Annotated in this window: 44 protein-coding genes (2 of these 44 only partly in view); 29 read left to right on the plus strand and 15 right to left on the minus strand. The window is 46.2% G+C overall.

From position 1 onward, the window contains the following. Both MKY23_RS04485 and MKY23_RS04490 read left to right on the plus strand, forming a co-directional pair. Nucleotides 1-113 carry the final stretch of an S-layer homology domain-containing protein gene (locus MKY23_RS04485; protein ID WP_339835659.1) on the plus strand. The gene continues 1,399 nt to the left of window position 1, outside the view, so the window shows 113 of its 1,512 coding nt (coding positions 1,400-1,512); the start codon falls outside the window, past its left edge; the stop codon is at nucleotides 111-113. A 9-nt stretch (nucleotides 114-122) separates the two neighbouring features. Next, a complete protein-coding gene (locus tag MKY23_RS04490) occupies nucleotides 123-824 on the plus strand; it encodes an ankyrin repeat domain-containing protein (RefSeq protein ID WP_339835662.1) in 702 nt (233 codons plus the stop codon). A gap of 169 nt (nucleotides 825-993) precedes the next feature. On the opposite strand, the gene MKY23_RS04495 is transcribed toward MKY23_RS04490, so the two are convergent. Continuing rightward, the gene (locus MKY23_RS04495) at nucleotides 994-1,956 is read right to left on the minus strand and encodes a copper amine oxidase N-terminal domain-containing protein (RefSeq protein ID WP_339835665.1); all 963 of its coding nucleotides are present in this window, start codon (nucleotides 1,954-1,956) and stop codon (nucleotides 994-996) included. 328 nt (nucleotides 1,957-2,284) lie between these two features. On the opposite strand from MKY23_RS04495, the gene MKY23_RS04500 reads away from it, so the two are divergent. From MKY23_RS04500 to MKY23_RS04525, 6 genes are all read left to right on the plus strand, one after another. Beyond that, a complete protein-coding gene (locus tag MKY23_RS04500; RefSeq protein WP_339835668.1) occupies nucleotides 2,285-4,621 on the plus strand; it encodes a PQQ-binding-like beta-propeller repeat protein in 2,337 nt (778 codons plus the stop codon). A 154-nt stretch (nucleotides 4,622-4,775) separates the two neighbouring features. Beyond that, complete coding sequence (locus tag MKY23_RS04505) at nucleotides 4,776-5,603, plus strand: ATP-binding cassette domain-containing protein (RefSeq protein WP_339835671.1); 828 nt, start codon at nucleotides 4,776-4,778, stop codon at nucleotides 5,601-5,603. Beyond that, complete coding sequence (locus MKY23_RS04510; RefSeq protein ID WP_339835674.1) at nucleotides 5,600-6,271, plus strand: methionine ABC transporter permease; 672 nt, start codon at nucleotides 5,600-5,602, stop codon at nucleotides 6,269-6,271. Before MKY23_RS04505 ends, MKY23_RS04510 begins: the two co-directional genes overlap by 4 nt. Before the next feature lie 51 nt (nucleotides 6,272-6,322). Next, nucleotides 6,323-7,159, plus strand: coding sequence for a MetQ/NlpA family ABC transporter substrate-binding protein (locus MKY23_RS04515; protein WP_090917389.1), 837 nt, complete (start codon nucleotides 6,323-6,325; stop codon nucleotides 7,157-7,159). Nucleotides 7,160-7,358: 199 nt separating this feature from the next. Beyond that, complete coding sequence (locus MKY23_RS04520; protein ID WP_339835678.1) at nucleotides 7,359-9,347, plus strand: methyl-accepting chemotaxis protein; 1,989 nt, start codon at nucleotides 7,359-7,361, stop codon at nucleotides 9,345-9,347. Between the two features lie 242 nt (nucleotides 9,348-9,589). Continuing rightward, nucleotides 9,590-12,808 (plus strand): response regulator, encoded by a 3,219-nt coding sequence (locus MKY23_RS04525; RefSeq protein WP_339835681.1) that lies wholly within the window; start codon nucleotides 9,590-9,592, stop codon nucleotides 12,806-12,808. 21 nt (nucleotides 12,809-12,829) lie between these two features. Here the strand turns inward: MKY23_RS04525 and MKY23_RS04530 are convergent, their stop codons facing one another. Both MKY23_RS04530 and MKY23_RS04535 read right to left on the minus strand, forming a co-directional pair. Next, nucleotides 12,830-13,504: a response regulator transcription factor gene (locus MKY23_RS04530; RefSeq protein ID WP_339835684.1), complete on the minus strand. Its 675-nt coding sequence runs from the start codon at nucleotides 13,502-13,504 to the stop codon at nucleotides 12,830-12,832. Between the two features lie 74 nt (nucleotides 13,505-13,578). Continuing rightward, nucleotides 13,579-14,427, minus strand: coding sequence for a helix-turn-helix transcriptional regulator (locus MKY23_RS04535; protein ID WP_145332942.1), 849 nt, complete (start codon nucleotides 14,425-14,427; stop codon nucleotides 13,579-13,581). Between the two features lie 148 nt (nucleotides 14,428-14,575). Here MKY23_RS04535 and fabF point away from each other — a divergent pair, with 148 nt between their 5' ends. Beyond that, complete coding sequence (gene fabF / locus MKY23_RS04540) at nucleotides 14,576-15,814, plus strand: beta-ketoacyl-ACP synthase II (RefSeq protein WP_339839206.1); 1,239 nt, start codon at nucleotides 14,576-14,578, stop codon at nucleotides 15,812-15,814. A gap of 83 nt (nucleotides 15,815-15,897) precedes the next feature. On the opposite strand, the gene MKY23_RS04545 is transcribed toward fabF, so the two are convergent. Beyond that, a complete protein-coding gene (locus MKY23_RS04545) occupies nucleotides 15,898-17,130 on the minus strand; it encodes a nitrate/nitrite transporter (protein ID WP_154891132.1) in 1,233 nt (410 codons plus the stop codon). 505 nt (nucleotides 17,131-17,635) lie between these two features. Here MKY23_RS04545 and MKY23_RS04550 point away from each other — a divergent pair. From MKY23_RS04550 to MKY23_RS04570, 5 genes are all read left to right on the plus strand, one after another. Then, nucleotides 17,636-19,939 carry an FAD-dependent oxidoreductase gene (locus MKY23_RS04550; RefSeq protein WP_339835691.1) on the plus strand — a complete coding sequence of 768 codons (2,304 nt, stop codon included), beginning with the start codon at nucleotides 17,636-17,638 and terminating at the stop codon, nucleotides 19,937-19,939. A 41-nt stretch (nucleotides 19,940-19,980) separates the two neighbouring features. Further along, nucleotides 19,981-22,107: a molybdopterin oxidoreductase family protein gene (locus tag MKY23_RS04555; RefSeq protein WP_339839209.1), complete on the plus strand. Its 2,127-nt coding sequence runs from the start codon at nucleotides 19,981-19,983 to the stop codon at nucleotides 22,105-22,107. 399 nt (nucleotides 22,108-22,506) lie between these two features. Continuing rightward, nucleotides 22,507-22,926: a hypothetical protein gene (locus MKY23_RS04560; RefSeq protein WP_339835694.1), complete on the plus strand. Its 420-nt coding sequence runs from the start codon at nucleotides 22,507-22,509 to the stop codon at nucleotides 22,924-22,926. Nucleotides 22,927-22,962: 36 nt separating this feature from the next. Further along, nucleotides 22,963-27,936 carry a DUF5724 domain-containing protein gene (locus tag MKY23_RS04565; protein ID WP_339835696.1) on the plus strand — a complete coding sequence of 1,658 codons (4,974 nt, stop codon included), beginning with the start codon at nucleotides 22,963-22,965 and terminating at the stop codon, nucleotides 27,934-27,936. 268 nt (nucleotides 27,937-28,204) lie between these two features. Beyond that, nucleotides 28,205-28,657, plus strand: a complete 453-nt coding sequence (locus MKY23_RS04570; protein WP_339835699.1) for an acetyltransferase — start codon at nucleotides 28,205-28,207, stop codon at nucleotides 28,655-28,657. Between the two features lie 177 nt (nucleotides 28,658-28,834). Here the strand turns inward: MKY23_RS04570 and MKY23_RS04575 are convergent, their stop codons facing one another. The 6 genes from MKY23_RS04575 to MKY23_RS04600 all read right to left on the minus strand — a co-directional run bounded on the left by MKY23_RS04575 (nucleotide 28,835) and on the right by MKY23_RS04600 (nucleotide 32,568). Continuing rightward, nucleotides 28,835-29,626, minus strand: coding sequence for a formate/nitrite transporter family protein (locus tag MKY23_RS04575; RefSeq protein WP_090917411.1), 792 nt, complete (start codon nucleotides 29,624-29,626; stop codon nucleotides 28,835-28,837). 322 nt (nucleotides 29,627-29,948) lie between these two features. Beyond that, nucleotides 29,949-30,362, minus strand: coding sequence for a hypothetical protein (locus MKY23_RS04580; RefSeq protein WP_339835703.1), 414 nt, complete (start codon nucleotides 30,360-30,362; stop codon nucleotides 29,949-29,951). After that, nucleotides 30,362-30,883 carry a hypothetical protein gene (locus MKY23_RS04585; RefSeq protein ID WP_090917416.1) on the minus strand — a complete coding sequence of 174 codons (522 nt, stop codon included), beginning with the start codon at nucleotides 30,881-30,883 and terminating at the stop codon, nucleotides 30,362-30,364. The genes MKY23_RS04580 and MKY23_RS04585 overlap by 1 nt, the downstream gene beginning before the upstream one ends. Before the next feature lie 26 nt (nucleotides 30,884-30,909). Then, entirely contained in the window at nucleotides 30,910-31,128 is a 219-nt protein-coding gene (locus MKY23_RS04590; protein WP_339835707.1) for a hypothetical protein, read from the minus strand. A 60-nt stretch (nucleotides 31,129-31,188) separates the two neighbouring features. Then, nucleotides 31,189-31,491, minus strand: a complete 303-nt coding sequence (locus MKY23_RS04595) for a hypothetical protein (RefSeq protein WP_339835710.1) — start codon at nucleotides 31,489-31,491, stop codon at nucleotides 31,189-31,191. Nucleotides 31,492-31,575: 84 nt separating this feature from the next. Beyond that, complete coding sequence (locus MKY23_RS04600) at nucleotides 31,576-32,568, minus strand: zinc-binding dehydrogenase (protein WP_339839212.1); 993 nt, start codon at nucleotides 32,566-32,568, stop codon at nucleotides 31,576-31,578. Nucleotides 32,569-32,836: 268 nt separating this feature from the next. On the opposite strand from MKY23_RS04600, the gene MKY23_RS04605 reads away from it, so the two are divergent. The 4 genes from MKY23_RS04605 to MKY23_RS04620 are packed head-to-tail and all read left to right on the plus strand — an operon-like array spanning nucleotide 32,837 to nucleotide 36,180. After that, a complete protein-coding gene (locus MKY23_RS04605; RefSeq protein ID WP_339835713.1) occupies nucleotides 32,837-33,697 on the plus strand; it encodes a LysR family transcriptional regulator in 861 nt (286 codons plus the stop codon). Between the two features lie 14 nt (nucleotides 33,698-33,711). After that, complete coding sequence (locus tag MKY23_RS04610) at nucleotides 33,712-34,806, plus strand: beta-eliminating lyase-related protein (protein ID WP_339835716.1); 1,095 nt, start codon at nucleotides 33,712-33,714, stop codon at nucleotides 34,804-34,806. Continuing rightward, the gene (locus MKY23_RS04615; protein ID WP_339835719.1) at nucleotides 34,803-35,276 is read left to right on the plus strand and encodes an SMI1/KNR4 family protein; all 474 of its coding nucleotides are present in this window, start codon (nucleotides 34,803-34,805) and stop codon (nucleotides 35,274-35,276) included. The genes MKY23_RS04610 and MKY23_RS04615 overlap by 4 nt, the downstream gene beginning before the upstream one ends. Nucleotides 35,277-35,304: 28 nt before the next feature. Then, on the plus strand, nucleotides 35,305-36,180 hold the full coding sequence (locus MKY23_RS04620; RefSeq protein WP_154891144.1) for a LysR family transcriptional regulator: 876 nt from the start codon (nucleotides 35,305-35,307) through the stop codon (nucleotides 36,178-36,180). A 6-nt stretch (nucleotides 36,181-36,186) separates the two neighbouring features. Here MKY23_RS04620 and MKY23_RS04625 read toward each other — a convergent pair whose 3' ends face one another. Then, on the minus strand, nucleotides 36,187-37,176 hold the full coding sequence (locus tag MKY23_RS04625; RefSeq protein WP_339835725.1) for an aldo/keto reductase family protein: 990 nt from the start codon (nucleotides 37,174-37,176) through the stop codon (nucleotides 36,187-36,189). Nucleotides 37,177-37,282: 106 nt separating this feature from the next. Further along, nucleotides 37,283-38,314, minus strand: a complete 1,032-nt coding sequence (locus tag MKY23_RS04630) for a PocR ligand-binding domain-containing protein (RefSeq protein WP_339835728.1) — start codon at nucleotides 38,312-38,314, stop codon at nucleotides 37,283-37,285. A 367-nt stretch (nucleotides 38,315-38,681) separates the two neighbouring features. On the opposite strand from MKY23_RS04630, the gene MKY23_RS04635 reads away from it, so the two are divergent. From MKY23_RS04635 to MKY23_RS04665, 7 genes are all read left to right on the plus strand, one after another. Further along, the gene (locus MKY23_RS04635) at nucleotides 38,682-39,821 is read left to right on the plus strand and encodes a glycerol dehydrogenase (protein WP_090917434.1); all 1,140 of its coding nucleotides are present in this window, start codon (nucleotides 38,682-38,684) and stop codon (nucleotides 39,819-39,821) included. Next, entirely contained in the window at nucleotides 39,822-41,591 is a 1,770-nt protein-coding gene (gene dhaK, locus MKY23_RS04640) for a dihydroxyacetone kinase subunit DhaK (RefSeq protein ID WP_154891147.1), read from the plus strand. 489 nt (nucleotides 41,592-42,080) lie between these two features. After that, nucleotides 42,081-44,228, plus strand: coding sequence for a hypothetical protein (locus tag MKY23_RS04645; protein WP_339835732.1), 2,148 nt, complete (start codon nucleotides 42,081-42,083; stop codon nucleotides 44,226-44,228). Nucleotides 44,229-44,754: 526 nt separating this feature from the next. Next, entirely contained in the window at nucleotides 44,755-45,936 is a 1,182-nt protein-coding gene (locus tag MKY23_RS04650) for an alanyl-tRNA editing protein (RefSeq protein ID WP_339835735.1), read from the plus strand. 20 nt (nucleotides 45,937-45,956) lie between these two features. Next, nucleotides 45,957-47,345: a DUF1963 domain-containing protein gene (locus MKY23_RS04655; RefSeq protein ID WP_339835737.1), complete on the plus strand. Its 1,389-nt coding sequence runs from the start codon at nucleotides 45,957-45,959 to the stop codon at nucleotides 47,343-47,345. Between the two features lie 137 nt (nucleotides 47,346-47,482). Next, on the plus strand, nucleotides 47,483-47,941 hold the full coding sequence (locus MKY23_RS04660) for a GNAT family N-acetyltransferase (RefSeq protein ID WP_339835740.1): 459 nt from the start codon (nucleotides 47,483-47,485) through the stop codon (nucleotides 47,939-47,941). A 625-nt stretch (nucleotides 47,942-48,566) separates the two neighbouring features. After that, entirely contained in the window at nucleotides 48,567-49,925 is a 1,359-nt protein-coding gene (locus MKY23_RS04665; RefSeq protein WP_260510949.1) for an amino acid permease, read from the plus strand. 131 nt (nucleotides 49,926-50,056) lie between these two features. Here MKY23_RS04665 and MKY23_RS04670 read toward each other — a convergent pair whose 3' ends face one another. Together MKY23_RS04670 and MKY23_RS04675 are read right to left on the minus strand one after the other, a co-directional pair. Continuing rightward, nucleotides 50,057-51,037: an alpha/beta hydrolase gene (locus MKY23_RS04670; RefSeq protein WP_339835743.1), complete on the minus strand. Its 981-nt coding sequence runs from the start codon at nucleotides 51,035-51,037 to the stop codon at nucleotides 50,057-50,059. A gap of 16 nt (nucleotides 51,038-51,053) precedes the next feature. Further along, nucleotides 51,054-51,668, minus strand: a complete 615-nt coding sequence (locus tag MKY23_RS04675; protein WP_339835746.1) for a TetR/AcrR family transcriptional regulator — start codon at nucleotides 51,666-51,668, stop codon at nucleotides 51,054-51,056. A gap of 330 nt (nucleotides 51,669-51,998) precedes the next feature. On the opposite strand from MKY23_RS04675, the gene MKY23_RS04680 reads away from it, so the two are divergent. The 3 genes from MKY23_RS04680 (at nucleotide 51,999) to MKY23_RS04690 (ending at nucleotide 55,858) form a co-directional block, all read left to right on the plus strand. Continuing rightward, the gene (locus MKY23_RS04680) at nucleotides 51,999-53,306 is read left to right on the plus strand and encodes a WXG100 family type VII secretion target (RefSeq protein WP_339835749.1); all 1,308 of its coding nucleotides are present in this window, start codon (nucleotides 51,999-52,001) and stop codon (nucleotides 53,304-53,306) included. Nucleotides 53,307-53,326: 20 nt separating this feature from the next. Beyond that, nucleotides 53,327-53,692 carry a ribonuclease toxin immunity protein CdiI gene (gene cdiI, locus MKY23_RS04685; RefSeq protein WP_154891164.1) on the plus strand — a complete coding sequence of 122 codons (366 nt, stop codon included), beginning with the start codon at nucleotides 53,327-53,329 and terminating at the stop codon, nucleotides 53,690-53,692. Nucleotides 53,693-54,103: 411 nt separating this feature from the next. Then, nucleotides 54,104-55,858: a HAMP domain-containing methyl-accepting chemotaxis protein gene (locus tag MKY23_RS04690; RefSeq protein WP_339835754.1), complete on the plus strand. Its 1,755-nt coding sequence runs from the start codon at nucleotides 54,104-54,106 to the stop codon at nucleotides 55,856-55,858. 166 nt (nucleotides 55,859-56,024) lie between these two features. Here MKY23_RS04690 and MKY23_RS04695 read toward each other — a convergent pair whose 3' ends face one another. Continuing rightward, nucleotides 56,025-56,930, minus strand: coding sequence for a LysR family transcriptional regulator (locus MKY23_RS04695; protein ID WP_339835757.1), 906 nt, complete (start codon nucleotides 56,928-56,930; stop codon nucleotides 56,025-56,027). A gap of 141 nt (nucleotides 56,931-57,071) precedes the next feature. On the opposite strand from MKY23_RS04695, the gene MKY23_RS04700 reads away from it, so the two are divergent. Further along, nucleotides 57,072-57,671: the 5' portion of a 2,3-butanediol dehydrogenase gene (locus tag MKY23_RS04700; protein WP_339835760.1), read on the plus strand. Its footprint extends 444 nt past the window's final position; the window shows 600 of its 1,044 coding nt (coding positions 1-600); its start codon is at nucleotides 57,072-57,074; its stop codon lies off the right edge, out of view.

Consider the following 57,671-nt stretch of genomic DNA (forward strand, 5'->3'; position numbering starts at 1 on the left):
CAGGTGTATTTGAACTTGCGAATGGAGAAAAGCTGATCTCCGGCACAATCTATACGCTGAACCCGGTTGGCGATTGGAGTGTTGCATCATCGGTAACGGTGGTACAACAGTAAGGAGGACCTATGAACAAATCCCTGATGCTGATTATTCTGATCAGCAGTGTGCTGTTCGTTCAAGGCTGTATGCTTAACGAAGAAGATAACTCAAAGGAGGGAAGCCGTATGGCCTCACTAAATCAACAGTTATTCAGTGCAGCTGAAGCAAAAGATACCGGGAGTATCGAAAAGCTCATTCAGGAGGCAGCCGATGTTAAGGCTCAAGATCAGAGCGGAAGAACGGCCCTGATGATTGCAACGTACAATCAGGATATCGCATCTGTGCAAAAGCTGATTGAAGCAGGAGCGGATGTTAACCAGCAGGATGACATGTTGGATAGTCCGTTTTTATATGCGGGTGCCGAAGGGTATTTGGATATTTTGAAGATTACTATTCAGGCAGGGGCAGACCCTGCTATCACAAACCGGTACGGAGGAACGGCGCTCATTCCCGCTTCGGAGCATGGATACGTTGACGTGGTGCGAGAGCTACTGACCAATACCACGGTAGATGTGAACCATGTGAATAAATTAGGATGGACAGCATTGTTGGAGGCGATCATTCTAAACGATGGCAATGAACGGCAACAGGAGACCATTGAATTGCTTATCCAACATGGGGCTGATGTTAATCTGGCCGATGGCGATGGTGTGTCTCCCCTCCGTCATGCCAGAGCAAAAGGTTTTAAGGAGATCGAAGCTATTTTGTTGCAAGCAGGTGCAAAATAGTGAACACGCTAGTGCTATGGGGCAAGCTGGCATCTGCCAGGGAGTAACTGAACATCAACGAAAACGGGATGAGAGTAGCCTTTGCTATCTCATCCCGCTTTTTTGTGGTTATTGCGATATTTTTAGTGCAGGCATCTCTTTATTCAACCTATCTTTACTTCCAAACGAACTACTTCTCCCCTGGCACTTCGACGATAACTTTGCCTTTGGTTGGCGTAGCAGAGCCGCTTTCAAGTGAGCCTTTCTTGTTCATCATGTCATAGGCGGTTTCCTCCAGCATGCGGGAGTACTTGAAGGATACGAGTGTTTTACCAGCGACAGAAGGGCGGGTTCCTGCTTCGGCCACAGATTTGGTTTTAATAAAGAACAAATCACCAATCGTTCCGGCTTGTTTACCCAGATTAGCCTGCCATTTCAGCATGGCATTGCCGTTTGTAATTGTATAGTAACTGACCAGATCATTATCTTCAATCACGAAGAAGCGGTCCTTTTGGCCTTGTTCAAAAATATAAGCTGTAGAGGAATCCACTGGCCCAAGCGGATTTTTCACCTGTAGGCGCGGTTGGCCGAAATTTGAAAGCCGCGGCAGTTGCAATGCTGCTTCACGGGCTGCCGTCAAATCGGAACCGTTGTAATCTTTCACTATGGAAGTATTCGTGGTGTAAATATAAGCTTCCTTGGCAGCCTGATTCCAGCGTACTTGTGCTCCAAACGTTTCACCAATGGCACGAAGTGGAAGCATGGCTTTTCCTTTTACCAGAATGGGAACCGATGAAAGGGTGGCATTCTGTCCATTCTTTTTTATCGTTTTACTATTGGGTGTCAGCACGTATTGGTCACTGCCTGTTTTAATGCTGATTTGTTTGCTCTTATTATCATAACCGAAGGTGTAATCTCCGAGAAACTGCAGTTCAGTCAAGGCAATGTATGTGACCCCTTGGCGGATGACTACATCGTATTGTGCAGGCATATTGTTAATGTATGCCATAGGTTTCGTTGTAGTGGCTGCTTCAGCTACAGTAGGCATGAACAGTGCAGGAGCTACTCCTGCGGTCAGAATGGAGGCGGCCAGCAGCATCTTCCATTTTTTCTGCTTCCATCGTGCGTTGTGTGATTGTGTTTTGTTTGTCATGATCATTCTCCTTTCAAGTCACTAGACGGAGCAGTTATCCCAAAAGTTGCATATTAATGGAACATCCATAAGATATTAACCTAATTCCTGTATATTAAACTGTGAATTGAGGCATAAAATAAAGCTGTGTTTGAGGGAAGAAAGGATATGATTTTTTCCAAGATTCATTCGGAAAACAGGTAACTTTTTGATATGGGGAGCGTCTTATATGGAAATAACTTCTATTGGGAGATGAATGTGTGTGAAAAAGGAGCCTAATCAGAACATATGGGGTTATACTCGCTGCTTTACCTTAACGGGAATAACTGTGCTAGTGCTAACAGGATGTATGATGCCAGATCCCCAAACGGATATGCCGGGCAGACAGGCTCAGGTTTCAACAACACAGACAACTGATACGAAAGCTCCAATTCAAGTCTCCGATACAATTTTTAACGATTTACAGTTGCCTGGTTCATCAACCTTGCTTTCAGCGCAGCAAATTTCCGCCAAGATCCTCTACAAAAAGGGAGAACGAGTAACGCTCAGAGAGGGCTTGCCTCTTTTCAGTGGGCGGAAGGATAATCGCGTTGCAGTAGATCAGATGAAGATTACATATCTCACTATACCGAAGGAAAAGTATATTTTGACTGGGGTTCAGGGGGAGTGGATGCAAGTCAAGAACCAGCAGCAAGATAGCTACTGGCTTCCTGCCTGGTATGCGCTTAAGCAGAGTAACAACATAACGCAAACTGATCCTCATACATTCACTGTTCAAACGGATAGCAAATTGTACCTCACTCCTGACAGTACGATAACTTGGCCTTCCGATCAGGCGCTATTGAAGAAGGCGCTCATCGTGGCTGAGTGGAAGGAGTGGGTCGGCGTGTCCATTGCTCCCCGTATTTGGAGCAAGGAATGGACAGGTTATCACCATGTGATGCTCTGGATCAAGAAAAAGGATATTACAGGTCATCCTCCTGTCTCCGATGGATGGTTTGTAAGTGAGCCATCGTTATCTATCTCTATGCTCCGCCATCTGGTAGATACCAAGCTGGATCAAACGACGACCACCAAGCAGGTTGCCAAGTGGTTAGGGGAGCCGGATTGGAAGGAGCAGTCCAGAAATCTGAATGAACCAGGTGATCCGATGCGAGTTAGACAGACCTGGAGATATGAGCGGCAGGATGCACATTTATTGTTAACCTTTAATAACAACGGCAAGCTGACCGAGATTCATTGGAGTATGCCAGCGAGTCAGGATAATGAGGCAGATCTCCGAAGTGATGAGCGTATGGGCACGTTTACTTATTTCACTCAAGTTGCTATGGGGAAGTCGCTCCCGCAAACGCTACCCTGGAAACCGGAATGGGTGAATCAGGGAGATCTGAACTATACCTTTTTACAAGCGGGTACAGATGATGTGCTCCTCATGAAGGGAGACGATGGCGGGTTTAGCGGCATGCATTATGATGATTCCTTCTACGCGCTGGATCGACATACAGGGAAATTGCTCTGGAGAGTGCATAACGGATATGGTCCTGCTCAAGCGGTTTTAAATACCAAGCGGGATGCCGTTACACTATATACAAGTTATGACACCGATCGCAAGCAATATCTGGATCGTTTGCGCCATATCAACCTGAAAGACGGAAAGCTTCTATGGGAATATAAACCTGAGGTACAAGATAAGCGGAATACCAGTATAAACAAGAAGAATACAGCTGACGATATGGTATGGTTGAACGGCATCAAAGCTGCCCGAAACGTAGTTATTGTAGATATCCCTGCGGCTGAAGGCTCCAGTAATGGATGGATTCATGTGCTTAATAGTTCAACCGGTAAACGGTTATGGACTAAGAAATTAACGACAGGATATCAATTGCTTAATCGGAATGCCGATGAACCTTATGTTCTATATCAGGAGAAAAATCAGCTTGTTGCCGCAGATCCTCTAACGGGACGAACGATTTGGCAGGTGGAGGCGGGACCATCCGCGATAGATCATATCGAGAATGATTCCTATTTTGACGGTATCCATCGTTATGATCCTTTTGCCTCAGCCCCCCTTGGGCGCTGGATGTTGATGGATGATCAGTGGGTGCTGCTTGATTTGAATTCTGGTAAGAAAAAATCTCTAATTCCCGCACGTATAGGTCAGCAGATAGAAGTACTGAATGATGATATGGTGCTGATTCGTCAGAATAAAAAAGGAAATATGTACGGTGATTACGGAGATTATACAACCTCCTTATTTAACCCAGATACAGGCAAGATTCGCTGGACGGTTGATGCGAAAATTGAACGTGGACTTCTAGAGGCGGATCAACTGTATGTCATTAGAAACGGATATCCTGCCGCCGTGGATTACCATACCGGGGAGACACGGTGGGATGCACAAGAATCTGTTGGAACAAACCAATATTCGACCAATCAGGGCAGTTACCTCATCATTGGAGATCGTTTGTTGCTTCCGCGAAATGAAAACTTGCTTGTGATGGATAAAAAGGATGGAACTCTGCTAGGGCGTGTGCATGATGTAGTCATGGGGACTCCGGAGCATCGGGATCGGGATGCAAAGAATGGCATGATCAACCGAATCGACGATAAAGTGTATGTCGGATCAGCTAACGGACGTTTCCGTGTCTTTCCAGTTGATCAGCTGGAAGGAGATATCTCTTTTTAAAAGCTTGTCTGGGTCGCCATGTTGTTTTATTATAAATGAACAGGATTGCTCGCGCTCCGGTTATCGGCTGTGCGGGCTTTCTTCATGTGTTCTTGAAAGATTCATGAGAGATACTTGAGGGAACCATACATGATCATTCACGGGAGGAATCTCCATGATTTCATTATATGGTGTGAGCAAACGGTTCAACGAGCGCGGTTCCCGTGCGGATCAGGGATTTGAGGCCTTGCGATCCGTCTCGCTTGAAATAGGTAAAGGTGAGATTCATGGCATTATTGGTTCCAGCGGGGCAGGAAAGTCGACCTTGCTACGGATGCTCAACGGTTTGGAACAGCCTGATGCTGGAGAGGTTACCGTCAATGGTCAGCAACTAACCGGAATGAACGAGCAAGACTTGCGTCAGGCGCGTCGGTCCATCGGTATGATCTTCCAGCATTTCAATCTGGTCAGCAATCGCACGGTGCTGAGCAATGTGAGCATGCCCTTGGAACTGGCCGGCAGATCACGTTCACAGCGGCGAGAGCGAGGGTTGGAAGTACTTCGATTCGTAGGACTGGAGGACAAAGCGAACCAGTATCCGGCTCAGCTGAGCGGCGGACAGAAGCAGCGCGTTGCTATTGCCAGAGCGCTTGCCAGCCATCCAGCTGTATTGCTCTGCGATGAACCAACATCTTCACTTGATCCGCAGACAACAGGGGGAATATTGGATGTGCTTCGTCATGTGAACGAAACGATGGGGGTGACGATTGTCGTTGTTACCCATGAGATGGAGGTAGCTCGTCGATTATGTCACCGTATTACGGTGATGAAAGAGGGTCAGATTGTGCGTACCCTATCGGAATCAGAAGTTCGCAGTATCCCGGTTCCACAGCCGGATATCCTTACTTCACTGCTTGCAGACGACACTTTGGGTGGAACAGGAACGGAAAAGGTAACGGGCACCACTCTCCAGCGTCTGGCGGAACAGGAGGACGGGCAATGATGTTACCTGAGTCAGTGCTTAAATATCAGCATGAAATCTGGCAGGCCATTGGAGAAACATTTGTGATGGTGGGGATATCCATCGCGGCAGCAGTGCTGGTCGGTTTGCCTCTCGGTACGCTATTGTACCTGTTTCGTAAAGGGCAACGATATCAGAATCGAGCCTTGTTCACGGTTCTGGGCAGTCTTGTGAATATCATTCGTTCCTTTCCATTCCTGCTGCTGGTTGTCTTCATGATCCCGTTCACTCGTTTGGTTGTAGGCACATCCATCGGTACGTTAGCTGCAACGGTACCTTTATCGGTCATTGCTATTGCTTATTATGCCCGCCTTGTCGAACAGGCGCTACTCGATGTGCCTAAAGGTGTCATCGAAGCGGCCTCTTCTATGGGAGCCTCTACCGTGCAACTTGTCCTTAAATTCCTGTACGTGGAGGCAAGGTCTGGTCTTGTGCTGGGACTTACCACAGCAACGATCAGTTTTGTTTCCTATTCTACGGTAATGGGGATTGTGGGTGGTGGAGGCGTTGGTGATTTTGCTATTCGTTACGGTTACCAACGCTTCGAAACGGAAATTATGATATTTACAATTGTTATCATGATTGTGCTGGTACAGGTGATTCAATTCACGGGTAGCCGACTGTCTCGCTGGTTGGATCGCAGATCCTGAGGAACCCGCTAAAAATGACTACAGAATGTACAGAGAAGGGGTAAATATTCAATGAAAGTAAAATTGATGCTCATGCTACTCGCGGTTATGCTCGTTGTATCCGCCTGCGGTAAAAAAGAAGAAACGCCTGCTACTGAGGGGGCGAAGCCAGAATCACAAGCCGGACAGGAAGTTACACTAAAAGTAGCGACATTGATTCCGCCAATGACGGATGTACTGGATATCGTTAAACCGCTTCTTAAAGAAGATGGCGTAAACTTGGAGGTTGTGGTGCTGTCAGATAACGTACAGCCGAATACGGCTCTAGCAAACAAGGAAGTGGATGCGAACTTCTTCCAACACGTGCCGTACATGAAACAGTACAATGAGGCGAATAGTGCAACTCTGGTTCCTGTTCAGCCCATTTACAACGCGATCTATGGTGGATACTCCAAAACCTACAAGTCCATCGATGAACTGCCAGAAGGAGCAACGATTGCGATTGCCAATGATCCTTCAAACATCGGGCGCTCCCTCGTCATGCTGGAACAAAACGGCCTGATTAAACTCAAAGAGGGTGTAGGTTTTAATGCGACACAGGCAGACATCACGGAGAACAAAAAGAATTTTAAGTTCAAAGAGGTAGATTTGCTGATGCTTGCCCGTATGATGGATGATGCAGATCTGGTAGCTATGACTCCTGCCTATGCGAGCCCGCTCGGTCTAACGCCAAAAAAGGATGCTTTGCTGACCGAGAAGGACGATTCCCATTTTGCGATCACGTTGGTAGCCCGTGAGGATAACAAAGACTCCGAAGCCATCCAGAAGCTGGCTAAACGTATGGCTGGCCCTGAAGTGAAAGCCTTTTTCGAAAAAAATTACGCAGATATTGCCATTCCAGCATTCTAAGGTATAGGTGAGTATAGAGATTCGAACATTGAGATCCGAGCAAATATGCTTGGGTCTTTTTGTTTGTGATCTTACTTCTGTTAACAACTATTTAGAAACTTAATAGAACCGGAGTTAAATTCGTTTAATTTAGTTAATAACTTTTTTGTATGTTAGTGAAAATATCAATTTAATATGGAAGAGGTAGAGTGAATTGTCGTTGGAAAACAAAAAAACAGGTTGGTTAGGAAAGATTGTAACCGATTTTAAGGTCAAACTGATCATGTCCTTCATTATCTTTTTGGCGGCCCCTTCCATCACTATAGGTGTATTGTCTTATAACAATGCCAAAGAGGAAGTAACGAAACAAATTTTACATAGTGCAGAGGAAAATGTGAATTTAGCTAATAGTACGATTGATTTAATAGTCAATGTGAAACGCAAGCAGGTTGAATATTATGCGAAGGTTTTTACTGCAGACACCATGAAAAATTCAGAAGCAAACATGCTGGAGGAAATAAAGGGATTCATCGGGCAGAACCCGGATGTGGTTTTGGTCAGTATAGGAAATGAAAATGGAAAATATTTAAGTTCTTCGGATACAGCTACCCCGCAAGATTATGATCCACGAACCAGACCTTGGTATACAGAAGCGATGAGTCAACCTGGTCAGGTTATCGTCACAGATCCGTACACCTCCACATCAACGAATTCAGTTACGGTTTCAATTGCAAAGGCATTGGACGATCGCTCTGGTGTAGTCAGTCTTGATCTGGATCTGAACGACATTAGCAATAGTATAAGCAAGATCAAGGTAGGGGAGCAGGGATATATGGTCTTGCTGGATCGTAGCAAAAAGTATATCTATCACCCGAACAGCCCAGCTGGATCAGACGCGAAAGAGTCATTTTGGACAGAGGTATTTGATAACGAATCAGGCACATTTGATTATGTCTATAATGATGAGCCCAAGGTTATGTATTATTTAACGAATGGTTCAACCAATTGGAAAATCGCAGGTACGATGTTTACCTCCGAGGTGCATGAGGCGACAGCTCCGATTCTGCATCGTATGATCATTGTGCTGTTATCTTGCCTTGGCGTTGGGGCTGTAATCATCTGGCTTGTCATGCGCTCTATTATTAGACCCATCAGAGAATTGAAAAATCAAGCGATACAAGTGAGTGAAGGAGATCTGACACAGACTATTGTAAGTAAAAGTTCGGATGAGCTTGGTGAACTTAGCGACGCTTTTGGCAAAATGCAGACGAATCTGCGCTTGCTGATCCAGAATGTAGAGCATAGCGCAAGTCAGGTAGTTACCTCATCAGAAGAGATGACGCAGAGCGCAGAAGTGACCAGTGCTGCGAGTGAACAGGTGGCCAGAGCTATTCAGGAAATTACGCTGGGAGCCGAGAAACAAATGCATGGTATTGAGCATAATCACGAGGCCATGCGCGAAATTACGTCTGGTGTAACCAATATTGCGGAGAGATCGGTTCATGTGTCCGAATTAGCCAAACAGACCACGTTACAAGCAGAAGAAGGCGGCAACACGGTTAAGCAGACGGTAGATCAGATGAGATCAATTCAAGAGACCGTCTTACAGATGAGTCGTATCATTCAGACATTGGATCAACGTTCTGAGCAAATCTCCGCCATCACAGAGCTGATGGGAAATATGGCAAAACAAACGAATCTACTAGCTCTGAATGCGTCGATTGAGGCTGCACGTGCAGGTGCACACGGGAATGGGTTCGCCGTAGTAGCTGGAGAAGTTCGCAAGCTCGCAGAACAATCCCAGCAGTCTGCTCAAGATATTACTACACTGACATCTGCGGTCCAGAAGGATACATTGGAATCCGTTGATATGATGAAAAAAGTGGCATTAGAGGTCGAGCAGGGCATGGAGGTTTCCACTGAAGCTATTCAGAAGTTCCAACGTATTCTGGAGAGTATGCGCGAGACTACACCTCAGATTGAAGAGATCGCAGCCACTTCACAGCAGATTACGGCTGGAGTACAGGAGGTTGGGGCTGTGTCTAGCGAACTGGCAGGTATTGCTTCAGCGAATGCCTCAACTTCGGAAGAGGTCGCAGCCTCATCGGAAGAACAGCTGGCTTCGATGGAGGAGATATCAGCTTCTGCAAGAAGTTTGTCAAGTATGGCAGAACATCTGCAAAGTCTGATACAGCAGTTCAAGTACTAGGGAGCCGAGAGGCTCCTTTTTTACATTTAGTCTGGTAATTTTGTGGGAGTTTCTGGAATGCGTATCGAAGGGTAAATGTTAGAAGAAAGGAGGAGGAATTGGGGAGAAATAAGCCAATATCCGCAATTGAATAAGGGGGAGACGCGTAATATGATTTGATTAATGCGGAGATACAATCGGCCAATCTGGCCTGTTTTTTCGTATGTTAAACAACGCTAAAGTCGTAACTTGGATGGTGAACTTTGCTACGCGATCTCGTTTTAAATTTTACATTAATTTTAATTTTCGTCTTCCTTATCCATCACTATCTGAATCAATCGAGTAATCGGAATAAGCCATCATTTACCTCTCGCTTGATCATTGGGATAGCGATGAGCATGTTAGGTACTGCGTTATACTACTTCTCCATTATATTGGATGACGGCTCGATGTTAAACTTTAGATCCATCGTATATCTTCTTGCTGCCTATTATGGGGGAGGCGGAACAGCGTTTATTACCTTTGCGGGATTGTGGATGTTTAGAATTAATGCTGGTTTTTGGCCGTCCATTGAAAATTTTGATTATGCATTGTACGAACTTTTATTTGTTCTATTCGCATCCCTGAATTTTAAGTATATACACCAATTTAATCTCCGGTGGTTCTCCGGATCGCTCCTGTTCATTTCGGTTTACCAGTCCACGATGGTTTTGACATATCCGGCGACACCCTATAGTCATGGGATTACTTTACTGTCTCAAATTGTATGTATGCTGCTGGTTGTATTGTTCATTTATTTCCTGAACCAGAATCATCAATACAGACAGTTGGTGGTACAAAAAGAGCAGGAAATGCTGGAGATGCTACGCAGACAGCCAGGGTTTACATTTAAACTGCGCAAGCTGAACGGGAAGTTTGAATTTCTTTTGCTCGAAGGGGAAATGTTGTCTCATCTAGGTATGGATATGCGAAGTCTGGAGCAAAGCTTCCAGCTCGGGACTATTAATGCACTACCTCAGGAGAAAATTCAATTTTTGAAAACACAATTCAACCGCGCCTGGAGAGGCGAACACTTTTTTTTCGAGATTGAGCACAAAGGATACTATGCTCTGGTTAAGCTCGGGCCTTTTCTGGAAGGCAAGGTAGTGAAGTATGTTATCGGGTATGGACTTGATATTACAGAACATCGTGCTGTCAGGCGAAGGATTCAGGAAAGTGAGGAGCGCTATCGTTTGCTGGAGCGAGTGTCCTCTAATTGGGTTGCAGGATTGGACAATAGAGGCAACATCGTTTCCGTTAACCATAAATTTCTGGATGTCCTTCAGGCGGATCGGCAACAGGTCATTGGTCGTGCGCTTGCAGACTTGCTTGTGATGGAGAAATCAGATTGCTGGGCTACCGTTTTACGAGAAGTTATCTCGTCTAAAACCAATCATGAGGCGGAGTTGACCTTCCGGATCGGTGAAAGTGATGAATTGCATGTTCGCGTTCATCTTTATCCGATCAAGTCATCCGGTTCAAGTGAGCAAATTAAGGCTGTCTTTCAAGATATGACCGACCAGTATCGACGGGTGAAAGCGGATAAAGCCAGTCAGGCGAAGAGTGAGTTTTTGGCCTTGATGAGCCATGAGTTGCGGACGCCGCTGAACAGTATTACCAGCTTCAGTTCCTTGTTGCAACGAACACCTCTTACGCCTCAGCAACAGGACTATCTAGGCAAGATCACCGTATCCTCACAATCGTTACTTGCGTTGGTCAATGATATTCTAGATTTTTCGAGAATTGAAGCAGGAATGTTTAATGTGGAGAATGTTCCCTTTTCTCTGGAGGATGTATTTAAACGAGTGGCGGATCAGATCAGTACAGCTATCGGTAACAAGGATATTGAGATCATTTTTCATACCGATCCCGAGCTGCCTTTAACAGTCATTGGTGATCCGTTCCGTTTGGAACAGGTTCTTATTAATCTGCTTAATAACGCCATTAAATTTACGGACGAAGGGTATGTCATATTTCACGCAGAAGTGCTCACACTTGAGGATCAACATGTTGAAGTTCGATTCGAGGTAGAGGATACCGGGATTGGTATCTCTCCTGAACAGATGGAACGTTTATTTGTACCTTTCAGTCAGGCCGAACCATCGACCTATCGAAAGTATGGAGGCTCTGGCTTGGGCTTGGTCATCTGTTATCTCCTGATCACTTCATTAGGCGGCAGTCTGCAAGTGGAAAGTGTACTTGGTGAATATAGCATGTTTACATTTGAGCTAGTGTATGAACTGACAGAAGTAGAGGATCGTTCTTTCCTGCCAACCTATCCATTGTTATATGCAGTAAATGATGTGATGATTGTGGAAAGTGACAGAAGAGTTGCAGAAAATCTGGAACAGATGTTGCGCTCATTTGGTCTTAGACCTAAAATCTATTCTTCTTTTCATGAAGTGCTTGTCAATGATAACTATGATTACGAAAGGGATGAATCGTTTTCACTCCTGATCATGCTCGATATGGATATGAAACATGTACATGATGAACCGGACTGGGAGTATTTACTGAATAGGCTCCGGGGTACACGGATTCAGGTGTTTGGATATACGCGCGGTATTAGTGAGGATGCTCTTGTAGCTAAGCAGAATTTTATTAATCCGAAGGCAGTCTTGTTTAAGCCGATTACCCGTGTCGGGCTGTTTGAAACTTTGTTGACATTGCAGGATGGAGAAGTGCAGAATTTGAACCAAATTACAAATCAGGATGAGTCCTCAGAACGAATAAATCAAGGAGCCATTCTAGTGGCAGAGGATCATGAGATCAATCAGATCGCCATTCGGGCGCTGCTTCAGCAGATGGGCTTTGAAGTGAGAGTGGTGAAGGATGGAGAAGAGGTACTGAGCGAGCTGCATGTTCAGCCGTGGAAGCTGATTTTGATGGATTTGTTCATGCCGCGAATGGATGGATTAGAAGCTGTTAAACACATTCGTCAGATGAGGCAGTACGATCACTTACCCGTTATTGCACTTACGGCAAATAGCATGAAGAAAGATCATAAGGAATATATAGAGGCGGGTATGAATGCCGTTCTGACGAAACCGATTGATGAACAACAGCTCCAAGATGTATTGACGGCCTGGATTGATCTGAAGGGTTTGCATGACATCAGGGGGATTGATACGGATAAAGCCCTGAAACAGATGGATAACAAACCGCACATTTTGCAGTACGCGTTGAATAAGTTTGCTCTAGAATATAGCGGGTTTGAGCAAAAAATTCAGACTTATCTTGAGCAAAAGCAAATGAATGAAGTTGTACGGAGTACACATTCTCTCAAAGGTGTTGCAGCCCACCTGCATGCTGCGAAACTGCTGCAGGCCGTTCTGCATCTGGAATCCCTTCTGTCGGTTCCATCCTTTGAAGGGGAATTGACCTCCATTCTGGAACAAGTGCAGCAAGAAATTGATCATATTTCAGAGTCACTACCATGGTAAATATGACTAGCAGAGGTCATGCTAAGGTGTGAATTTATACCCGACCCCCCATATGGTTTGAATATATTGGGGGTTTTTCGGGTTATCTTCAATTTTTTTGCGAAGTTTCGTAATATGTACATCAATGGTCCGATCATTAATATACGCATCTATTCCGCGAATGGCCTCGATTAAAGCGTACCGACTGAACACTTTGCCAGGATTAAGCACAAACAGCTTCATGATCTCAAATTCGGAAAATGTGGTTTCGACTCTGCGATTGTTTAGCAAAATGGTTCTGCGTGCGAGATCGAGGCTTAACCCTGTTTCGGTTTCGGTCACTACAGAGTTTTCCAATAAAGCATAGCGGCGTAAAACGGCCTCGATGCGAGCCTTCAGTTCCTGCATGCTGAACGGTTTACAGACAAAATCATCTGCGCCGTCGGTTAAGGAGCGAATACGTTCAGACACCTCGGTTAACGAAGAAATGACAATCATCGGAAGGGAGGTATGTTCACGCATGATTGCGCATGGATTTTTACCACCTGAATCAGGTAACATCAGGTCTATTAAAATGATATTTGGTCTGGTTTCAAGCTGCAAAAGTGCACACCCGATGGTGTCCACACGATCTACTTCGTAGCCTTCACCTTGTAAATACAGGGATAAAGTGTCGCCCAGCATGTTGTCGTCCTCTATAATAAGCACTTTAGTCATGGTGTTCCTTTCTAAATCCACGTTATATAGGTATGTTAGGTAATGGATGTCGCTCTCCCTGGCAAGTAAGCAATTCAGGATTCATTACTTCGATCAAGCAGTTGCATGAGTTTACGCTCTGTTGCCGTTTCTGGTGCGGGTGTATAAATGCTGCATCGCAAATCAGAATTACCTTGAATTTGTAGTGAGGTCAGATCAAACAACATTTTTCCTGCTCTCGAATGTCTGAATTCAATCCATACGTCAGGAGCACTGCTTACGCTGCTTTGTTTCCATAATGCTTGAAAATCAGGGTGGCGATTCATCATATCATTCAAAAATAAATTATACCATTCATCGTCGACATAACGACCATAATAGCCACGAAAAATAGATAAAAATCCGCTGACGAAGTCCTCCCAGTTCACTGCAAGCCTGCGCAACTCTTTTCGATCAAATACCAGACTAATCATATTCCGCTGCTCTAAGGGGATCTGTTCAAAGTTCATAAAAACTTGTGCTGCAGCTTCATTCCAGCCGACGATGAAACAGCGCCGATCAGAGATAATGGTAGGACAATAGCGCAATTCCTGCAAGATTTTCTGCAATGACGGGTGAAGCTGAAGCGTGTCTGGTTCCGGCACGGGCAGATCCGAATAATGCTCCGTAGCTAGAGAAAACAAGTATTTACGTTCATCTGCAGTGAGTCTGAGAGCAGAAGAAATGCTGTCCAGTACAGCATGTGAAACCTGAATGCTTCGTCCTTGTTCCAGCCAGGTATACCAGGTCGTGCTGACGTTGGCCAATTGGGCGACTTCTTCTCTTCTTAAACCAGGTGTTCTTCGCCGGCCTCCTGCAGGCAAGCCAACGGATTCTGGAGAGAGTTTCGAACGCTGTGTTTTCAGAAAAGTGGATAACGCCTGTAGTCGAATAACATCACTCAATGGATCACCTTCAATCTGTTTATCATGGTAGTCATTATACTATGATAAATGACAACTTGTAATAGGATATACAGAAATGGCACTATGAATGCATAAGCATCAGGAAACCGAATGAAGAACGTTATAAGGAGGACTAAGCGGGATGAGTATGGAACGTGTTGTGATTACAGGAATGGGTGTGATCTCTCCACTCGGCAATGATGTAGATACATTCTGGGGCGCTTTGAAGGAAGGCAGATCGGGAATTTCTCCGATTGAACATCTGGACAGCGCATTGTATAAAACAAGAATGGGCGGATTGATTCATGATTTTGATGGTGAAGCCAGATTTGGACGCAAAGAAGCTAGGCGCATGGATCGGTTTGTACAATTTGCTGTTGCAGCAGCAGACCAGGCGTTATCGGATTCAGGTCTAGTGCTGGAATCGCTGGACCGGGAGCGAGTAGGTGTATATATTGGCTCAGGTATAGGTGGTATTCAGACTTTGATGGATCAGGGCAGTGTCTTGTCAGGACGAGGAGCATCGCGGGTCAGTCCAACGCTTGTCCCGATGATGATATCCAATATGGCGGCAGCCACAGTCAGTATGAGGTTTGGCTGCTGGGGGCCAACGCTCTCCCCGGTAACGGCCTGTTCAATTGGAAACACAGCCATTGGTGAAGCCTACCGGCTGATTCGCCACGGAGGAGCAGATGTTATTTTTGCGGGAGGTACAGAAGCGGCAGTCACAGAAATATCGCTTGCGAGTTTCGGCAATGCGACAGCGTTATCTACCAGAAATGAAGCTTGTACAGCGGCGAGCCGACCTTTTGATGCAGGCAGAGATGGATTTGTTATGGCCGAGGGGGCAGGGATTCTGGTCGTGGAAGCTCTGTCTCATGCACAGGCAAGGGGAGCAAATATTCTCGCTGAAGTTATCGGATACGGAGCTACCTCTGACGCATACCACATGGTAGCTACTCATCCTGAAGGCCGTGGAGCTTATCTTGCCATGAGGGCAGCGTTGCGGGATGCGAAGCTGGAGCCTCGAGATATCGGTGTGATCAACGCCCATGCGACCAGCACGGAGGCGGGGGATCTTTCTGAAACGAGGGCAATAAAACAGCTTTTCGGCGAGTTGGCCTATCATATCCCCGTAACAGCGAACAAGTCCATGACAGGGCATATGCTTGGTGCTGCAGGGGGAGCAGAAGCGATATCTCTCGTTCAAACGCTGCGCCAAGGCATCATACCGCCAACCATTAATCAGGAGCAGAAAGATGCCGAATGTGATCTGGATTATGTCCCAAATGTCGCGAGAGAAGCGGTCTTGCAGACGGGCATGTCCAATTCTTTCGGCTTCGGCGGACATAATGCGGTTATTATTCTTCAGAAGTATTCAGCATGAGCAAAATGGATTGAATAATTGATAGGAATAAAACAAACAGCGCCGCCAATATGGCTGCGCTGTTTTCATGTGTAGGCAAGGGATCAAGACGTCAGAGAAGTTGAATCCGCAATGCCTTTGCCACTTCTGCTCAGCCAGCTTACCCGCCAGCGGGATTGCATGAAGAGAACAAGGCACATGGAAGCGGCAGCGATGAGACTGAGAATAACAAATCCTGGCGTGTAAGATTGATAAGAGCTGTACAGTTGACCCAGAATGAGTGGCAACGCGTAACCTCCCAAACCTCCAGCAGCCCCTACGATGCCTGTCATCAGACCAATCTCGTTGCCAAAACGTTGTGGAACCAGCTGGAATACAGAACCATTCCCGGCCCCAAGGCACATCATGCCGAGGAACAACATGACGATGACTACCGGAAGCGGCGGTAGGAAGGATACACCCAGAAGCATGATGCAGGCGCCGGAGTACAAGAAGGTAAGCATCCGGGTTCCGCCAATTTTATCCGCCAGAAAACCACCAACAGGCCGGAAGAAGCTGCCTGCAATGACACAGAACGTCGTAATGTCAGCGGCATGAACGGCAGAAAGTCCATATTGGGTATTAAAGAAAATAGTCAGATAATTACACAGTCCAACGAAACCGCCAAAGGTGACACAATAGAAGGCACAGAAGACCCAGGCATCTTTTTGTTTAAGCAAAGTTCCGTACTGGGATAACTTCTTAGGCTCTGGACGATTCGGACTGTTTTTGGCGAAGATGGAAAAGAGGATAAAGACGATAACAATCGGGATGATCGCGAGTCCGAAAACAACTTCCCAGCTACCAAAATGAGTGGCCAGACGATTGGCAAACAAGGTAGCAAGAACCGTTCCGCTATTACCTGCTCCGGCGATCCCCATGGCAAGACCTTGATGTTCTTTAGGATACCACTGTCCTGCAAGCGGCAGCGCGGCTGCAAATGAGGCGCCCGCTACGCCGAGTAAAAGAGCTACGACATATAGTTGGCTGAGCGAATCCACCCATAACCAGCCCAGTAACAATGGAACGAGGGTGAATAACATACCGATCTGAGCGGTTACTTTGGGACCAATATAGTCGGACATGAAGCCAAGCACCAGCCGCAGGATGGAACCCCCGAGAATGGGCAGGGCGACCAGATTTGCTTTTTCCAACGGGGTCATCGGATAATCCATGGCAATAATAACAGCGAGCGGACCGAGCATACCCCAGATCATAAAACTGATGTCAAAATACATAAATGCTCCGAACAGTGTGGGCTTATGCCCGCTTTTCCAAAAACTTTTGCTCTCTACCATTCCTCATCGCTCCTCATCCAAGTAGGTTCTTTGTTATGTCTCTATGTTTTTGTTCGGGCAGAAAAAGGCCGCAAGCCGTCCTGAATTAGAACGATTTGCGGCCCCGTTGCCGACAGGCGGTACACGTCTTTGTGTTCCCGCTTCTGAGATGATCACATCGCTGTGATTTTGATTCAAATTATAAAAAGGGAAAAAGGTAATGTCAATAAAAATAACATTAAATTTTAAAATATTTATTTTATGACCCAATTTTCATTATTTCATGTCAATTTAGTTGACATATATTTTAAATTCAATTAATCTGAATTTAATAAGAATCTGCACAATGGCGTGTAGAGCTCGGAGGCAATGGTGCCCCTTTTCCCCATAAGGAAAAGGGGTTATTGCGTTTTAAATCAAAGAAGGGGTTGTTCTGTTTTAAATCGGAAAAGGGGTCTTTGCGTTTTAAATCAGAGAGAGGCAATTCGGTTTAGTTTGCAGATGTGAAAGGGATAGGGGGCGGCCCATGAGTAGAAAGAAACTGGTAGTTATCGGCAATGGTATGGCTGGAGTGAAATGTGTAGAAGAGATTATTAACCTGGAGCCGGATCGGTATGAGATTGTCATCTACGGAACGGAACCTCGCCCTAATTACAATCGAATTATGTTATCCAAAGTACTTCAAGGTGAGCATTCCATACAGGACATTATCATCAATGACTGGACCTGGTATGCGGAGCGTAATATCCGGCTGTGCACAGGTGAGACTGTTCATCGGATTGACACCCGTACGAAGTTCATTGAGACGGAAGCTGGCAAAAAGGAAACCTACGACATATTGATCCTCGCGACAGGGTCCTCTCCGTTTATTCCGCCAATTCCGGGCATTGATAAGGGGCGTGTAATGTCTTTTCGGTCCATTGATGACTGTACTCGCATGTCAGATTACTCCAAAGAATACCGCAAAGCGGCTGTCATCGGTGGTGGATTACTTGGGCTGGAGGCTGCAAGGGGACTGTTGCATCTAGGGATGGAAGCGGTGGTGGTCCATAATGCACCGTATATTATGAATCGACAACTGGATTACGAAGCTGCAGCGATGCTTCAACGTGAGCTTGAAGATCAGGGCATGTCCTTTCTTTTGAATAAAAATACGCAAAAAGTTACCGGACGTTCACAAGCGCAGGGTCTGCTTTTCACAGATGGATCCAAACTGGAGGCACAACTGGTCATTGTTGCTGTCGGGATTCGCCCGAATGTGGATCTGGCCAGGAGAAGCGGCATTGCTACACATCGTGCTGTTGTGGTTGACGATCATATGCGTACCAGCGTACCAGATATATATGCCGTGGGAGAATGTGCAGAGCATCGGGGGATCAGTTATGGTCTGGTAGCACCGCTGTATGAGCAGGGAAAGGTGCTGGCGCGCACATTGTGCGGACAGGAGGTGCCGGGCTATGCAGGTTCTGTTCCGTATTCACAGCTGAAAGTCTCGGGGGTAGATGTTTTCTCGGCAGGAGACATCAGTGACGAAGGGTTGCAGACGGCCATTCAGCATTTGGATGGTGTTCAGGGCACGTACAAAAAAGTGCTGATGCAAGCTGGCAAGGTTAGAGGTGCCATTTTGTTTGGTAACACGGTTGAGGGCACGGCCCTCCTTGGGCTGGTACAACGTGGAGCCGATGTGGCTGAGCTTGCCTCCAAGGAAGATACGCCAGATCCTGCAGTAACAGCAGCAGCTGCTCTTCCAAGCCAGGAAACGGTCTGCGCTTGCAACAATGTAACCAAAGCAGCGATCTTAAAAGCCATTCAGGAGCAAGGGCTGGAAACGGAAGAACAAGTGAAGCAACAAACCAAAGCTTCAGGTTCATGCGGTGGTTGTAAACCTATGGTGGGTGCTCTGCTGAAACTCGCTAAACGTGTGGAGGTTGATGGAGGTATCAGCACAAGTGCTGAATCAGGCGGTACGAAGGAAAAACCTGCCGAGCTCCCTGTATGTCACTGTACGGAGATGAGCCACGCAGAGCTGAAGCATCGGGTAAGCGTAATCCTGGAGACATATGCAAAAGCAGCTGACATTTCGAACGTTGGATCTGGAGTCCTTCCATTGGAAAACACACAGTTCAATTCACTGTTGAAGGAGCTGAACTGGCATTCGGAACACGGGTGCCCGGTATGCCTTCCTGCAATTCGCTATTATGTTTGTGTTTCAGGATTAATGAAGTCCTCCGCAGAAAATGATGTGAAAACAGTGCTGAAGACAGACCTTTACGGACTGGAAGCGGAAGATTTACAAGGGGAACTTGTGCAGGGACATGATCAGATGCACATCTATTCGGAGCGACATGTATCATTATTGGCTTCTAATATTACTGCAAGTGAGCTGGAAACGAGACTTCGTACCGATTGGGGCACCGCAACGATGCCTTCCGAAGTGAACATCGCTATTGCTTGGGGTTCTCGATCCCCGGTGAATGTACTGGTTTCCGATTTAGGCCTGCAGGCTTCTCCGGCTGGATGGGAAATTTACGTCGGAGGTCATGCTGGGCATCCGGTGAAGGAGGGTTCCTTGCTCGGGACAACGGAATCAGAGCAGCAAGCGTTCATTCTCGCATCGGCCTGTCTGCAATGGTATCGACAAACGGCTTGGTTTGATGAACCTTTATGGATGTGGACGGAACGTCTGGGAGTGATGTCGATTCGGGAAACGCTTTTGAATACACAATTCCAGCGAGAACTTACGTTTAATCGTACACAGGAGCGCGAAAAGGAGGCTGAGCGTGGAACGGAGACACTTTTTGAAAACCTCATTGTTCAGGTGAAAGCTTGAAGGCTTAGATGAATAACCCGGAAAGGCAGGAGAGCATGATGATGGACGCGGTAAATACAGACCAAGCGAAGTCGAGGTTATATGTAAAAGAGACCCAATGTCCTTATTGCAGTGTGCAATGCAAAATGTCCGTAGAAGAGCTTGCTGCTCCCGTTGCAGGTCAGAAAGTGGCGGAGTATATGGTTCAGGGCGTTCCTAATAAGGCTTCGCAGGGCCGCCTGTGCGTGAAGGGAATGAATGCTCATCAGCAAGTGTTCAGTTCCGAGCGTTTGATGTATCCGCTCATTCGCCGTCAGGGAGAATTGGAGCCATGCTCATGGGATGAAGCAATGCAGACGATTGCTGATCGGTTGCAACAGCTACAAACGACGTATGGTTCTGATACCGTAGGCGTATACGGCGGAGGATCGTTGACCAATGAAACCGCATATCTGCTTGGAAAATTTACCCGCGTAGCACTCGGCAGCAAGTACATCGACTATAACGGCCGCTTCTGCATGTCAGCAGCAGCTTCTGCCGGTAGCAAAGTTTTCGGAATGGATCGTGGATTAACGTTTCCGCTTTCGGACATCCCTAAAGCAGCATGTATCATACTGGTAGGAACGAATGTAGCTGAGTGTCAGCCAACGCTCTTGCCGTATTTTAATGAAGCGAAGGAAAATGGAACGTTTATTATTGTGATTGATCCTCGTAAGACAGCAACGGCAGCCATTGCTGATCTTCACCTCCAAGTGAAACCGGGTAAGGATGCACTGCTGGCCGATGCGATGCTGAAGGTAATTATGGATGCGGGCTTGGCTGATTCCAGCTTTGTTCAGAAACGTACGACCGGATATGAACAGCTTGTGCAGGAGATGGAAAGTCTCAATCTTGAGCAGACCGCAAAAGCATGTGGGGTCGAACTGGACTTGATCCGTCAGGCGGCAATGGCTTATGGCGAAGCACATACTGGCATGATTATGACGGCACGCGGGGTGGAACAACAGACGGATGGACACATGGCTGTCCGGCATTTTCTGAATATGGTGCTCGCAACCGGAAAGATCGGCAGAACAGGTTGCGGATATGGCGCAATTACCGGACAAGGAAATGGACAGGGGGGACGGGAGCACGGACAGAAAGCAGATCAGCTACCAGGATACCGTTCTATTGAAAATGAGGAAGACCGTGCATATATAGCATCTGTCTGGGGAGTAGACCCTACTCTTTTGCCAGGCAAAGGTGTATCAGCTTATGAGATGATGGAACGTATCTATGAGCAGGACATTCGCGCTTTGCTTGTGATGGGTTCTAATCCGATCGTTTCAAATCCGAATGTAAGCTTGGTAGAGGAAGGTTTACGAAAGCTTGATTTTCTCGTCGTAGCCGATATGTTTCTGTCTGAAACGGCCAGATTGGCCGATCTTGTACTGCCCGTAACCGCTTATATGGAAAATGAAGGCACACTCACCAATCTCGAAGGGCGCGTTCTCCTGCGGGAACAAGGAAGGTCTGCACCTGGAGAAACGTTAGACGATTGGGACATTTTGTGCCGCATTGCCGAGAAGCTGGGCAAAGGTTCGTTGTTTCAATATGCGAAGGCTGAGGATATCTTCAATGAATTACGAATTGCGAGTCGTGGCGGAGTAGCGGATTACTATGGAATCACCTATGAACGACTGAGAAATGAACAAGGAGTGTACTGGCCTTGTCCTTCTTTAGATGAGCAGGGCGAGGGAATGTTGTTTCATGAACGATTTGCTCATGTCGACGGAAAAGCTACGTTTACTCCGGGAGTCAGTCTAGGGTGGGATGATGTTTCGGAAGCTTTTCCCTTGATTCTAACGAATGGGCGTATTCTCGCTCATTATCTAACAGGTGTGCAAACACGCAGAAGCCCAGCACTTGCTGCTCGTGAGTTAGAGAACTTTGTGGAACTGCACCCGTCAACGGCAGCTCGCCATCGCATCCGTGACGGAGAGTGGGTGGAGGTCCAGTCGGCCTACGGAAGCTTCACTGTTCGTTCACGAATCAAGGCATCCATCCGCGAGGATACGCTGTTTGTGCCCATGCACTGGGGCGGAATGCAAAATGTGAACCGGGCAACGAGGCCTGATCTGGATCCCTTCTGCCGAATGCCTGGATTTAAGACAGCTGCCGTGAAAATTCAGCCGTTACGACTGGTCTAACTATTGAATCAATGCATTGTTCCAAGAATAAATAGCTGCCCATCTCATGAAGTTTGCGGGATGGAGCGGCTTTTTGCGTTATATGTGTAACCGCGTGCCGGGGCATGTCAAGGGGAAGTGGCGTAGCAGGGGGCGAAAAGGGGGAAAAGATGCACTTCAGTGGGTTTCAAGACAAGCCCTAGTTCGCTAGTTCGATGGAAACATGAATATTGGCCCATGAAAGAGGTGAGAAATTTCGTTATGATGTTCATTAGGGGTACATATGTACGTATTTGTTCTGTTTTGCAAGATGCCACTACAGGGTATTAACTGTTGATGGATAAGGAATCTATATATTTGTAATAAAATGGTTTTTTTGAGATGAGTTTTGATAGAAGTCATGAAAGGAGGAATGATGCATTGAATGTATGGATTACAGTGAAAAGTCTGGGCAAACGCAAACCGGCTCTTGCAAAACAAGCCGCTGAACTTCCGGAAACAACAAGCACACTTCGGTTGCTTATCGAGAACATGGTTGGACAACAGGTGCAAGCTTTTCGGGAGAGGAAGGACACAGCGGGGATGCTTGTCTATCTGATGCCTGAAGACATAGACGCGCAGGGTGCTAAGGGAAAAGTAGGTTTTGGCACAATACATGGCGAGGGCGTTCCTGATCTTGGGGAAGCGAAGGAAGCCGCGATACTTGCTTATGAAGACGGGCTGTACAAAGTATTTCTGAATGATGAGGAATTGGAAGATTTGGATCAACCACTGAACATAGAGGATGGAGCTCATGTGACCTTTATCCGTTTCACGATGCTAGCTGGACGTCTATGGTAGGTAGAGCAGAAGCAGTATGACAAGGAGGAGAACAGGATGAATCAGGAAGATCAGGTACAGGCGTATATTGAGGGATTACAGGAGAAAGCAGCTACGCTTACAGGGGCAAAGCTGGACGTAGCGAAATATGTGATAACGTTGGCAGAATCAACTTACTTACGTGGGGATGAAGAGGACTATTTTAATATAGAAAGACAACTTATCAACCTTGCGATCGAGAAGCAACAGCCATTATTCCAGCCGATCCTTGAGGTGCTTGAGCACTTGGCCTCTGACGGGTTTGTTGCCAGATTCCGCTATATTGCTGAAGGTGCGACGCTGTATCCATATAGTACAAGCTATGAGCGCAGACCTTTCCGGACCGCCGATCCAAGACAACATGTTGTTCATGTGATGCGCAAGTTGCTTGGTTTATTCCGGATGGAGGCAAGAGGGTTTAGTTTGAACGAGTATTTAACCATTCGTGAGCCAAACATGCTTCATCAGCATGAGTTCCGTGCAGTGTTGCCGGACTGTATTGCCTATGAACTGGATCATTCGAACCTTGAAGTCAAGCAGGCACTGCACGATATTATCTATGGGGATAATCAGGCTGCGTTACTGACAAACGAGATGATTAAAGGCATTTTTATGAGTGAGCAGGCCGAAGCCTATCACATGGTGGGTGAACTCTTGATTGCAGCCAGACTGCAGGAAGGACTTCGCCAGAGCATTGTGGAACGAATGGACGAAGGCACGTTAGAAGCGTATATTTACATATTAAAAATCATTCTGGACAACAATCTGATACGGTTCAGCTCTGTCGTCAGAGCATTGGGCGTGTGGACAGGGATCGGGATTGAAGCGGCCAACCAGCGTGTGGCAACACAATTACTTGAACAGGTCTACGAAGCGCTAATACATGAGGATATTCGTGAGGCGTGGAGACAGGAGAAAAATGCTAATAAACTATACATCAGCCTGTGGGCCACGGCGGTCATTGAAGAGAATGACTTGCAGCCTAAGGTTACTGAGATCATGGAACAGGGTGAGGTGTACCAGAAGATCGTAGCTCAGTACGTACTGGCTAACAGCCAGTACCTGGGGCTTCGTCTTGCTACGGCACGTAATCATCTGGATGTGCAACATCCGGAATTAATACACTGGGTTGTGAAAAATTATACGGCGGCGTATTCGCACAATTGGAGCTTTGAAGAGGGAGAACACCAACGCAGTGTCTATGTACCTCGCTGGGATGTGCTTGAAGATAAACAGGCACGCCGCCATGATTTTGATCAATTCAAACAGATGCTGGATTTTATTCCTAAGGGCGGTTCAGGCGGGCCTTCAGGGGTACTGGATTTTGTGCACTATCAGATCGATAGTGATGACGTCATCAAAAAAATGTTGTATTTGGCTGCTTATGATATGGATGCGGACTGGATTGCTGAGATCATTGCTCTCAAGAATCGATTAAGCCCCGAAATGCGCGGAGAGCTACTGTCGCATTTTGTGCAAGAGCCTGATAACGAGGTGCAGCGCCAGTTTGTGTTTGAAAGTTTGTCTGACAAAAGCATGAGTAACCGTGAGAGTGCATTGCAAAAAGTGAAAAAGTTGGTACTAACCGAAGATGAGCTACAGCAGATGGAAGTACTGTTAAAACTCAAAACGGGATCACTCCGGCAAAAGGTGATTCAAGCCCTGTTGTTGCAACCTGTTGAGAAGTTGAAAGACTCAGTTCAACGATTACTAAAAACGAAGAATGAGCTGCAACGTCTGGGTGCACTTGAACTGTTAACGGAGATTAAAACGGATACGGCACGTGCAGAGCAACTGGAACAGCTCAAGCCATTCGCAGAGGAACTAGAGAAGCCTACAGCCAAGGAACAGAAGCTACTCGACAAACTGTTTGATGAAGGAAGTCGTTATACGGCCTCCAATGGCTATGGTCTATTTGACCCGAATCAACGGCAAACGCTGCTCGATGAAGAACGTGACCTTTCTGGCAACAAACCGAAGGATATATTTAATATATCACTGGATAAGATCAGTGCCTTCATGAAAGGATTAAATGAACTGGTTCATGAGCACAGGGATCATGAATATGTGGTGGAGTACTATGCGGGTTACAAAGATACCCTGTTAGTCGGAACCAGCCTTCGTTCCAAGGTTCCTTATGGCGATCGGTCGAAAATGAAACAACTGGATCAGTTTCCGCTGGATGAAGTGTGGAAGCAATATTTCGAGCAAAACGGTCTGAGCAGTATTGAACTGTTACAGCTATATGTCGAACTGCAGTTAGGCAAGCTGAACGGCACATTGGATGAACATTACTCTTTTTATCGAGAGCAGTATGATTACGACAAATTAAGAAAGATGCCATTACTAGAGGGCTGGCGCAAAACATTTGCTGAACAGACCTATCCATTGAATGAGATGGTGAAGCTGCACGAGATGATGGGCACACTGCCATATAAAGATCAGGTTCATGCATTGATCTCGGCTGCATTTCTGGATCGTGATTCAGCTGAAATCTTCGAGATTGCAGAGAAGGCATGGGGTTCCATTATTTTAAGTATGCCTGCAGAGCATATGGAGAAGGAAATGGGAATGCTTCAGATTCTGACTGAACCGTGGAAATATATTGTCCGGAATGCCGTGTATGACGACGCGAGCTTTAAGCGATATTTCCAGACAGCCTATCAATTCTCTCATCTGGTAGAGCCTTACCATCCGTTGTCACTCCTGTCACTTGACGATTTCCTGCGAGCCTACCAATTAGAGCTGATTGATAATCAGGAGATTTACCGTCAACTGATGGTTGGACCGTTCCGTTATCTGTTCATCCGTGACATGACCTCGGCTCGCACAGAGCGGATCAAAGATGATCCAAAGCTGATTCAACTGCGCGATACGGTGGTCAATCGCATTCTGGAGATTGAACTGACCCGGGGGGAACTATCTACTGAAGTGAGTAATCTGGCTATGAAACTGGAACGCATTGAAGGCATGGAACATTGGGTGCATCTGGTTGCTGCCATGGATCAGGATACGTTTGTTCGTGGATATATTTATAGTTATGGTGAAGGGAATACAACGCGTAAAGAAATGTTCAGTTATCTGATTAAGCACTGTCATCCACGGGCTGGGGAAGATGAACAGTTGCTGGCGGAATTGCTGCAGAAGTATCCGGTTAAGGAGAAAAAGCTGCTGGAAGCCGCCATGTATGCACCGCAATGGATGGAACTTGTGGCGAAACATCTAGGCTGGAAAGGGCTTCGTAGTGCGGCTTGGTACTTCCATGCTCACATTAATGAACAATTCAGTGCGGAGAAGGAAACAATTGTTGCGCATTACTCCCCAATTACGCCGCAGGACTTTAATGATGGGGCCTTTGATATCGCCTGGTTTGAAGAGGCTTACGCTGAGGTTGGAGAAGAGCGATTCAACCTGTTGTACGATTGTGCGAAGTACATCTCTGGCGGAGCCAACCATCGCAGATCACAATTGTTCGCAGATGCAGCGCTTGGCAAACTCAGTCTGAAGGACATGTATGATTCGGTAGCAGACAAGCGGAATAAGGATCACTTACTGACCTATAGTCTGATTCCGCTGGCAGAGGAACGGGATCGGGATGTAAGAGAGCGTTACGACTTTATCCAGAAGTTTCAGTTGCAGAGCAAGCAGTTCGGGGCGCAGCGGCGCGCGAGTGAAGGATTAGCTTCACAGATTGCGCTTGGTAACCTTGCGCGGAACGCGGGTTATGCTGATGTAACACGTCTCATGTGGGATATGGAAGCGCGTAAGCTGGATGAGGTGAAATCGTATTTCGAACCACATGCACTGGATGACGATACGACGGCTCAACTCGTCATTGATGAGGAGGGGCAGGCTGATCTCGTCATTGTTAGTAAAGGCAAAGTGCTGAAGTCCGTTCCTGCTCGTCTCAAAAAGGACGGATATATTGCAGAGTTGAAGGAGCTAAAATCCGATCTGGTCGATCAGTATCGACGGGCTAGACAGGAACTGGAGCGCTCCATGGTCGCAGGCACAGCCTTCACACGTCAGGAGATTGCAAGTCTGATGCTTAATCCGGTCATTCATCCGCTACTCAGGACGTTGATCTTCAAGTCAGGTGAACAGCTTGGAAGATTTGATGTTGCATCCGGTGGTTTGCTAGCCCCGGTCGCAGAGGGAGTTGCCTATACCTTGAAGGAAGAAGATCAGTTGCTGATTGCACATCCGCTACATTTGTATGAGAGCGGCAAGTGGAGTGAATTCCAGCGCGATCTCTTTACTCGTCAGGAGCGTCAGCCGTTTAAACAGGTTTTCCGCGAACTTTACCTGCCGAATGAAGATGAACTTGCTCAAGGTACGGTCTCTCGTCGCTACGCAGGATATCAGATTCAGCCGAATAAAACGGTAAGTTTGTTGAAAAGTCGTCAATGGACGGTAAGTTATGAAGAGGGATTGCAAAAGGTGAGTTATGAGCATAACTTGATCGCTAATCTCTATGCGATGGCGGACTGGTTCTCTCCAGCAGATACAGAGGCACCTACGCTGGAGACCGTTCAATTCTATGATCGTCGCACGTATAAACCTGTAGAATTGAAGGATGTACCACAGGTGTTCTTCTCAGAGGTCATGCGTGATATTGATCTCGTGGTTAGCATCGCACATGTTGGCGGTGTGGATCCAGAGGCAAGTCTTACGACCATAGAGATGCGACATGTCATTGTGAATGAGTCTTTGCGTTTGCTCAAGCTGGATAATGTGCGTTTGGACGGCAATTATGCACGAATTGAAGGTGAACTGGGTGAATATGCCGTTCATTTGGGAAGCGGTAATGTCTTCAAGCAGGCCACTGGTGCAATGTATATCGTGCCTGTGCATAGCCAGCATCGCGGAAGAATCTTCCTGCCATTCCTGGATGAAGATCCAAGAACCGCCGAGATTTTGTCCAAAATCGTACTGCTGGCTGAGGACAAGAAAATCAAAGATCCGCAGATTCTCGCACAGCTTCAGCAATAAAAATATATGTGTAGCATTAATATACCGGAATGACAATAGACCGCCTCACTTGGGGCGGTCTATTGGTCATACCATTTTTTAATGAGAAAAGAAGCGGTGTAATCTATGGATTGGATTGGCTATATAATGCTGTTGTTTGCAGATGTTGAGGATGACAGAATATGTTAAGATATACGCAGGAATCAAGGTACATACGAATGGTACATGAGTAAGTACGGATGGGATTCTGCGCTACGTTATGTTTTCAGCAGAGGAGAGTGCATAAGATATGTTAATGGTACCTTATCGGGAGCAGGATCACGCCAAGTTAGTAGCCATCTGGGAGCGTGCTGTTCGAGCAACCCATACATTTCTGGAGGAGCATCACATTCTGTTTTATAAAAAGATGGTCGGTGAAGCTTTGGAATTCAAACAAGTCGAGGTCTGGGAAGTGCTGGATACCGAGCAAGAGCCGATTGGCTTCATCGGTCTGGACAATAGCTTTATTGAGATGTTGTTTGTGGACGAGGATTTTCAGGGACAAGGCGTTGGGCGATTTCTGGTTCATCAAACGATGAAAATGAAAGGCACTGAGCTTAGAGTAGATGTGAATGAACAGAATGAGGATGCGGCCCGGTTTTATGAGAAGCTGGGATTTGTACAGACAGGACGATCCGAACTGGACAGTTCAGGTAATCCTTTTCCGTTGCTTCATCTGGAGATGAAACGAACAGGAGCTTGATTAGGAGAAATCATCTGTCAGGCTTAAGTGAGAACGGTTTAAGATGCTTCTCTAGGTAAAGATAAAAACCCCGGCGGTGACTCCTGTATGGGAGACGCTACCGGGGTTCTATGTTTTCCTTACTGGTGAACCGTGGTCATTGAACCGGGAAGGAAGGGGGGCTATTTTTCAAAAAAATTAATGTGCCTCTTCATCGTCCAGGAAAGGTTTGTTCACCGCATAATACATGAAGCCCATCAGCAACACGCCTCCTACCAGATTACCGAGCGTCACAGGCACCAGGTTGTGAATCACACCACCGAATGAGATCGTGCCCGGGTGGTTTAACACAAGCGCAATCGCAAACGTACACATATTCGCAATGCTGTGCTCATATCCCGAGATGAAAAAACAAAACACAAAAAGCATCATGGCAAACATCTTGGCGCCATTCTCTTTCATGAACATCGGCACAAAGAACGCCAGACACACGAGCCAGTTACAGAGGATTCCGCGGAAAAAGAGCTGCATCGCTGGAGCTTCCATTTTGTGCTCGACTACACTGAGTAGGAAACCGTTCACCTGTGCCGAATCGAACAGTCCCGTAAGATAAATCAACAGGGCAAATACCGCCGCGCCCATCAAGTTTCCACTGTAGCTCGCAATCCACAGCTTAACCACTTCAAACCAGCGCAGTTTTTTGCGTAATGCCGCATAGGTGTAATAGAACGTATTGCCTGTAAACAAGTCACCGCCGCCATAGGCAATCAGAATAATTGCCGCACCGAACGTAATGGCTGCCATAGGGTATGTGAATGGGGAATTCTCCATATAGAAGAAATTGCCCGTCTTAAAAGCTACGATGACCCCGAATCCGATGAACATGCTGGCTAGCATAGAGCGTGACAGATATCGCAACAAACTTTGCTTGTAAATTTTGTGTTTCTTCAGAGCAAGCTGCTCGACGCCCCGTAAACCTTCCGTTTCCATAATTCCCCTCCTGTATGTAATGGATCAACTGGGGCGTGTCTTGAAATCCGCTGAAGTGCATCTTTTACCGCCTTTTTGCCCCCTGCTGCGTCACTTTCCCTTGACGTGCCCCGGCACGCCTACGATAAACTTCCTGGCTTGGAACAAAAAATTAGCAAAATCTGCTTCCTTCAGCGTTTTCAGACACGCCCTAACTTTTCTACATTATACCTGTAATTTGCTTCAATAGTGGACCGAAATGAAAGAATTTAAACTATACATCAATAGATCGCCCGAGAATGCCGTGGGCTGGTGTGCCCTTCCGCAGGGGAAGAACTTTAAATTATTTAGGATCAGAATCTTGTTTGTAGGAGGTTGCAGGAAAGGGGAACATGCAACTCTGCCAGATGTCATTCAGCTGTGCTTCTGTCCGTTCATGTGGAACATGCTCTTCGCTATAAGAGCGTTCCAGCTTATCGCGCATAAACGCTTCTGCATGGGGACTAGGGCGAGAGTGAAACTGTTTGGAAAAATCGCCGTGAATGTCTGCCTCTCTCAGTTTGCTAAGAGCACTATTGATTAAGGGACTGCCTGAATACAACAAAGAGGAGGTCTCTTCACATTCGAACTTGAGAAAAAGAAGTGCCTTCTGAATGGCATGAATCTCGCCTTGAGTAAGATGTACCGCCTGAGTCGTTTCCTCTGTTAAATGTTCACCGGCTTGTTCTGGTGACTGCTGTTTATCGTTCGAATTCATTAATGATCACGTCCCGGGATAGATTGAAGTTCCCGTACTGCCGCAGTACCGAACTCAGGATGCGTTTGCAGTGATTCCAGCACCAGCACAGCATGCGGTCGGTGTTTGTTTACTTTTACTATATCGAAAGCGGCACTCCGCACCAGTATGTAGGCATCCGACTGAATGACATCCAGAGCCAGCCCAATTTCAGCCTCGGTAACGGGGAGCAGGACTAACGCCATTAAAGCATAAATCTGAACATCTTCGTCTTCTTCCGGATTACGTACCAGTTTTCCCGCTGCTTCAAGAATTTCAGTAAGAAGTGGAGAAGTTCCCGCCATACCGAGGGCTCGCCAAGCTTCAATACGCACCAGATCTTCCTCCTGTGTATTCATACCAAGAGCAAGGACTTGCCGAGTTATTTCTGCATCATGTAATTCGATGATTTGACGAAGCGCTTCCTGTTTTTCTTCTGAAGTCGCTGAATCGAAATGATGAGCTCCAATTGCATAATGTATTTCTTTATCTTCATTAGACATGTATATCATTCACCTCCTGAATAAGTTCAAGATTGGGGCGGGAGCTGTACTGGGCGAGCTTGAAGTGCTTCTTCTACAATCTGCTCCGCAGTTAACTCACGTTCATCCCAGAAAATCAGATTACTGACCTCCGCATAAGGAAGAGCCTTCTGCACCTCTGTCAGCATATCATCTAATTCTTGCTCCGTTCCTTCCGTGTTCATGATTTTGCGAACTAATGCGACGAGATGTTCGTGATTGGACATTGCTAGTACCTCCTCCTGAATAATGAAATGGATTGAATGAATAAGGTGGTGCAGGCCCGTTTAGTCTAATATAGGCTCACTCCATGGATCATATTTTACGAAAATGGGTAGCATTTTTGGTGCTAATGCGAGATGTAGCGCATCTGACTTATGAGTATTATAGGAAATGATATAGTCCCCAAAGTGCGGCTCATATTCAAAGTGTTCAAATGTGATCGTTTGATCTGGATACTTGACAGCTGCGTATAATGTTGTAGCTCCTCTAGCCAGCAATTCCTTCATCACAGGGATCTGAGCAGCAAGCAAAAATACAATCAGCACAAGGATAGCTCGTTTCATATGACGTTTTAGAAAACAAGTCAAAGACAAATCCCCCTATCTGATGACCATGTCTAAGCATTAGTCTATCATTGATAAGGGGAAAGTTCATGGTAAAAAGGTCGTTGTTTAGCGCATCGTAATCGCGATATTGCCGAACTGCTCGCCTTTTTCCATGCGTTCAAACGCCTGTGCCGTATTTTGCAGTGGATAGATGCTGTCTATTACAGGGCGGATCTTATGTTTATCTACCCAATCCAGCATCTGTACAAACTCCTCACGGCTGCCCATAGAAGTACCGATCAAGCTGATCTGTGGAAAAAAGATCGAACGAATCGGCAGATGTAAGTCATCGCCAGAACTTGCGCCAAACATGACGATGCGGCCGCCAGGTCGGATGACACTTTCGTATTTGGGAAACATCACTTGTCCAATACTGTCCAGAATGATATCAACAGGCTCTTGAATATTCATCGTACTCTTCCAATCTGCATGACTGTCCAAAGCTTGATGGGCCCCGAGACGTAATGCCTCAGCTCGTTTAACCTCACTTCTGGATGTTACGGTAACCTTCGCTCCCGCAGCTAAAGCCATAAGAAGAGCATACGTTGCGACACCACCTCCGATTCCGGGAATCAGAAGATGTTCGCCTGCTTTCAGCCCCCCGCGAGTGAACAGCGCACGATACGCCGTGAGTGCAGAAAGAGACAATACACCAGCTTCGATCCAGGAAAGATGTTCAGGTTTGGGCAACACATTGCTGGCAGGCAGTGTAATATATTGCGCTAGTGTTCCATGCGAAGGGCCGCCGACTATACCTGGAACGACAGGTACGTCTGCGGTATGTTCCCAGCCGAGCGTCGGGTGAATGATGACTTCTTGGCCTATGGAGATATGTTGCACGTCTTCGCCAACTTCTACCACAATGCCTGCCCCGTCCGATCCGGGAATAAGCGGAGTGTCTTGAGGCGTACGATCTGACATAATGAAGAGATCCCGGTGATTCAGTCCAGCAGCGCGCAGCTCTACAACGACTTGTCCGAGGCCTGCTTCAGGTGTTGGACAGGTTGAATATTGAAGGCCTTCAAGGCCGCGATGACCTGAATGGATGATTGCATTCATCGTTTTGGATACGTTCATGGATGTTACCTCCCTGTATAATATAGTTACTCTGTCATCGTGCTTAGTGCTCTTATAGAGTAGATAGACGACTCATTACGGAGTCATTGTACAGGCGAGATGGAAACACGTAAAATAAACAGAAATGAAGGTCAGTATCAGGAATAATGATAGATAAGAATACGTGAAGAAATGAAGAGTGTTTAGCCTGATGTACGACATCTCAATAGGGCGGAATGCTCTGATATAAAGACAAGCAGGTGAGAAGAAAATGGATGCAGGGGATTTGAAAATATTCCAGGCGGTTGCCCGCGAAGGCAGTATCACTAAAGCCGCCATCGCACTTAATTATGTTCAGTCCAACGTGACCACACGAATCAAACAATTGGAAGATCAGCTTCAAGTACCGTTGTTTCATCGCTCTAATCGTGGCATGCTGCTCACTCCAGCGGGGGAGAACCTGCTGGGATACGCAGATCGAATACTGGAATTATTAGATGAAGCAGAGCAGGCCGCACAGGAAGGAAGTCCACCGACAGGAAATCTTCGTTTGGGTTCGATTGAGACTGCGGCTTCTCGTTTTCTGACACCGCTTCTGGCCGAGTACTGCGCATGTTATCCGAAGGTACGTTATTCCCTTGTCACAGGTGGTACACACGAGCTGAATCAGAAGGTTATAGCCCATGAATTACATGGCGCTTTGGTGTATGGCCCGGTCAAACATGAGAAGCTGAATTATATAAAAATGTATGACGATGAACTGGTGCTCATCGTTAAACCGGGCGAATATGACATGTCAACACTGCTCAGCAAGCCGATGTTATTTTTTGAGGTTGGATGCACGCACAGAGCTCAGGCGGAGGATTTTTTGAAAACCCAAGGGGTTCATTCATTAAATGTCATGGAATATGGGACACTCGATACCATTATCCATGGTGTTTCTTCCGGCTTAGGCGTATCCTTGTTACCCCGTTCTTCGGTGGTTCAAGCGGCATCCAGAGATGAGGTACACCTCGTATCACTTCCTGACCCGTATTCTCGTCTGGAAGTAGGATTTGTTTATGCTCATGGTGAACATCGTTCTAACGCGCTCCAGGCTCTAGTGGAGATTATGACGATACCGGAACAGTAAAGGAGAGGTTGATTTTGGAAAATAACAAATTAACACTTGCCGACGCATTCGGTCAGGCGGCGTACATTGTAGGCGGGCACGGTAGCCGCAAAGTGAAAGTGTTGAAAGAGGCGCTGGAACAGGTGGATGGAGAAACGTTCAGTGACCACTACGGGAATGGCTCAATCATTGATGAGTTTCAACAGGAGATGGCAGATGTGCTAGGGAAGGAAGCGGCGGTGTTTTTCCCAAGCGGCACGATGGCGCAGCAGATTGCACTTCGCATCTGGTGTGACCGGGCAGGCATCAAGCGAGTTGCGTATCATCCGCTGTCTCACCTGGAGATTCATGAAGAAGATGGACTAAAGGAGCTGCATCAGATCGAAAGCATTTTGCTGGGAGAAGCGGATCGTATGATTACACTTGATGATGTGAAAGGAATTAAGGGGAAATACGCCTGTTTGTTACTTGAGTTACCACAGCGAGAGATAGGTGGGCAATTGCCGGCTTATGAGGAACTGGAGGCGATCTCGGCATACTGCCGTGAGCACGGGATCAAGTTACATCTGGACGGAGCGCGCCTGTTTGAGATCACGCCTTATTACGAGAAAACACCAGCGGAGATCTGCGGTTTGTTTGATAGTGTATACATCTCTTTTTACAAAGGTATTGGCGGCATTGCAGGAGCTATTCTTGCTGGGGATACGGACATCATGCAGGAATCCAAGGTGTGGAAACGGCGGCATGGCGGCGATCTGATCGGACTGTATCCGTATATTCTCAGCTCCAAGTATTATTACAATGAACGTGTTGGCAAAATGGGACATTATTACGAGCAGGCCAAGGAACTTGCCTCGCTGTTCAATGCATGCCACGGGATTCACACGATCCCTGAAACTCCTGTATCCAATATGTTTCACGTTCACTTTACACTCGCAGCTTCCGAGGTTGAACCCTTGCTCGTGCAGATGGTGCAGAAGTTTGATATCGGCATTACATCGTATCTGAACAAAACCGGAGGCAACAGCTGCTCATACGAAATGTCGACAGGAGATCGTTATGACCTGATACCACAGGACAAGCTACGAGATGCACTGACTTGGCTGGACGGAGAGTTGCAAAACAGATGAAATTCGTAGAGCTAGACCCGATTCGGGATTTGTTGGTGCAGGCATATGGAACATCGATGGGGAGTGGCAGTAAACCTGAAACCGAGCAGGACATCAACAATTTTGAGCAAAAGTACCAAGTGAAGCTGCCTGCGGCGTACCGTGCGCTGCTACTAGAATTCGGGGCGTGCAACTTTGGTGACCCCGCTTTGTATTCAGTCAAAGAGCTAGACTGGGCGTATCCCGAGTTTCTGGATGCATATCGAGAGTACGAGAAGGAATACGACCTGCCTGGCGGGCTGAAGCTTTTTCCAATCGGCGGATTTGGTGAGGGTAGCATAGCCGTTCTGGATGAGACCTCTGGCAAAGTGATGATGCTCATTCATGACAGCGGGGAGGATGTTCCGTTAGTAGAGATCGAGTCTGATTTTTGTGCACTCATGACGATGCATGCAGAGACTGCAATCTGGGTGGAGGAGCAGATGAAGTAACGGGGAGAGGGGAGGTGTATCAGGTGTAATGGATATTCGAAAGTTACGCTACTTTATCGCCGTGGCGGAGGAACTTCATTTCCATCGTGCGGCCGAAAGATTAAATATGACTCAGCCGCCGCTGAGTCAACAGATCCAAAATCTAGAAGAAGAACTAGGTGTTAAGCTGTTGGAACGTACGAAAAAGATGGTTAGGCTAACACCTGCGGGAGCCGTATTTCTAGATCAGGCAAGACTAATTTTGGCTCAGCTTGAACGATCTATCCATCTCACACAGAAGGTTGACCAAGGCATCGTTGGTCATATAACGATAGCTTTTGTGGATTCGGCTTCAGGCAGTATGATGGTCGATATGCTAAGGCGATTTCGAGTAGCGTACCCACAGATCGAAATTACACTGCGTGAGATGACATCTTCTGAACAGCTGCAGGCACTGCAAGATGGACAGATCCATATTGGATTTTTACGATATCAGGAGCATAAGCCAAATGTGTCTTTCCGGATCTTCCAGGAAGAAACGTTAATGGTGGTGGTTCCAGACGATCACCCTTTGGCAGAGCAGATTCAAGTGTCGATTACTGACTTGGCGGAAGAGGATTTTATTTTGTTCCCTAGCCATTTGGGCTCACCATTTCATCGTCTCGTTCGGGAGTTTTGCAGGGAGCATGGGGTAGAACCGCGAATTACGCAGGAAGCAATCCAGATGTATACGATTGTGAACCTCGTTGCTGCAGGCATGGGAGTTTCCATTGTTCCTTCTTCGGTGGAGGTGTTTCAGCGCAGAGGTGTGGTATTTTTACCTTTAATAGAAAAGCCGCCCTCCGTGCCCTTATACATGGCATGGCGGACGGACATGAATCAGGGTGTGGTCACCCGTTTTATACACATGGACAAGAGCGACTAAACTATATTAACCCGTCAGGACAGGATTTCTCTCAATCCATTTTCCTAATATTTCATCAATTCGAGTGAGGATATCCTGATCCAGTTTCACACCGGAAGCTTTCACATTTTCCAGTACTTGTTCTGGCCCGGATGCCCCAATAATCACTGAGCTGACGTAGGGATGATGAAGAACCCAGGCAACAGCGAGTTGAGGAAGAGTCAAACCTAGTTGCTTCGCTAGAGGAAGAAGCTGTTGTACAGCAGTCAGCACATCATCGTGTAACCAACGACCGGCGAGCTTGTTGAAGAAGGGTTTCCCTGCTTGGGCTGCTGCTCGTGATCCGGGTGGCACTGCTTCATACGGAAGGTATTTACCCGATAGTATGCCTTGAGCGAGTGGAGACCATGTAATCTGTCCCAGACCTGCCTGTACACTTGCGGGCACAACTTCTTGCTCAATTACACGCCATAACATCGAATACTGCGGCTGACTTGCGATGAAAGGTACACGCAACTCTTTAGCTAGTGCGGAGCCTTGCTCAATCTGAGCAGCTGTCCATTCACTAACCCCAATATAATGAACCTTGCCTTGACGAACAAGATCAGCAAACGCAAGGAATGTCTCTTCCAGTGGAGTGTGTGTATCATAGCGGTGAGCGTAATAGACATCGATATAATCTGTTTGCAATCGTTGTAATGAAGCACTGCAGGCTTCCATAATATGTTTGCGGGAAAGTCCTCTGTTATTGTGACCTGGGCCGGTTGGATGACAGACTTTGGTGCATAGTTCAATACTCTCTCTTGGTACTCCCTTGAGAGCCTGTCCCAACACAGTTTCCGCCTTGGTATCCGAATATACGTCTGCCGTATCAAATGTCGTAATACCTGCCTCCAATGCAGCTTGGACACAAGCTTGTGCTGTTGGATCATCAACTTGTGATCCATGTGTAATCCAGTTGCCCAGCGAAATCTCACTGACGGTTAAACCGCTGTTTCCTAATTTGCGATATTCCATTTGTCATGCCTCCTTACTCATCTGGACTCCATTGTAGCAAGTGCAGATAATTAGGTGAAATATCTATTAAGCGCATGATTGATATGGAAAAAATATCACAGGTTAATCAGCTCTCCTGAATATATTTACGATAGAGGGCAGGCGTGATTTCCTCGAACTTTTTAAATATTTTAATAAAATACCCCGATTCATTAAATCCCAGCTCATCGCTGATCTGTGAAACGGGCATGTCCGTGACCTCCAGCAGCTGCTTGGCCCACTTGACTTTGAGCTTGGCGAGATAGGTGGTGAAGTTTTCTCCGGTCTCCTTGGCAAATAACCTGCTGAAGTAGCTTGGACTCAGGTGGCACAGATCGGCTGCTTGTTTTAACGATACTTGTTCACTTTTATGGCTATGGATATATTCAAAAGCAGGCTGGAGTACCGGATTGAGGCTCTCCGTATCACTTGGGCTGTTTTTGAGATAAGCATCCGCAATGGCATTGGTCATTTCCTTTTTGATTGACTCAATATTGCGGATTGAATAACCCGGAAGGATGGTGGACAAGTTAACGGACTCCTGATTGCCAGAAGCCTTCTCGAACATCTCGACTAGCAGATTTTTATTCAAAGCTTCTTCTACAATATAGTTGCACAGTAGCGACAACATATTCGAAATTTTTACAATCTCCTCATAGGTCATGACGGGCAATTGATCATATTCTGCCTGTAACTCCTTCATTTTCGCATCATGCATCGGAACGTTTTTGGACGTCACGATCTGCTCCAGATCGTTCCCGTTCTCAGGGTCAGCCAGTTTGACTTGTCCAGCCATCACCGCGCCAATATATTTCCCATCTATCGTAATCGGAATCGCAATATCAATGATATTGAAATGACAGAGATAAACGTAAGGTTCGTTAAGGCGAACAGCCTCCAAACCGCCGCGAGAATCACATTTTTGACAGTAGGGAAGAAGCTCAGGATCTTTGCGAACGTTCTGGCAGAAAGCCTGACAGCTACTGTGGCTGGTCACGGGTATACCTTTATAATCAACGGTAAGAATAGCAAGTTTGGTGACGGTGGCGAGGGAATCCTGAAGGCGCTTCCACTTGTCCAGATCCAGTATTTTATTGATGTGCAGATATTCTTTAATCATGTGAAAAACCTCCGTGGCAGACCGAATTCATCGATCGGAGAGTCGTTAAAAAGTTGAAAGTTGTACATATTAAGACGTGAACAGGACGGGTAATGGAACATGGGAGGTCATAATTCAACCATCTCATGACAATAACATACCACGATTATGCGAAAAAGCAAAAAATTACGATTGCAAATTATAATAATTTGTTATCAAAGTCCACTGTAAACCTCTTGCTTCTGCGTTATATTTAGGTCAATTGCAACAATTAAAATTTGATGTAACACGGAGCGAGGCACCTTAACCTCTGAAATCAAGTCAAGAAGGACAAGTGTTGCTGCGCAAGACATTCTATTAAATCTATTTCTAGGAGGCATATCATATTATGAGAAAAGCATTTATCAGCCCAACCAAATACGTGCAAGGCGAAGACGAATTGTTGAACCTGGGTTATTTCGTAAAATCCTTCGGAGATTCTGCGTTGTTGATTGCACACCCGGACGATGTACAGCGTGTTAAAGCCAAGCTGGATGCAACAGCAGAAAAATTCAATATCACGTTTGTTGAAAGCGGTTTTAGAGGCGAATGTTCACGTGAGGAAGTTGCTCGTTTGCAAGAAATTGCGAAAGAAAAAGGCTGTACATGCACGATCGGTCTCGGTGGCGGTAAAGCCATTGATGCGGCAAAATGTGTTGCTGAAGGTGATGCATTAATCATCTGCCCAACGATTGCAGCAACAGACGCACCGACAAGCCACTCGGCAGTATTGTACACACCGGAAGGTTCTTTTGACGATTATGCATACTTCAAACAAAGCCCAAGCGTGGTGCTCGTAGATACAACGGTTATTGCGAATGCACCAACACGTTTCCTCGTATCCGGTATGGGAGATGCGTTGTCAACTTACTTCGAGGCAAGAGCAACAGCAAAATCTTACTCCCGTGTGAATGCAAGTCTGCCAATGGGTTCCCGTGAAGGGTACACACCTTCTGCTGTAGGAACGAATGCAGCACTGGCACTTGCTAAATTGTGTTACGAAATGTTGCTTACGGACGGCGCCAAAGCAAAAGTAGCGAGTGACAGCAACGTGGTAACTCAAGCCCTGGAAAACATCGTAGAAACGAACATCCTGTTGTCTGGTCTTGGATTCGAAAGCGGCGGTTTGGCTGCAGCTCACGCGATCCACAATGGTCTGACGGTTCTGGAAGGCACACACCACTATTTCCACGGTGAAAAAGTGTCCTTCGGTACGATTGCGCAGCTCGTTCTTGAAAATGCACCAACCGAAGAGTTGCACCAAGTGATGGATTTCTGTCTTTCCGTAGGATTGCCTGTAAGTCTGGCAGATATCGGCGTAGAAACCATTACACAAGAAGAATTGTTGAAAGTAGCGGAGATTGCGTGCATTCCAGAGGAATCTATCCACGCGATGCCATTCCCGATTACTGTTCCTGAAGTAGCCGCAGCGATTGCAGCAGCTGACCGAATCGGACGGGAGTACAAAGCACGCCAGGAGGCAAAATAAATGAAAAAAATCATCAACCAAGCTGAACATGTTGTCATGGAAATGTGCAACGGGATTGCGCTTGCGCACCCGGAGCTGGAATTTCTGAAAAAATATAAAGTGATTAAACGCAGAGAGATTCAGGCGGATAAAGTCAGCCTGATTAGCGGCGGCGGTAGCGGTCACGAGCCAGCACATGCTGGTTATGTCGGTAAAGGTATGCTGGATGCAGCGGTATGCGGAGATGTATTTGCATCCCCTTCCCAAATCCAGGTATATCAAGCGATCAAAGCAACGGCAAGCAACAAAGGTACACTGCTTATCATCAAAAACTACAGCGGCGACATGATGAACTTCAAAAACGCAGCACATCTGGCTGAAGAAGATGGCATCAACGTGCAATATGTACGTGTGGAAGATGACATTGCTGTGCAAGACAGCTTGTATACGGTAGGACGCCGCGGCGTGGCTGGAACGGTTCTGGTTCATAAAATTGCCGGCGCAGCAGCGGAAGAAGGACGTAGCCTGGAAGAAGTGAAGGCTGTTGCCGAGAAAGCGGCGCAGAACGTGCGCAGTATCGGTTTTGGATTCACGTCTTGTACGGTTCCTGCCAAGGGAACACCAACTTTCGAAATCGCGGAAGACGAGATGGAGTTCGGGGTAGGGATCCATGGTGAGCCAGGTATTCGACGTGAGAAAATCGTATCTGCAGACGAACTTGCAGGACGTATGGTGTCCGCATTGCTCAAAGATATGAAGCTGGATCAGGATGCGTCTGCCGAGATCGCTGTGCTTGTGAACGGTTTTGGTGCAACACCTCTGCAAGAGCTGTACCTGCTCAACAACTCGGTGCAACGTGAGCTTGCAGGACATACAGGTCTTAACGTAGCGACGACTTTCGTGGGCAACTACATGACCAGTATCGACATGGCGGGAGCATCGGTTACCATTCTGAAGCTGGATGATGAATTGAAAACCTTGTTGTTTAAGGAAAGCGACACACCTGCATTCAAGGTGTCTGGCCCTCCAGTGGCACAAGTTGCTTACTCCGAAGCGCTGGAAGCAGTTGTGACGGAGGATGCTCCGGTATCCTATGAGGTGCAGACGGATGCGTCAGCAGCTGTTGTTGAAAATAATCAGTTCTCACTGGATAACATGGTTTACCTGATCGATAAAATGGGCGAAATCATCATCAAGAACGAAGTGCCGTTCTGTGAACTGGATTCCCATGCCGGTGACGGCGACTTCGGGATGAGTGTAGCCAAAGGCTTCCGTCAATTGAAGCGTGAGTGGAACCACATCGTTAACGAAGAGAAAAAAGATATCGGCTCATTCCTCGATGCGTGCTCCCTCGTCATCATGGAGTATTGCGGCGGAGCATCCGGCCCAATCTGGGGTTCGGCATTCCGTGCAGCGGGCAAAGCGGTAGGTGAGAAGCAACATTTGAATGTCGCTGAGTTTGCTGAAATGATGCAGGCAGCGGTACAAGGCATTCAATCAACAGGTGAGCGTTCCTTCGGACGCGGTGCGGTTGTAGGGGATAAAACACTGATCGACGCACTCGTCCCATGTGCAGATGCCTGGACGCAAAGTGCAGAGTCTGGCGATGACTTCAAAGCTGTGTTTGCCAAAGGTGCAGCCGCAGCGGTAGAAGGTGCGAAGAAAACGGAAGATATCGTAGCACGTATGGGACGCGCAGGTACGGTCGGTGACCGAAGTTTGGGATATCCGGATGCTGGCGCGTATGCGCTGGGTGTTATTTTCACCGAACTGTCCGAGTCTTTGAAGTAAGATAGAATTCATTAAAATAGCTTGAATGACGATATAGATTATACAGAACTATACAGAACCGAATTGACACAGGTGACGGCGCCGGAGTCCGGCGTCGTTATGTGTGCCTTTTTTAGGCCATAGTGAGTCAATATTTACATGTACTCATTTACATCGAATTTGAATAATTAAATTTAGATTTATTGTTGGCTTGTATTGTTAACTGCATTATGACATGCTGTTTCGCTCATTATTTGAACGGAAGCGTATGCATAGTGATATCTATTTATCTATATAATTTGAACTATTAAATTACAGAATAACGGAGAGGACAGAAAAAACCTGAAGAAGCGAAGCGTTCGCCTTTATCACCGGATTTTCCCTTTTTAAAAGGGAATCAAAAAATCTGGGGATAACAGCGATCGGAAGGTTATTCTGTCATCGAAGTGCATGTGTAAATATATGGAGTTCAACTTATATCGCATTTTATATTACTAAAGGAGCCAACCAATGAGAACAGTCACATCATTCTTGAAAAAACCGCAGGGGTTGCTGGTTTTATCACTCGTTCTGGTTATTTTCGGCAGCTTGTTTGCCGGCATGTTCAACACATCCTTCTATTCCGTCAAGGTTAAAGAGATCAAATTCCAGGCTGACCACGGAACATTATCGGGTCTGCTGTACATGCCAAAAGGCGCGGGTGCTGATGACAAAAGACCGGTCATCATTACAACACATGGTTATTTGAACACGAAAGAAATGCAGGATGCACCTGCCATTGAGATGTCCAGACGTGGTTACATCGTGCTCGCACTCGATATGTATGATCACGGGGATTCCCGCTGGAGTGCTCCTATTCCGGTGAAAGATATGTTCGGCACGTTCTGGATTTATTCTCAATTCGATGCAGCTAAATATATCTATGATCAGGATTTCACCAAAAAAGATGATAAAGGTAACGCATATGTTGCTGTGAGCGGTCACTCCATGGGCGGATTCTCGACACTGCTCTCCATGTACATGGATGAGATGACTGCATTGCAAACTGGTCACCGCATGATCTATACAGGAATCTCTGTAGGCGCGGATTATTCGTATGCGGCAGCCGTGGCTCCGCAAGATCAGCTGCAAGCAGCTTTTGGAAGCCGTACAGTAGGGATGATTGCGGGTAAATATGACGAGTTTTTCTTCAATAAATCCGACGAAGAGAAGACAGCCGCTGAAAAAGAAATCAAAGGTACCGTGATGCGCAAAGATTTTGCCGCAACGATCTCGGGTAAAGCATTCCTCGGACTGGCTGCAGATGCGCCAAGAGCGGAAACAGACAAGTTTACTGAAGTTCAGTCTGGTGACCTGATGGTTGATGGCAAAGTGGTACGTCCTTCGCAAACAGGTGAGCACATCATGTTCACACCGAATCAGACTCACCCGTGGAACCATTTCTCGCCAACAACAACGGGACATCTGATCGACTTTTACGCGCATGCTTTCAATGGGGTAACGTCACCGAACCAGACCAATGTGAATCTGGGATCGGGAAATCAGATCTGGTGGGCGAAGGAAGCTTTTAACTTTGTAGCCTTGATCGGTTTCTTCCTGATGATCGTGCCTTTGATTACGTTGCTACTTAGACTGCCATTGCTGCGTAAGGCTGTTAGCAACGAGATCGCAACAGTTTCCGCTGCCGTAAGTGGCAAGCAAAAAACGATCTACTGGCTCGCGATTGCGTTCAGCACGCTGATCCCGGCTATTCTTTTCCCAACGCTAATGGATAAATCGGCAGACGGATTGAATGTATTGCGTATCATTGCTCTGATCTTGTTGATCGCAAGTGTGCTTGGTGCAGTCATTGGATTTGTCTTGGCTGGAAGCAAAAAGAATGATTACGCGGCAAGCCGCCGGATGAAAAATATGGGCGTAGGTAGCGTACTACTGGCTATTGTATCCCTCGTGATGTGGATTGTGTTTAACTATGCAAACAAAATTGTCGTTACAGGCACATATTTCAATGAACCAACCACGAACCAGATTGTATACTGGGCGCTGGTATCGGCATTGATTATGATTCTGGTGACCTTTGCATTCCACTATTTCTCCAAAAAGGATGCGGGCACTCGTTTCAGTGATTACGGAATCAGCTTGAATATCGGAACCATCATTGCCAGCCTTGTGACAGCTGTACTGGCTATTGTCATCGGGTATGCACTACTGTTCGCGGTACAGGCCATCTTCGGAACCGACTTCCGGATCTGGACGTTTGCGGTACGTACGTTTGAACAGGCACATTTCGTGACTGCACTGCGTTATGCACCACTGTTCCTGATCTATTACTTTGTGAGTGCTGTTGCTCTGAATGCAAATACCCGCGGCAAACGCGGCGGTATGTTCCTGGCTATCGTCTTGAACGTTGGTGGCTTGGTATTGTGGATGCTGGCACAGTATGGCAAAGACTTTATGACAGGTGTGGCGCTGTATCCAACTCAAGCACTGAACGGCATTCTGTTGTTCGCGCTGGTGCCATGTCTGATCATCGCTGCCGTATACGCACGCAAATTGTTTGAGAAAACGAACAATGTATGGCTCGCGGCATTTGTGAATACGTTGCTGTTTACGATGGTGACGGTGGCGAATACCGTTCTCTTCTGGAACTTGGTTTAATGTGAAAAAAGATATGGCGTGGCCTTTAGATTACACTTGACCACTCCGATGACTGACTATGCTGGTTGTGGTAGACACACGGGAACGTCACAGCCAGAAAACCTTACGATCGCCCTTATCCCCGGATTATGTTGATTGATTCCCTGAAGGGAACAATCCGGTGATAAATGCGAGCGCTCCGCTTCTCCAGGTTCTTTCTGTCTGCTTTGTTCTTGGTGTCTACAAAAGCGAGCATTCGTCTGTCATCTCTGTTCCGGTGTAATCAAAGGGCTACATATCCAACATTTTCAGATGAAACGTTGGATAGAATATAGACCGCTCTGTAGGCTATGGCTTACAGAGCGGTCATTTTTATATTGAGTAGACCCGGAACCATAGAATTTAATAGATAGTTTATAGTCTACAGAAAGATCTCAATTACATGAAAGTGGAGAGCGAAGTAGCAATATTGGCTTTAGCTATGGGAAATAGTGTAATCTGAGAGTAGATGTAACTTACTTGAACGAGAAGGGAACGAATCCATTCAATGACTCAAAAAATTTACTATGACGCTGCGTACACGCGCGAGTGGCATACACATATTACCAATCGAGTGACGAAAGAAGATGGCGTATACGTTACGCTCGCCGAGACGGCATTTTATCCGCATGGAGGCGGACAACCGTGTGATCTGGGACAGATTGGCGGCATTGCGGTTCTGGATGTGAACTTGGAAGACGGTGAAGTGTGGCATAAGCTGGAACGTTTCCCGGAGCAGGATGAAGTGCACTGTGAACTGGATTGGGAGCGAAGATTTGACCACATGCAGCAACATACGGGCCAGCATTTGTTATCGGCAATTACACTAAAACTGACGGATGCGATGACACTCAGTTTTCACCTGGGTACGGACTATGCAACGATTGATGTAGCTACAGAGACTCTTGACCCGGAACAACTGGCTGAAGTCGAGCAAGAGGTGAATCGGCAGATTGTTCGTAATGCTCCGGTTCGCTCATCTTGGGTTACCGCGGAAGAGGCGGCGCGACTGCCTTTAGTGAAGCAACCAACGGTGACGGAGGACATTCGCATCGTGGAGATTGAGGGTGTGGAATACAATGCTTGCGGTGGTACACATGTGGCGGCAACAGGCGAAATTGGCATCATTAAGTTGTTGAAAACGGAGAAGATCAAGAGTAACACACGAATTTATTTTAAATGCGGTACGAGAGCTTTGAACGAATTCGCGGCAATTCAGCAGGTGCTGAACGGCATTACGACCAAATTAAAGACAAGTCGGGACGAGCTTCTGGAGCGTATTGAGAAAATGGAACAGGAGCAGAAACAGCTGCAAAGCGAGCTGAATGCTGTAAAATCCACCAACGACGCTTACTATGCAGAGGAACTGCTTGCGGCACGTGAAGGGCTGGTTATTGCCCAGATTTTCGAGGACAAATCACTCAAGGACATGCAAAGCCTGGCTACCAAACTTACGGAAGAGCATGAAGGTTTGGTGCTGTTTGCCAGCATCTCGGAAGCGAAGGTTGTGCTGGCACAGAATGGACAGCCGCCAGAATGGGCGTGCGGGCCGTTTTTCAAAGGAAATCTCGGGGCTTACCAAGGCAAAGGTGGCGGCAGCGAGAAAATAGCTCAGGCAGGATTTGCGAGCAGTGAGGATGCGCTTGCGTTTTACGAATTCACCAAGGAGCAGCTTGGACACCATTCCTAAAGGTTGAAGGAGGCGGAAGCATGACTGAACGTATTCCATGTGTACGCGAAGGATGCGACCATATGGTTTTACCAGCAACAGCAGCTAAAACAGGTGGGTATTGTATGCCTTGTAAACAGGAGATGGAACGGGAGGCACACCAGCGTTATATTGAGGCGAATCGGCGCGATGTCAATCTGTATGAGGGCATTACGGATGTAGCGCAGATTCTGAAAATCATGCATGAACCCCGGACATATAACGAACTTATTCGATATGTACCGTATATGTACTCCATGGAACAAGTGTATCTGTCCCTTACAGCAGAGCAGCAACATGAGATGAAGCGTTACGCAATGGAGTTGATCCGCTCAGATGACGAGGACGGCGGTAAGGATATTTTGCAGTATCTTGTTTGTTATCATGATCTGCCCTTGACGTCGGAAATTCCTGAACTTTTGGAGCGGGAGATTGTTTATCCAGCGGTTTTGTTCAAAAGCGCCTCTGGCGAGACGCGAGATCATCTGATTCAGCAGGTGAACAACGATGGGGAGAATCGTAACCACTTTCTGATCATGCTGGCTTATATCGGTGACGAAGTGGTTGTACAACAGTTCTTGCAGTGGAGGCAGGCTCCGCCCCTGTGGGCCAGCGAGCTGTATGTCGCACCTGAGCGTTACACGTTGCAGGCGGGTTGGGAGTTAACCGAAGAAGGTCAACGCAGAGAATTGTTCATCACTCCGAGTTATTCATTGTATGAAGCAGAACACAGTGATGTAGAGGCAGGCGAGAGTGAGAACCTGAATGGTTCTCCGATTTCTTTACTTGTGCCAAGTTCCAAGCTTTGTCCATGGTGTGGTAGTTCATTTATCAGCTTAATGAATTTACATGTGAAACATCCATCGCTTCGGTCTGTTCACTGGAACTCTCCACAACTTGATGTGCAGACCTGCTTGGTATGCAGCAGTTACAGCGTGGTGTACATGGAAATGGATGCAGAAGGGAATCCGATCTGGAGTAAGTATAATGTGAAGCCCGACGGATTTGATGAAATTGATGTAGAAGAGATGAGCGTAGATGTTTCGGGAGTTAGCTCAAGTAGCTTAAATGTAGGTAGCCTTGCTGGCGAGGGAGAGTGGTCAGAAGGGGCGCAGGAGCAGGTACAGCGACGTTGGTTCCGTATCGCGTCGGAACCGCGTCAGCCTTATCATGGCAGTGAGTGGGCAATGGAACCTTCTATATCACAGGTTGGGGGTCACCCCGGCTGGGTGCAAGATGCAGATTATCCAGTATGTCCAGCCTGCTCTGCTACGATGAAAGCTATCGGACAGTTGGACGGTGAGATGATTCAGGAGAATGGTGAAGGTGTGTATTACATGTTTGCGTGTGAGCCATGCCAGATGACAGCAGTATCGTATCAGCAATCATAATATAATCCACCCACTTTCTTATCGTTTTCCAGCATGAAGTGACTGTTGTCATAAAACCTGACATCGTTGTAATATATAATCATTGATCAGCTTCGTGGAGAGAGATAAATTACAAAATGTCGGCAGGAGTGGGAACGATGGAAATAAGAGTGGATGATTTGAATGGAGATCAGGTAAAAGCGCTAATCGCGGAACATTTGATGGGCATGGCAGCGGATTCGCCGCCGGAAAGTATACATGCACTGAATCTGGATGGACTGAAGAAACCCGAGATTACGTTCTGGTGTGCATGGGACGGAGAGGAACTGCTCGGCTGCGGGGCGATCAAGGAACTGAACGCGGAGCATGCTGAACTGAAATCGATGCGTACGGCTGCCGCCCACTTGCGTAAAGGGGTAGCTCGCCGAATCTTGACTCACATTATTGAAGAGGCTACGTCTCGCGGATATCAGCGTATCAGTCTGGAGACAGGTTCAATGGATTCTTTTATCCCGGCACGCAAGCTGTATGAAGACTTTGGTTTTGCATATTGCGAGCCGTTTGCGGACTATATTTTAGACCCGAATAGTACATTTATGACCAAAGTTATTGGATAACCTTATAGATGATGAATCTAAACGGAAACAGCCAGTCTCTCTAGTATAGGGGAGGCTGGCTTTTGACGTTTATTTATGTGTTGAAGTGTTTATGGATTTGAAGAAAAAAATGAAACATTTGATACAGTTCATACAGCGTAAAAAGTGATAAACTAAAATTCGGGGTTTGAACGCTGTGACGCACCAAAGAATGGAGAGTGCAGGAGAATGCTCTACTGGTGGTTTGAAGGAATGAACCCATTGTTCGTTGGATTCGTATTGTGTCCCATATTGGCTGTGATTCTGGGTGTGTGCTGGTATGCTTCGAAATGGTGCAGTAGGACAATTGCTTTGGGTATATCTCTTTTGCTGCCTTTGCTGTATATCACCAGTGATTGGGGGACGTTTACCGCCAATCTGGATGCATGGCTACTTTATGGAATAGGGTATAGTTTGATAACATGGGCAACATACCGATTACTTTGTACACTTAAAGGGTATAAATCATAGGCATGTCATAAGTTTGGGATGAATTGGCCATACAGATTGGGTGGGCTGTTTCATCATGGATAGGGTATACTGGACTTTATATTGCTCAAAAATAGACAAGGATTACAGACGTTTTTGTACCTCAGGAGGATTTCAATTGGCTCAGACTCAGACGGAAGAATCATTACAGAAAAAATTAAAACCCAGACACATTACCTTTATGGCGATGGGTGGTGTTATTGGGACAGGCATTTTTAAAGGCAGTGCAGGTACGATTGGACTTGCAGGCCCAGGTGTTATTGTAACGTACATTTTTGCCGGACTGTTGTTGCTTGTGGTTATGGCTGCGATGGCAGAGATGGCTACGGTGTACAAGAACAGAAATATGAAAGATTTTGTACAGGAAGCGTTCGGTAGCCGAGTTTCGTTTATTATGGGATGGATGTACTGCTTCTTGTGGTTATCGGTATGTGTCATCGAGGTTATTGCTGCGGGCAGTTTCCTGCAATATTGGTTCGCGGACGTACCACTATGGATGCTAAGTCTGGCGTGTGCGGCATTTATTATATTGGTGAATTTGCTCAGCGTGGGTGTGTTCGGTGAGTTTGAGTTTTGGCTGGCCGGGATCAAAATTGCGATGATTATTATTTTTATCGTGCTCGGGGCAGGGCTAATCTTTGGTATTATTCCAAGTGACAACACACCATATTTACAAAACTACACGCAGGCGGGTGGGTTCTTCCCGAACGGATTGACATCGATCTTCTCTGCACTGCTTGTGGTTATGTTCTCGTATGGAGGATCGGAGCTGATCGGCCTGACCTTGACGGAAACGGAAAATGCGGAGAAAGTGATGCCCAAGATCGTGGGCAATTTCATGTTCAGAATCATTTTGTTCTTCACGTTGCCGATTCTGATTATCTGTGGTCTGATTCCATGGAACGAGATTGGGCCGGAAAGTAGCCCGTTTGTACAGGTACTGGCATCAACTGGCCTGCCGGGTGCTGCACATATTATGAACTTTATATTGGTGACGGCGGTGCTGTCCGCAGCGAACTCGGGTATCTACGGGGCATCCCGCATGATGCATTCTATGGCCGTCGGCGGGGAGGCGCCTAAAGCACTCGCCAAAACCAACCGCAACGGTAGCCCAATTAATACGTTGCTGGTGTGTACCGTTGTTCTGCTGGCAGGTTCCTTGTTAGGACTGTTTGCCCAAGATCAGCTGTTTAGAGTGTTGCTTGCTGTTCCGGGATTTGTCGTGATTCTGGTCTGGATCTGCATCGCTGCTTCTCAGCTGAAATTACGTAAAAAGTATCCGGTTCAGCCTACATTCAAGGTATGGGGATTCCCTTATATCACCGGGGCGGTTGTCTTGATCCTGAGCGTCATTGCTCTGATGTTTGTGTTTGATGAAGGCAACCGGTTCAGTATTAGCATCTGTCTCGGTGTACTTGCATTGCTGACGATCTGGTCTTTGATTCGATTCCGTAAGATGAATAACAAATCAGCTTAAAGAGGCTAAGTAAAAACAAGGTACAGATGATCTCACATTGTTGAGATGTCTGTACCTTTTTTGATAAGCATATCTATGTTGTTTCTTAGAAAAGATGATTTTGATTATACTGCTGACTTTAACAGATTAAATTATTTTCCTACATACTTATCCATAAAACGGTCCACTCTTGCAAAATACTCCGTTGGATAATGATTGATAGCATCAATGTGTTCGGTATTTGCTGGATACCATACCTCTGCATTCGGGTTATCCTTCAAGTTCTCAAAGATCTTTTCTGAATTTGTATAACTGATCTGTTGATCTCCAGTACCGTGAATGAGCATAACCGGTTTATTTTGCATCTTCTTCACTGCATCCATAGGCGACACAGAATCAAGATCTACGTCGAAGGCCCAATTAGCCATCCATGTGGAGGTATAACCGAATGGGAATGCTGGTAAACCGGAGAATACAGGCAGACCCTCTCTTAAAAATAAACCGGCATTACGAAACGGACTATCCGCCACGACAGCTTCAATATCATCACTTTCACTTGTAGCTAGCAGGGACGTCGCAGCACCCATAGAGAAGCCAATGACCCCAATATGCTCGCCTACCTCGCCTCTGGATTTCAAATAATCAACTGCTGCAAGCAGGTCATATTTCTCTCGCAGACCGAGTGTGATCATCTCGCCATCGGATTTACCTTGTGCACTGAGATCAAAGGCCAATATATTATAACCTTTCGGGATAAAATGCTCTGCCAATTTTGGTGTACGTCCCTTGACGAGGCGATTACTTGTATATCCATGCACGACAATAAGCGTTTTGTTACTTGCTTTGCCTGAAGAAATGTTTGCCGGGAAGAAGGTGCCTCTTATCGTATTATCACTTTTTAAACTTTTGAACTCAACGAACTCATAGGGCGTTTTATCCATGTTCAATTCATAGCTGACATTCGTATCTCTTGGATGGTGTAAGAGGATGTCTACGACTTTATAAGATATGAAGAACACAACACTTAAGATAAGTACGAGTGCAATCCCCAGGCTCCATAATAGCTTCTTATGTTTTTTAATTTGATCTTTAAATGTCGAACCGAGTTCGATCGACGGTTGTTGTTGATTCATTTTATTTCCTCCAGTGTTAGTTCTTGCTGTGTTGCGCGGGGGCAAACATATAATAGGCGTGTGCCTTCAGGTTTTCCCATTCCGGATGATGAACAATATCTTCTCCGAGAGTTAACGCTACTCCATTTAAGAAGGAGATGTAGCTCCGTGAGATCATGGCCGGTGAGAAACCTGAGTTGAATTCTCCCGTGGATTGTCCTTTTGCATAAACGGATTCAATCTTGTCTGTCATTACTTTTATACTGTCCAGAACCTTCTGAGTAAGCTCCGGGAACCTTATTCGTTGTCCCAATACAGACTGAACAAGTCGTAACTCATTGGTATAGAAGTAAATATGGTCGAATTGGTCTTTGACCATATTTTTAAGTAATTCGGCTGGCGTTCCGTTTTGTTGCAGCAGAGCAAGTGATTTCTTCTGGATATCTTCAAGCGGTTCCAGGACAGCTGCATGAAACAAAGCTTCTTTGTTTGGAAAGTACTGAAATATGGTTCCAGAAGTCACACCGATATTTTTAGCGATAAGAGCCGTTGTGGTGTTTGAATACCCATTTTCAGCAAACAAGATGACAGCTTCTTCCAAAATGCGTTTACGTCGCTCAAGCCGTTTCTCTTCATTAACAGTTCTAGCCACAAAAATTCTCCTTTCTCTTATCTGCACATTAATTAATTAATTAATTAACTGATCAATTAATTAATAATATAGCCGAATCTATCTTATATGACAATAGTAAGTTTTGAATCGGTGCAGTGGGGGACATCTAGGTCACAAATACTGTTACAAATAGGGTGTACTGGGGGTAATAGGAACTAAAGGATTAAGTCAGGAGTCTCTACGAAAAGAATTTCAATCCAGTTATACTGAATCCCATGTGCTGGTGGATGAACTGGCATATATGAAACACAGAATTTTCGTGTAACAACGAAATACATAATTAGAACGATATCGATTACGAGGTACACCATGACAACGATTAAAGTAACCCCGGAACAGCTATTGTCCGTTTCAAAACAGTTCGCTTCAGCCCAAAGTCAGATTGCTCAGATGAATCACATCTTGAAACAACAGCTGTTCGAAATTGAAAGGCAGTGGAACGGGAGCACCAAGGAACGATTTTATGCTGATTTCATCGCGGCGCAACGAGTGATGGACAACTTCAGTTCACTCTCCCTCTCGATTGCCAAAACGCTTGAAGGACATGCGGAGAAATTCAGACTGGCGGATCAGCAGACTACGCAATCCTACGATGCCAATTGCATGCCGCCTCCACCGGATGAATGCCGGGCTCCCACTGTAGACAATCGTAATGCTTTTCAAAAATCGGTGGATAGTTTGAAAGAACTGGGTACTGGTTTTATGCAGGCTGCAGATGACCGCTACCAGAAGCGTTACGACAGTGTCGGCGGATTTCTGGACTATTGGACGTTTGGTATCCCAAGTGGTCTGGTGGAAGGTTACATGGATAGAGCGGATAAAGCCTTTAATTCTGCCAATGATACAGCCAATTGGCTGACATTTGGCATCCATGGTACAATCCGTGAAGCGATATTCCCCACGAATGCCTGGTCCAGCGAACATTGGGCCAATATGATGGGCATGGGAGGCATGATGGTCGGCGGTGGCCTCACCGCCAAGATGATCAAACCGCATAATTTACTGATCTCGTCAGGAGGCGGCACCAAGGTTAGTGCGTTTGATCGTTTGCCTGAGGCGGGACGGATGACGGAAAATAGTAAGATCACTCGAACAGGCGCAGAATGGGATGAGTACTTACGTTCGAAATATGGTGATGATAATGTTACATGGGTGAATAAAAATAATTTTGAGTATTTGGACGGTTTTGACGATCATCTAATAAATGCACAAAGTATTGTAAGGAAAAAGAATAAAGGGATTGTCGGAGGTCACAATTTAGAAAGTTTCGAAAGGATTTTAACAGACCAAGGTTGGAATCTTGAGGAACTTATTGTTTCGAAAACACCACATCCTACAATATCTGGAGTCCTCGAGATTGATTATAGAATTCCGGCACTTGATAGGGAATTGAAAGTAATAGCTGATCAGTATAAAAATATTCCAAGTCCTAAGACTGTATATGATCCAAAAGTAATTTCAAATGAACAAATGATACAATGGGGAAAAGAAGCGATGGCGAGTGGAGAGATTGTGGTTAGGGAAATTCGTGGAACAGCATCGAACGGTCTAAAATTCACAGGATATCTTAATGAAAGTGGAAAAGTAACCAACTTCTTTCCGACGATATCAGAATAATGTATAGGAGGATGATTTTGATGAATGCCAAATTAACAGAAAAAGAGTTAATAGATATGTATTATCGACATCTTGAGGGAAAATATTTTTTAGATGCACTTAAAAAATATAGCGTTGGAGAAGGGTATGGTGGTAGTGAGAGTGTTTGGTGTGTTTTTGCTGGTGAGATAGATGAATGGGAAGAAGAATATTTCGGAGATACGGGGGTTTGTTATTTTTTTGATTATCCTGCGGTAGAGAAAGATCAGACAGTTGTACTGGATTACTCCACTTTTTATCAGTATCTATGGGAAGCCAGTATTGACTATTTAAAGAGTAATCCAAATGTTAAGGATGAGGTTGAAGTTCGACTAATAGAAATCAAGCAAAAGTTTAATATTGCATAAGCTGGGTAGGAGCATACCTAACTCATAGCATTAGATATTTTTCATGATTGACCTTTTATCCGATCAAACGATTTTATGTAGAAAATGAATATACAATTGTTATCTCAGACAGAGAGACTCTCTCGAAACATAACCCACATAAGATGATAAAGTAACTACAGACCTCCAACTACCATGTTGGAGTTTTTCTTTGCCTGAAATCCTCTAAAAACCTCGCTAAATAACCCTTTTTAAAGTCCCTAATACCAAAGCGAATACGGAAATGATAACGTTTTTATGTAAATCCAATATTTTCTTGCGTAATTCGACATATTCGTATACTATTTTCCCATACTTAGTGCTTCAAACATATGTTTTTTGGGTACGGCCTAGTCAAAAAGGCTTGGGTTCGTGGGGAGGAAGAGGGAGCAAATGATCGGTTTTTTCAGGAAACGTCTGGTTGTGCGCATTGCGGCTATTGTTACACTGGTCATTACGATTATAGCTGCGGGAAGTATGCTGACGCAGATCGCTAATGTGAAACTTGCTGCGCAGGGGGCTATCACAAGCTACAATATTCAGATTGCCGAGAGTTATGTGAAGCAATTGGATACAGCATCATATGTGGACTTTGCCAAGGACCCCGAGGAAAATGAGGAGTATCTCCGTATTCGGGATGAATTGGATGATTTTCGAGTGCGTATTGGTGCCATGTATGTGTATTTCGTCAAAATTGACGATAAAGGAACGCCGCTGATCATGGTGGATGGCATGAAGGATGCGGATAAAGCTTCAGCAATTAACGAAGTAACGGACATTCCTGCAGATGCGGTGCAGAAGTTGCTACAAGGGGAAACAGCAAGTTCGCCGATCATTAACAATCCAGAGTACGGTAATTATATTTCTTCCTACGCTCCAATTCTGAATAGCAACGGTACTCTTGCGGGTGTAATTGGTATCGATACAGGGATTTCTGTTATCGGAGGTATCGAAACCGATATTTTGAGATCAAGTCTGCCGTTGTATGTGATCCTACTGCTCGCTACTCTTGCAGGTATTGCTATAGTGATGTGGTTTATCGTTAGAGGACTGCGCCCTCTCCATCCGCTGAAATCAAGTGTGGAAAAGATGGCACAAGGTGAGCTTGCCGAAGCCAATCGCATTTTGACAGCCTATCGTTTGAAGAGCAGAGATGAGATCGGAACAACGTATCAGGCGATGATACATATGTCTGGGAATTTAAATAAAATAGTAAGTGACATGGTTGGAGGGGTAGCTTCAACAACCGAATTGTTATCCGAATCCACGAAAGAGTTTAATCGGAGTACGGAAGAAATGCTTGCCATGAGCAAAACAGTGGATCGTGCTGTTGAGGAAATAAGACAAGGTGCGCATACACAGAAGCAGAGTGCAAGTGACAGTGCGCATGCTATGGAAGAGATTGCAAAAGGCATCAACGATATATCTGAATCCTCCAATGTGGTATCGGATGCGGCAACAATGGCGCTGACTACGGCGGAATCGGGGCAGCAACGCATGACGATTATGAAGAAACAGATGGAAAACATCTCTGCAGTATCTGGAGAGGTTACCACGATGGTGCAGGTGTTAAACAACTATTCTACTGAAATCGGTGGTGCACTGCATACGGTACGTGACTTCGCAAGTCAAACCAAACTGCTCGCGCTTAATGCCTCCATTGAGGCTGCACATGCGGGTGAGCATGGAAAGGGTTTTGCGGTTGTGGCAGAAGAAGTGAGGAAACTTGCCGAAGCCTCCAGTTCGTCTATGGAACGAATCTCGGACTTATTACTTCGTATTGAACAGGAGTCACAGCAGATAGGTTCCCGAATGGGGGTTACTGCCCAGGAGATTGGTCAGGGGGTCGTATTTACAACTGAAGCAGAGCAGGCCTTCTCACAAGTCGTGGATGCGTTCCAACTAGTTACCCAGCGTATACAGGAGGTCTCTGCTGCGGCTGAAGAAATTACGGCCGGATCGGAAGAGGCGGCAGCTTCGGTCAACACGATTTCACAGATTTCCGCAGGCGTGTCGGATCACTCGGATGAGATATACCGTTTGATGCAGGATCAATCGGTGATGTTCCGTAAGGTGGCCGAAACGTCTACGATGCTGGAACAGCAAACGAATGAGATGAGTGAAGCAGTGAAAAAGGTGAAGGTGTAAGTAAAACCATAAGAAGCGGGAGTCCTTTACCGTACGATTATAGAAGAGATGAAGAAGAATACAGGATAGAGGCAACTTAATTAAAGACAACGAAGTAAAGTGCTCCGCCTGAGTGGCGAAGCACTTTTTTGCTGAAGGAATATAATATACAAGCATGGACAGCAGATTATAGATGACCGAGTTCTATCGCTTGTTTGAAACGACGGGCAAATTGTTCTGCCGCAGCTGCAGCCTCCCTGAATTCCGTCTGAACAAATCCGATCTGCATTTTGGGCTGCTGGATCTCGGTAATTTCGACCATCTTAATTAACCCCTCTTTCCAAAGCGGGTGTTGGTGAAAGGAAAAATCATGCCCAATAGTCGCGGCAATATTATTGGTTAACACGGTGCTGATAGCCTCCGAATTATTGGTCTTGAATAAGATGGATAAAGGCCCATATTCGTAGGTGAACTCCTGCAGAAAATCTTCAATGAAACCGTCCCGATATAACGCTAGATTATAGTCTTTTAGTTGCTCAGGAGTCACGCGTGCGTGCTTAGCCAGTTCAGACAGTTGATGGGTGCATACAACAAGCTTGCTTGAATACATCGGTGTGAAATGTAGCCCATCCAATTCACGCAGCTGTTTTGCATATAGGGCGATAAAGCCCAGATGGGTTTTGTTGCTCCGGATGTCCTCAATGATCTCCATCGAACCCTTTTCTTCAATTGATAACCTCAGTTGCGGATGATCCCGTTTCATATCGGCAGCCGATTGCACCAAGTAAGGCATAACACTCGGGAAAGTAGCCACATGAAGATCACCGGTCAATGTAGATGTCGTTGCATTTAGTGATTTCAATTCATCAATTCGCTGCAAAATGTCCAGCGCTTTGGCGATAAATTGTTTCCCATCCGGCGTGGGATGAGTGCCTTGTCTGGAACGCTCGAATAGTACCAGCCCCAGCTCTTTTTCCAGGCGATGAACCGATTGGCTGATCGCAGATTGCGTGACATGAAGATGCTCCGAGGCGGCGGAGAACGATTGCGTTTTGGCGATTTCGACAACGTATTCGAGTTGTTCCAGATTCATGCGATCATCCCTTTTTAGCATTAGTATAAGTAATGTTAACATAAGTATCTATAAATATGAATAATGGTTGAATAGCGATATAATATATAGACAAGCAGAACATTCTTGTATTAACAGTTTAGATAAAAGGGGATGTACAGAATGAAGGCAGCAGTATGGTATGGTCATAAAGACGTGCGTGTGGAAGATCGTGAGGTTCCGGTTGCAAAGTCTGGCCAGGTGCAGATCAAAGTCGAGTATGCCGGAATCTGCGGCAGTGACTTACACGCGTATCATCATGGTGTAGGTATTCAAGAGGGAGAGAATCATCCGCTTTCAGGACAAAAAGCGCCGCTGACACTGGGACACGAGTTTGCAGGAACAGTAAGTGCTCTAGGTGATAATGTAAGCGGTATCAATGTTGGTGATCGCGTGGTGGTTGAACCTCTCTACCATTGTGGAACGTGTGAGTACTGTATTCAAGGTAGATACAATCAGTGTACTCAATTTGGTTTTGTCGGATTGAACGGGGATGGCGGTTTTGCCGAATATGTAGTCGTGGAAGCGTATATGGTGCACCCGATTCCAGATCAAGTATCCTTTGAAGAAGGGGCGCTTGTTGAACCAACTGCCGTAGCTTTCCATGCCGTACGTCACAGCAAGCTGAAAGTGGGAAATAAGGTTGCTGTATACGGAGCTGGGCCGATTGGTTTGCTGACCATCTTGTCAGCCAAAGCAGCTGGGGCATCTGAAGTGTACGCT

It is taken from the genome of Paenibacillus sp. FSL R7-0272, assembly GCF_037969905.1.
Lineage (GTDB): Bacteria > Bacillota > Bacilli > Paenibacillales > Paenibacillaceae > Paenibacillus > Paenibacillus polysaccharolyticus.

What these genes read in the sequence shown, in the direction of transcription:
- MKY23_RS04490 (WP_339835662.1), top strand. Translation starts at nt 123, where the DNA reads ATGAACAAATCCCTGATGCTGATTATTCTGATCAGCAGTGTGCTGTTC.
- MKY23_RS04495 (WP_339835665.1), bottom strand. Translation starts at nt 1,956, where the DNA reads ATGACAAACAAAACACAATCACACAACGCACGATGGAAGCAGAAAAAA.
- MKY23_RS04500 (WP_339835668.1), top strand. Translation starts at nt 2,285, where the DNA reads ATGATGCCAGATCCCCAAACGGATATGCCGGGCAGACAGGCTCAGGTT.
- MKY23_RS04505 (WP_339835671.1), top strand. Translation starts at nt 4,776, where the DNA reads ATGATTTCATTATATGGTGTGAGCAAACGGTTCAACGAGCGCGGTTCC.
- MKY23_RS04510 (WP_339835674.1), top strand. Translation starts at nt 5,600, where the DNA reads ATGATGTTACCTGAGTCAGTGCTTAAATATCAGCATGAAATCTGGCAG.
- MKY23_RS04515 (WP_090917389.1), top strand. Translation starts at nt 6,323, where the DNA reads ATGAAAGTAAAATTGATGCTCATGCTACTCGCGGTTATGCTCGTTGTA.
- MKY23_RS04530 (WP_339835684.1), bottom strand. Translation starts at nt 13,504, where the DNA reads ATGACTAAAGTGCTTATTATAGAGGACGACAACATGCTGGGCGACACT.
- fabF (WP_339839206.1), top strand. Translation starts at nt 14,576, where the DNA reads ATGGAACGTGTTGTGATTACAGGAATGGGTGTGATCTCTCCACTCGGC.
- MKY23_RS04545 (WP_154891132.1), bottom strand. Translation starts at nt 17,130, where the DNA reads ATGGTAGAGAGCAAAAGTTTTTGGAAAAGCGGGCATAAGCCCACACTG.
- MKY23_RS04550 (WP_339835691.1), top strand. Translation starts at nt 17,636, where the DNA reads ATGAGTAGAAAGAAACTGGTAGTTATCGGCAATGGTATGGCTGGAGTG.
- MKY23_RS04555 (WP_339839209.1), top strand. Translation starts at nt 19,981, where the DNA reads ATGGACGCGGTAAATACAGACCAAGCGAAGTCGAGGTTATATGTAAAA.
- MKY23_RS04565 (WP_339835696.1), top strand. Translation starts at nt 22,963, where the DNA reads ATGAATCAGGAAGATCAGGTACAGGCGTATATTGAGGGATTACAGGAG.
- MKY23_RS04570 (WP_339835699.1), top strand. Translation starts at nt 28,205, where the DNA reads ATGTTAATGGTACCTTATCGGGAGCAGGATCACGCCAAGTTAGTAGCC.
- MKY23_RS04575 (WP_090917411.1), bottom strand. Translation starts at nt 29,626, where the DNA reads ATGGAAACGGAAGGTTTACGGGGCGTCGAGCAGCTTGCTCTGAAGAAA.
- MKY23_RS04580 (WP_339835703.1), bottom strand. Translation starts at nt 30,362, where the DNA reads ATGAATTCGAACGATAAACAGCAGTCACCAGAACAAGCCGGTGAACAT.
- MKY23_RS04585 (WP_090917416.1), bottom strand. Translation starts at nt 30,883, where the DNA reads ATGTCTAATGAAGATAAAGAAATACATTATGCAATTGGAGCTCATCAT.
- MKY23_RS04590 (WP_339835707.1), bottom strand. Translation starts at nt 31,128, where the DNA reads ATGTCCAATCACGAACATCTCGTCGCATTAGTTCGCAAAATCATGAAC.
- MKY23_RS04600 (WP_339839212.1), bottom strand. Translation starts at nt 32,568, where the DNA reads ATGAATGCAATCATCCATTCAGGTCATCGCGGCCTTGAAGGCCTTCAA.
- MKY23_RS04605 (WP_339835713.1), top strand. Translation starts at nt 32,837, where the DNA reads ATGGATGCAGGGGATTTGAAAATATTCCAGGCGGTTGCCCGCGAAGGC.
- MKY23_RS04615 (WP_339835719.1), top strand. Translation starts at nt 34,803, where the DNA reads ATGAAATTCGTAGAGCTAGACCCGATTCGGGATTTGTTGGTGCAGGCA.
- MKY23_RS04620 (WP_154891144.1), top strand. Translation starts at nt 35,305, where the DNA reads ATGGATATTCGAAAGTTACGCTACTTTATCGCCGTGGCGGAGGAACTT.
- MKY23_RS04625 (WP_339835725.1), bottom strand. Translation starts at nt 37,176, where the DNA reads ATGGAATATCGCAAATTAGGAAACAGCGGTTTAACCGTCAGTGAGATT.
- MKY23_RS04630 (WP_339835728.1), bottom strand. Translation starts at nt 38,314, where the DNA reads ATGATTAAAGAATATCTGCACATCAATAAAATACTGGATCTGGACAAG.
- MKY23_RS04635 (WP_090917434.1), top strand. Translation starts at nt 38,682, where the DNA reads ATGAGAAAAGCATTTATCAGCCCAACCAAATACGTGCAAGGCGAAGAC.
- dhaK (WP_154891147.1), top strand. Translation starts at nt 39,822, where the DNA reads ATGAAAAAAATCATCAACCAAGCTGAACATGTTGTCATGGAAATGTGC.
- MKY23_RS04645 (WP_339835732.1), top strand. Translation starts at nt 42,081, where the DNA reads ATGAGAACAGTCACATCATTCTTGAAAAAACCGCAGGGGTTGCTGGTT.
- MKY23_RS04650 (WP_339835735.1), top strand. Translation starts at nt 44,755, where the DNA reads ATGACTCAAAAAATTTACTATGACGCTGCGTACACGCGCGAGTGGCAT.
- MKY23_RS04655 (WP_339835737.1), top strand. Translation starts at nt 45,957, where the DNA reads ATGACTGAACGTATTCCATGTGTACGCGAAGGATGCGACCATATGGTT.
- MKY23_RS04660 (WP_339835740.1), top strand. Translation starts at nt 47,483, where the DNA reads ATGGAAATAAGAGTGGATGATTTGAATGGAGATCAGGTAAAAGCGCTA.
- MKY23_RS04670 (WP_339835743.1), bottom strand. Translation starts at nt 51,037, where the DNA reads ATGAATCAACAACAACCGTCGATCGAACTCGGTTCGACATTTAAAGAT.
- MKY23_RS04680 (WP_339835749.1), top strand. Translation starts at nt 51,999, where the DNA reads ATGACAACGATTAAAGTAACCCCGGAACAGCTATTGTCCGTTTCAAAA.
- cdiI (WP_154891164.1), top strand. Translation starts at nt 53,327, where the DNA reads ATGAATGCCAAATTAACAGAAAAAGAGTTAATAGATATGTATTATCGA.
- MKY23_RS04690 (WP_339835754.1), top strand. Translation starts at nt 54,104, where the DNA reads ATGATCGGTTTTTTCAGGAAACGTCTGGTTGTGCGCATTGCGGCTATT.
- MKY23_RS04695 (WP_339835757.1), bottom strand. Translation starts at nt 56,930, where the DNA reads ATGAATCTGGAACAACTCGAATACGTTGTCGAAATCGCCAAAACGCAA.